Raw genomic sequence first — 57,671 nt, forward strand, 5'->3', positions numbered from 1 at the left:
AAAAGTTGTATGCTTTGTGGCAGAAACCTGTATGCTTTCATTGACGTAAATGTGTATGCTTTAGTTTACCATTCACAATCAGTTGATAGATTCAACATAGCAATTATTCGAAGTAAAAATATTATCGATAATTATATATATAAACGTTACAACATTCAACTGTGCCAATAAAGATTATTTTAGCGCATAGTTGAATGGAAGACTAAAGTGGACTTGATAAATGCCAAAGGAATTGTTAAGTAAACAGAATTTCCTTACTTCAAAATGTGAAACGGCAGGCTGAATAAATATACAACTAAAAACCTAGTGCAAATGATGGTGGCCAAACTCTAGTGGTTTTCTATAATGGAACTACCCTGCCAATATGTATTTTATCTTTCATAATCGTTCCGTATTTGGTGCCATCACTGCGCAGAATATTAAAATACTCTGTCTTATAACCGATCCCGTTCGTGGACTCCTGGCTTGACCAGTACCGTAGTCCCACAATCTTGCCATTAACTCTGACCCAATCAATCAACACGACTGTATGCCCCGTCTGGTTTTCTCTCGAAAAGTCGATAAAGTCACCGGGCCTTGCCTCTTCGAAATTAGTGAGTCTTTTACCCAGTTGATACTTTTCCAAAGCGATAACCAGATTATTCTCTGTTTTTGGCCCAGCGACATACCATTTAAGGATGAAATCATAGAACTGCTCATAGCTTAGATCTTTAATGGTGTCTCCAGCATACCCTTGTTGTTGATTCCATTCTTTCATGGCATTAAAAAAAACTTCAAAAGTTATACCCACGCAATGACTGGCTCGGGTTCCATTGGGATGAGCTTTTAATAGCAACTTTTCCTGATAATAGAGGTTCGATGTCACACCATTATAGTTAGCGTAGTCATTGTTTAACAAATACGGGTAGCTTCCCTTGTTATAAGTCTTGATTTGTGCCAAGACTAATTGGTTAAAAGGTAATGGACTCTCTTGCATAGTTGGTTTAGGCTGAACAATGACTGGTTTCGCTATCGGTTCAATCACCTCAGTCGTTTCCTGTTCTGTTCCTTCGTTGGTATCAATGGATGCCTCAACCGATGTAACCTCGTCACTTAACTCATTTTGATTCTTAACTAGGGCAGTTTCCTTTGATGTTGTTTCTGCCCCAAACATTCCAGTATAAACAACAATACCGCTTATCAATAAAGCGGTAACTATGATGAAAACTAGAGAAATTTTCTTGTTGTAACCTAGATGTTTAGCTGTCATATGTACTCCCTTGATTCATTATTAGATAGTTTGTTTACATAGTAGCACAATAAACCAAGGAGGAATAAGCGTAAAATATTCCATTCTACCCTGTTTTCCGTAATCGTCTTAGGAATTTGAATGGTTAAGAAGTCGCATAACGATATATGCGATCACACCGGAAACTAGAATAATAACAATATCGGCTGCGGAGAACGGAATTCCCTCTATAGGTTCAAAGAAAAAGCCGTTGCCATATTTGAAAAGCACCCCATCCATCAACACCAGCTCACCGATATACATGATGAGCGTTGTTACCGAGGCAGTCATAGCAGGTATAATCTTCGATAACAAGTTGCTTTTTCCATAAAATATCGAGCCACAATAAATACCGGCAGTAATGCCGAACACGATGAAGAATACAGACATTAGTATCGCTGATAAGGTTGAAATATTGATGGTTCCGTTTCTGTAAAAAGCGGTAAAACAAGCGAGTATACAAAGACCGATAAAAAGCACAACAGAAACAGCTTGAGCAATCAGCGGACGCTTTTTACAGAAGTCCTGCTCTCTGAGCATTTTTGAAAAACCATTTATCACATTCAGTACAGCAAGTATGATGACAATAGCAATAAGGTAAAAGTGAATTTTGAAAGCAGGATTGTTCGCTGCATAGATGGGTTCGCCGATGGAGCGGAGAACCTCCGGAGTAGTAATACACAAGCTTAATTGCCACGATTCAAGCGGCATTTCCACATATCCCTCAATCACTTTGATCTGTTCAAACCCGAATTCGGAAGCAAAGAATATTACAGTTCCTAAAAATGAAACGACAGGCAGAGTGTACCCTTCGAATAGCTTAAAGATTAGCGGCATGAGTGCGATAGACATAATTAACGCAATACAGATCGGTGTGTAGGGTATGATATATTTGGGATATTCAGTCACATCAATAGAACCATTTTGCAAATAGCTACTCAGCGTTACAAAACCCATGTATATCGGATAAACAGATGCTAAAATAACCGCAAGCAGCGACATTAAATAGAAGTTTTTATATTTCATAATGCAACCCTTTCATCGTATAGTTTTAACCATTCTTTTACCAAAGTCGATGTTTTAGCGTAGCCATTCCGATAGTTGCTTTGTCCCACGGGGATGTTTTTACTGTCTTCACAGATTGCTTTTAAGTACTCAAAACAGCACTTCCTAAACCGTCGCATTCGTGATGATGATTACGGCAATTACCATTACTAATGCAGCAAAGCAAAGTGACGATAAAACTCATCATCAGAAATATCATTTTCAATGAATGAGGCGAAAAAGGCCTTTTTTGAGCCGTTATAAAGCTTGTCGATAAGGCTTTTGGTTTCAGCCTTCCGTACATCTTCTTTTTTGACAAGTGAAGTGCAGATAAAGTTCGGTTCAGTCCGTTCAATGGCATTTTTTTCGATAAGTTTTTTGATAATCGTATAAGTTCTATTCTTATTCCATCCGATTGTTTCGGCAGCGATAAGGGTAATTTCCTTTGCCAATACAGGCTCCTTATCCCACACAATGTCCCTAATTTTAAGTTCACTGTCAAAAAATTTTATTGTTTCCAAAATTACACCCCCAGACTATTGGAGTAGTATAATTTATATACTACTCTAATAGTCTGGGGGTGTAAAGAGTATTTATCTGTCATAATAATCATAATATCGCAATCATAAGGTCTATATGCTCTCTATCTAGTACCACCAATGTTTCATAATCCATCATGACTATCTCCAGTGAGGTAGTTTTTCTGTGTATATAATACTGTGTGACGGAGCAACTATAAAACAAAGAATTACTATGCTAATTCTTATAGGGCTGGAACTCCGAGCACCTGGGTTGCCAGAGAGGGAGTGATCTCAAATTATAACAAAGCTTTCCATCGGAGATGGAAAGCTTTGTTATAATTTTCCTAATCAATTCCCTTTACTACGAACCTAAGTTTTAGTAAAATGAGAACATATGTTCCCGAGGAAGGTGGAGACAATGGGTAACAGAATTATCTTTCATATAGATGTGAATTCAGCTTATCTTTCCTGGGAGGCTGTTCACAGAATTCAACATGGAGAAACCCTCGACTTGAGGACTGTCCCATCTGTTGTAGGGGGGAATCCTGAAACACGTCATGGAATTGTTTTGACCAAATCGATTCCAGCAAAAAAATATAATATACAGACAGGTGAAACAATCTACACTGCCAAGGCGAAGTGTCCTGAGTTGATTATAGTACCACCTAATTATGGCTTATACATGCAATGCAGTCGTGCTTTTGGTGATATTCTTCGAGAATATTCGCCTCTGGTTGAACAGTATTCTATAGATGAGTATTTTTTAGATTTCACAAATATGGGAAGGATCTATTATGACCCCGTTGAAGCAGCTTATAAAATCAAAAAACGTATCAAAGAGGAACTTGGGTTTACCGTAAATATCGGGATCTCTTCCAATAAAATCTTAGCCAAGATGGCTAGTGAGCTTAAAAAACCAGATAAAGTACATACTATTTTCCCACATGAGATTGCGGATAAAATGTGGTGTCTTCCCATTGATGAACTGTTCATGGTTGGGAGAGCGACTGCGAAAAAGTTGCGGAGTAGATCCATTAATACTATTGGAGATTTAGCACAAGCAGATCTAAAGATGATTAAGCTTTTTTTAAAGAGCCATGGGGTCTTAGTATGGAACTATGCAAACGGAAACGATATATCGCCCGTTAGAGAAAATCGCAGAACAATGATAAAAGGAATCGGCAACTCAACGACAATTCCTTTTGATGTGGAAGAAGCGACAACTGCCCATTTAGTGTTGCTTTCTCTGACTGAAACTGTTGCAGCAAGATTACGTCAAGCAGAATACTGCACACGTTTAGTGTCAGTTTCCATAAAGACGAATGAATTCTATTCTTGCTCTCACCAACGAAAGATTGCCTCCGCCATAGATTGCACAAATGCTATTCACGAGGTAGCTTGCGAACTCTTTGACGAATTGTGGAAAGGAGAGCCGATTCGGCATCTTGGAGTACGTGTTTCTGAACTATCCAGAAATGATTTTATGCAACTTTCTCTTTTCGAGAGAGATTACGAAAAACAAAGGGCAGTTGATCGTACGGTCGATTCAATTCGAGAACGGTTTGGACCGGATGCAGTTTTTCGTTCATCGTTTCTGAATAGTGGAGTACGATTCCGGTCTGGAGGAACTGTTGATGATGAAGAATACCCCATGATGTCTTCAGTGTTATAGTGTATTGTAAGTTTAATTGGAAACACATGTTATTGAACAAGCCGGACAAAAAAAGGTTATACTTCTTGATGACGAAATGAGAATCGTAAAACCGGTTTAAACTTTGCAAATTTAAAAGGAGGTAGGCTGAAAGACCTTCCTCCTTTACTTTAGTGTTATTTAGCAGCCAAAGCTTTACTAGCCATCTTACGACATTCATCTGCGCACTTTCGGCACATGTCAGCACATTTTTGGCAGTGAGTATCCTTGAACATAGCGCATTCAGTGGCACAAGTATCACAGATTGTTGCGCAAAGATTACATAGTTGCTGAGCAAATTCGCTACTTCTAGACATATACTGTGATGCCATGGAACAGATATCTGCACAATCACGAAGTACCTGAATGCAGTGCGTTCTTGCTTGTACATCTGGTTCATTTAAGCAGGCAGTATAGCATTCTTGGCAAGCTTCCATACAGGCGTTGCAAGCGTCAATACAAGCTTGCATCTCTGCTGTCGCATTGGTAACAATAGGCATATGAACTTCCCTCCAATTCTAAATTTCCTTACTAGTATCTTGTTTACGGCAATTTTTATTCTTTAATTCACGAGGGAGGTAATTTAAGTGGTTTTATGCGAATTTTTCATATTATATGCAGCAAGAAAAATCCCAGGGGACAGTCAATGAGTAAAAGGAAATAGGCAAGACCAATTCCGCTAAACATCATTACCAGTGGGTTTGAATTGACAGCAGCCAAACGAAAGTGTAATTTTTTGATCAGCAGGAAAGAGTACCTAAAATGTCGAAACAATATGTTATGAGCTGAACGGGGTTTTCATCCGCACAGGATATCGGCAGATGGATGATATACCTAACATACGATTTGAGTGGAATACAAGCCCAACAGTTTAAAATTAACATTGAGATGTACAAGCGAATATGATAATCTTTCTAAGGATGAGAGCGAGTTGAAGCATTTATACCATTGTCAAAGCTAAAACCAACATTATTTAGAGTCTGTGGTAGCAAAAACGAAGATTATTGAGTCGGAGGCAGTGAAATTTGGGGCAAATGAAAGCGAAGGTCCAGATATAAAAGAAGGAAAGGTTGGAAGAGATGGATTTAACCATTGTACTATTTAGTTTTTTCGGAGGACTGGGACTTTTCCTTTTTGGTATTAAGTCAATGTCAGAAGGCTTACAAGCCGTAGCCGGAGATCGGTTAAGGGTTATCCTGGAAAAAGGGACTAAAACGCCTCTTCGTGGTGTTTTTACGGGCGCAATTGTCACTGCTTTGATCCAAAGCAGTAGCGGTACAACTGTCCTAGCAATCGGACTCGTTAATGCAGGATTGTTGACACTTAGACAATCCATCGGAATTATTATGGGTGCTAATATCGGAACGACGCTTACGGCTTACCTCATTGGTTTTAAACTTGAACACTATGCCTTACCGATCATTGCACTTGGGGTTTTCCTTCTGTTCTTCTTTAAAACAAAGCGAATAAACTATCTTGGACAAATACTTCTAGGATTTGGTCTTCTCTTTTATGGAATGGACATTATGGGCGATGGTTTAAATCCCCTGCGAAGTTCCCCCTTCTTTATTGGTTTGATGACCGATGTCGAAAATAATCCTCTGCTTGGGGTACTTGTCGGAACGATCTTCACTCTTGTTGTTCAGAGTAGTAGTGCAACCATTGGTGTCTTGCAGGAGCTTGCGAATCAAGGAGTTATTACTTACTCTCAAGCAGTACCCATTCTATTTGGAGATAATATTGGGACGACCATCACGGCAATCCTGGCTGGAATTGGAGCTTCGGTCATGGCCAGAAGAGCAGCCGCAACTCATTTAATCTTTAATTTAATCGGTACAGCCATCTTTTTACCGCTCTTCCTAGTGGGTATTTTCCCCAAACTTGTCATTTTATTAACCAACTATATATATATCCTGATTCCTGGGTTTGAAGGAACTTGGGATACACTGGGAATAAAACTTCAAATTGCTCAAACTCATGGTGTCTTCAATCTTTTAAATACGGTTATTCAATTGCCTTTTATCGGACTTCTAGCGATATTTGTTAATAAACTTGTTCCCGGCAAAGAGGAAGAAGAAGTAGTCATCATCAATGCAAATCCTAAATATTTAGAACCTCGTTTATTTGGTAACCCTTCTATGGCTCTAGCCAATGCTAGCCGTGAGGCCTTGCGGATGGGCAGGATGGCGGGTGAAGCATATGAGAATTCAAAAGACTACTTTTTTGAGCATAACCCACACAATAAACACTTAACAGGTCAATTTGAAGCTGGGATCGATAAGCTTGAAAACGAGATCACAGACTACGTTTTAAACATTACATCCGGTAAAATGCTCACATCTGAGCAATCGAACCAGAGTTATCGGATTCTCCAAGTGATTGGTGACATAGAACGAGTAGGGGACCACGCCACTAATCTTGTGGAACTTGCTGATTATGCTATCGAATCAAAAGTTAAATTCTCAGAAGAAGCCAATAGTGATCTTATGAATATGTTTGAGAAAGTCCAAGAGATTTTCAGGATGTCCTTAGAAGTATTAAAAACTGATGATATTGCTTTATCTGAAAAAGTACTCAAATATGATGATATTATTGACGATTTAGAAATCAGTTTGCGTAAGGGGCATATAGAACGTCTCAGTCAAGGGACTTGTAATGGAAGTTACGGTGCCACCTTCCTCAATATCATTAGTAATCTAGAACGTATTGGCGATCACTCTGTAAATATTGCAAAGTACACTCTTTTACACAGGAAAAACTAAAATATTTCACTACTAAAGGGTTGCTACCCCAAATTTAATTGAACCAAAAAGGGGACGTATCGAAACTGAACTGAGATATAAATCCCTGACCCACCACAAAAGGACCCTCCCATGGTAGAACAAGTCTACTTAGGGAGGGTGTTTTTTTGTGAAACAAAACATTGATACATAGGAAACATCATTCAATCGATTGATGTTTGGACCAACTCCTCTACATAATAAACTACAAATAGAGATAATATGTTGAAGTGAATGGCATTGAGATGTAGTCTTGGGTTCATTGAAAAATAAGAGTCATGGGCCAAGTTACCGCAAAAGGAGGTATTGGATAATGTTCAAGGGCGGGAAAATAGTTGCGGGGCTTATTATCGTTGTGGCTTTACTGAGCATACCTTTCTTCTATAATTTGGGAAATCCAACAAGGCGCCTTTAATAAATTTGGATACTCCAGCGATCAGGCAACTAGAGGTTAAGGAGTGTATCGAGTCAACGGAATTCATGAAAGCTAATCACATGAAACTTCTATACCAATGGAGAGATGAAGGTGTGCGTGAGGGCAAAACGGAGTATGTAAATAGTAAAGGGAAAGCATACAGTCTTAGTTTTCAAACTTGCTTGAACTGTCATTATAATTCGGGAGTAAAAACGTCTGATCAATTCTGTGTTTCGTGCCATAACTACGCTGCTGTAAAGCCGAATTGTTGGGATTGTCACTTGCTACCAGACCCTCATCCCGATTGAACTGTAGAAAAGGTGGACAGTGAACTCGTTCGACTAAAGCTTAACATCGAGACTTTGGTGACGTAAGTCTCCAGTGGAGATTATCGCCGAAAGCTCACGATCCGTAACGTATACAATTGCGCTGAGGATAGACTTATGCCGAAGGGGCATATCCACAGACGAATACATTCGCATCGTAGGATGGAGTTTAGTTATGGTGCCGAAAAATGGGGTCTTATTATCTAAGACCCTTATCATACGCTATGCCCTCAGCTTTAGGAGCCCTTGATTTTTTAGATGTAAATGCGAGAACAACCATAGTTGCCACATAAGGCAGCATTTTGTAATAGGTTTGATTGATGTTTAAAGCATCTAAGAAGGGGATCAAGGCAATTGAATAGGCCACAGTGCGAAGAAATGCGAAGAATAACGCTGCGAGTAGAATCTTAAAAGGCTTCCATTGTCCGAATATCATAACAGCAAGTGCCAGAAAGCCGAATCCTGCAACACCTGTATGACCGTTAGTGTTCCCATTCATAACACCCACTGCATAGAAGAATCCGCCAATACCTCCTAGGATCCCAGAAAGGCTCACACCAGCATAGCGCATGAAATAGACATTTATTCCAACCGAGTCGGCGGCATGAGGATGTTCGCCACAGGCGCGAAGGCGCAGACCAAACCTTGTTTTGTAAAATACGATTGCAGATATGACAAGCAACATAATGCCAATGTACACAGTAATATACGTATTTTGAAAAAATAACTTGCCTAGTACTGGTATCTCGCTTAGGGCAGGCACTTCTTTAATATAAAAGTTCTTGTTTGTGGTGATACCGTCACTGTTGAAGAACATTTTTGAAAACAATAGAATTGCTGCGGGAACTAACATATTCAGTGCCGTACCGGTAATGGTCTGGTCTGCCTTCATAGTAACAGCAGCAAGGGATAACAACAACGAATATAAAAATCCCCCAGTTCCTGCAACGAGCATACCCAGGAGCAATATTCCCTGTGCGTCCATGGAGGTACTCTGCACAAAGTAAACAAAAAGGCAGCCAAAAAATGCCCCGAACAGCATGATACCCTCCAGGGCAATATTGATGACTCCACTGCGTTCACTGAACATACCGCCTAAGGCCACTAAAAGCAGAGGGATAGCAACTGGAAGCGTATTCTGAATCAGATAATAAAAGGTATCCATAGTTTACGCCTCCTCCTTTGGGTCAGCAGGCAAAATTTCTTTCGATTGGTTTTTGCTGAAAAGCTTTTTGATAAGGTTGCCAACCATAGCATTCATAAGCATAGCAAAGGCTGAAAAATATATAATAACCGCAATCACAACATCTATGATCTCCTGTTTATAGCCGTAGAGACTTGCTAGTGTGCCACCGCGCTGAATGTGAGAGACAAAAAGTGCAGAAAAAATAATTCCGATAGGGCTGGAGTTGCCCAGGAGGGCTACGGCTATACCATTAAACCCGTTCGCAGCAATTACGCTTACCGGCTCATAGGTCATACTGCTTCCAGCAATGGTCGATGGTGCTAAAATAGCAAATGCTCCTCCAAGTCCTGCCATGGCACCTGCGATTACCATCGTTAGGATGATATTGCGTTTCCCGTGCATACCGGCGTAGGCGCTGGCATATTTGTTAAAGCCCGTTGCTTTTAGTTCATAACCAAAGGTAGTTTTATTTAGAACAACAAATAATATTAGTGCCGCAATAATAGCAATGAAAATAGAAATATTTACACTGGAATTAGTGATTCCAAGAGAGGGCATTTGTGCCGACGCAGGGAGATATGAAGTTCTGGTTTTCGAGGAAATATACATCGTTGCGTTTCCTTGAATAAGCATATCTACCAGATACATACCGATATAGTTGAACATTATTGAGGTAATAACTTCATTAACGTTTAGCAATGCCTTAAATATACCGGGGATTAACCCCCAAAGCATTCCACCGGACATACCGGCCAGAACACAGACTAACCAGTGAACACTGTCGGGTAACTTCCACATAAACCCTGCATACAAGGCAAAGAACATGCCCATTGTATACTGGCCCGAAGCTCCAATGTTAAATAAGCCCATTTTAAAGGCAAACCCTACTGCCAGACCTGTCATTAAGATAGGAGTTGCATAATAAAATACATCCCCAATGCGTTTGAAACCACCCATCAGGAGCATCTGGAAACCTAAAAATGAGTTGGCAGGGCTTGCGATAGTCATAATGATATATCCAAAAACAAGCCCCAGCAATACAGCAAGCAGCGCTGCAGTAAATGCCGAAAAGCCTTTACTTTTTCCTGCTTTTTTGATAATAACCTGCATTTTCATTCTCCTTTGCAGTGCTGCGTTTGGCACCTGACATGTACAGACCAAGTTCTTGAACAGTGGTTGTCTTGGCGTCCAGCTCACCAACTATTTCGCCTTCATACATTACAAGAATTCTATCGCTTAAATTCATAACCTCCTCCAGCTCGAGAGATATCAACAAGACCGCTTTTCCGGCATCACGTCTTGCGACGAGCTGTTTATGTATGTATTCGATAGCCCCAATATCAAGACCCCGGGTAGGTTGTACTGCAATTAGCAGTTCATGTTCTTTGTCAATTTCTCGAGCAAGAATTGCTTTTTGCTGGTTGCCCCCCGACATGCTTCGCATAGGAGTAATCGGCCCTTGCCCGCTGCGAACCTCATATTGCTTAATCAACTTTTCGGCATATGAGCGCACGGCATTGCTTTTAATAAATCCGAAATGCTGAAACTCAGGCCGCCAATAACGCTGCAGAACCAGATTTTCTTCCAATGAATAATCAAGTACGAGACCATATTTGTGGCGATCCTCCGGAATGTGGCTCATACCTGACATTGATCGAGTACGGATCGTCGCCTTTGTAATATCTCTGCCGCAAAGAGTGATAATTCCACTGCTTGTTTTTTCAAGCCCTGTAAGCGCCGAGACAAACTCAGTTTGTCCGTTTCCGTCGATACCGGCAAGACAAAGGATTTCACCTGCTCGTACATCGAAACTAACGTTTTTTACAGCGTTGTTGCTATGAATCTTGGAGGAAACTGTAATATTCTTTACAGATAGAACAACATCGCCGAGTTCCTTAGTTTTTTTATGCACCTTGAAGTTCACATTTCGTCCAACCATCATTTTTGAAAGTTCTTCCTTTGTGGTATCTTTTATTGCAACGTTACCAATTAATTTACCCTTGCGCAGTACAGTGCAACGATCGGCAACAGCCATAATCTCATTCAATTTATGAGTTATAAACAAAATTGATTTACCTTCTCTGGCAAATTCCCGCATTATTTCCATGAGCTCATCAATTTCCTGTGGGGTTAAAACTGCAGTTGGTTCATCAAAAATCAGAATATCATTTTCACGATACAGCATTTTTAAGATCTCAACACGTTGCTGCATTCCAACTGAAATCTGTTCAATTAAAGCATCGGGGTTTACTTCAAATCCGTACTGTTCACTAAGTTTTATAACCTTTTCCCGGGCTTCTTTCTTTTGCAAGAGGCCCATCTTATTTGGCTCAACCCCTAGAATGATATTTTCAAGAACGGTAAAAATATCTATAAGTTTAAAGTGCTGATGTACCATGCCAATGCCCAAATCGTTGGCGTCATTGGGATTGTTAATTTTAACGACCGTACCATTCTTCCTAATTTCCCCTTTTTCGGCCTGGTATAAGCCAAAGAGAACGCTCATAAGTGTCGATTTTCCTGCACCGTTTTCCCCTAACAAGGCATGGATTTCGCCCTTTCTTAAACATAAAGTAATATCATCATTGGCTGTAATGCCCGGAAATTCTTTAGTTATATTGAGCATTTCAATAATATAGTTTTCCATAATTAACCTCTTTTTGTTTTTAAAAGTTATATCATAAAAGGGAAAGGCATTTGCGTTTGCCTTTCCCTTTTAAAGGGCTTCTACTTACATAAGGCTCAGGCCAATATGTGGGCAGCAAAACTATAATTATTATTATCTTACCTCAACGGTAACCTTTGAAAGTTTGAGGCCGGAAACAAGCTCCTTAGCTGTTGCATAACCGTTAGTATCAGCAACCGTGATGGTACGGACGGGATCTATCGAACCCTTAGCTAGGGAGGCATATATAGCGTCATAGTCGTTTTTGGTGAATGATTTGAATCTGTCAAATGCATTGCCATCTTGTTGTCCAATTATCGTTGTTGGAAGACCTACACCGTTGTTGGTTGCATTGAAATAGGTAGATTTTCCTGCGAAGGTGCTCCAGCTGTTGGTTTTATAGATAGTTTCAAGAACTTGTTTAACAGAAGCTCCAAGACCTTTGGTCGCAGATGTAATAATAGTATCGCTGTCATATCTCTGGTCAACGTCAACGCCGATAACCTTTTTCCCTGCTTCAGCAGAGGCCGACATGACACTTTTACCTACTGAACCGCCGCAAGCAAAGATAACCTCTGTACCTTCCTGATACATGGTTTTTGCTGTTGCTTTATTGGTATCAGTTTCTGCAAAATCTCCAGTATAATGATAAGTAACAGAAACTGAACCTGAAGGAAGGTCTAATTTTACCGCGGCAGCCTCGGCGCCCTGCAAATATCCATAGCCAAATGCTTGAACAGCTGGAACTGCCATACCTCCCATAAAACCAAGCTTTTTCATGCCGTCCATAACAGCGGCATAGCCGGCCAGATAACCGGGCTCTTCTTCAGAGTATAGAATGCTGGCAACATTATCATTCGTTTTAAAGGTTGCGTAATCAGCAGTATGAGGTGTTCCATCTAAGAGGATAAACTTTACATCAGGGTACCTTGTCTGTGCTTCGTAAATCGGAACCTCAAACAGAAAACCCGGTGTTACAATAACCTTAGCGCCACCGGTTATAGCCAAATCAATAGCTGCAAGATAGCCTGCGTCAGACGCTTCCTCGGGCTTATAATACTTGTGAGTAATTTTGTTTTCCTCAGCAAAGGCAACTACGCCCTCCCAGGAGCCTTGGTTAAAGGACTTGTCATCGATGTTGCCTTTGTCAGTAATGAGTGCGATTTCGAAGCCTTTGCTTGTTGCACCACCTTCACTAGTTGTACCACCGCAGCCAGTAACCATCGTGATGCAAAACAGAAAAAGAACCATCAGTATTGCCGAAAACCTTTTCATTATACTCCTCCTCCTATAATCTGGATATGATAGTTACTACCAAATGTATTTTACAACCCTTATATAAATTACAACTATTTTCCTATTGTTTATATAAAGTCTGGCTTTGCGAACTATAGGAGAAGGTGGGGTGATTAGCTTGACTAATTTTATTTCCAAACGGATTGTCTTGATACTTATCGTACTGATAGCCGCCGCAATTGCGGGAATGCTGTACTCCCATTCTAGTATGTTTCCGTGGATATAAACTATTTGACTAAGTCATATAATAATGGTTGACTAAGTCAGATAAGTGTGCTATTTTTAGTGAAATAACTATTGAGGGGCAACCATATGAATTCAACATATACACCATTGATTCATACCATTCGAAGATTTAACCGATTTTACACTAATATCCTTGGACTTTTGGATCATCATATGCTTGACAGTGATTTTTCCCTGTCAGAAGCTCGTGTATTGTACGAAATTGGGCATATGGAGAATTGTACTTCTAAAAAATTAATTGAGGAACTAAGAATCGACTCAGGCTATCTAAGCAGGATTATAAAACGCTTTGATAAGCACAATTTGACTTATAGAGTACAGTCCACTGAGGATGGCCGGTTGTATTATCTTTATCTTACTGATAATGGAAAAGAGACGCTTTCAAAGCTGGATAATCAATCCGATCAACATATCTATCAGATGATTGTACAATTACAGGAGCAAAACCAAAAAAGGCTTATTGAAGGTATGCAAGCGATTGAAAGTGCGCTGTCAAGAGATTCTGTTTCTAGAAACGAAAAGATAAACTTGCGTTACGAGTTGATGCCTGGAGATGTAGGTCAGCTAATTCATCTGCATGGTTGGATATATGCCCAAGAATGTGGGTATAACCATGTTTTTGAAGGCTATGTTTGTAAGACCTTATCTAACTTCTTTGAAAACTATAGTCCGCAGAAGGATAGGTTTTGGTTTGCCGAAGTTGATGGAGAGATGATAGGAGCTATTGCAATCGTCGGACATTCGGGAGAAAAAGCTCAGCTTAGGTGGTTTATACTTCATCCGAAATATCGAGGAATAGGTCTTGGCAAAAAGCTGTTGAATGAAGCCATGCAATACTGTAGAGAGAAGGGGTATAAAAATTTATTTTTGGTAACCACGGAAGACCAAAAAACAGCTATAAAAATGTACTTGAAAGCTGGATTCAGAAAAGTGGCCGCGGATGAAAATCATGCATGGGGCAAGGATTTGATTGAGCAGACCTTTGAGTTAAATTTACCATAATTATGCCTAAATAAGTCAGCACTTTAGCCTTAGCCCTCAACCCATTGAACATCTGATGTGGGGTCCCTTGTCAAGTCTAACCCAGAGGCTTAATTCACCTCGGATTATTCATTATTTCCCCTGTCTGCTTGACAGGGGTCAGTTCACTCATCATCGGCTGTTCTTAATATTAGTTTATAAAATTCTCTAAAGTTAATCCTAACCTAACTTATTAAGCCCTTATCTCGATACTGAGCCAAATACCGACGCAGTGTAAGCTCTGACAAACCTGATTGCTCACAAAGGGCAACTTTAAGCTGATTTGAAACCTTAAACCAAGAAGAAAATCCAGCGTTTTTTGCAGAAGGCCTATTCAGCAATGGAGAACGCTTCTATGTGATACTCCAAGACAGAAGAAAAATGTGAACCTACTAAACCCCGTAACTGAATGTTTATGGGGTTTTTGTTATTTAATTTTCGTTGCTTCCAATATCATGATGATTTTCTGTGTAATTGTAAATAAGCTATGAAATCTATGAATACTTAGTAAAGCTTTTCAATATAAATGATTATATGCTAATTACTTTTAAAATCGAATAATTAGAGATTCGAAGCTTAGAGAGGGTTTGAGGACGTGATAGAAGGTAAGGAAAACTGGGTAAAGTTAGAGAGGAATCTCCGCCAGATAGAATTATTTTTGGATCAGAAAACGCGGAAGTATCTGATTTTAAAAGGCATTTCGAATGCCCGCTTTATTTTGCTTGTCGAGGTATACTTTAACCCTGGCCTTTCATTAACTGAACTTTATGAAAAAATGTGTGTAACTCTCAGTACCGTAAGTAATCTTACTGATCAACTGGTTATTAGCGGGCTGTTGAGCAGGGAAAGACGTTCAGATGACCGCAGGGTTATCGAACTAAATCTTACCCAGGAAGGACATAATTTGCTCGAAGATATTCTTAAGTACAGATACAGCCTTATTAAAAATATCCTGGAAGTAATGCCAAACGGGAGCGTAAGCAGCTTTGTCAAGATTATCGAAGAATTCGTTTCTCACGTCTAAAACGGAAAAAGCGGGAAAACATTTCTGTTCATAGGAAGGGGGCGGAGAATAATGAATTATAGGGAGAAAAGTAATATCTCTCAAAAATCCGGAACAAAGGAGAAAGGGTATTATATTTACTGTATTCTGCAGGGCAGCACAGCTGTGATAGAAGACCATAAGGGAATCGATGGTATTGGCAATCTTTTTTTAAAAAATTATCGCAACCTTACTGCTGTTGTCAGCGAAGTGGAACTTGATACTTTTAAAGCACAAATAGCAGCTGTAGGCGAAGAAATTGATAGGGAGTGGATTGAGGAAAAAGCGCAAACTCATGAAAAAATAGTTGAGAGATTGATGAAAGAGAATGCTCTTCTACCAGCAAGGTTCTGTTCAATTGTGAGAAAAAAAGAAGACATCATAGCTTATATGGCTGACAATTACCATGAGTATGAGAGAGCGCTCGAAAGATTGAAAGGACGAGAGGAGTGGGGAGTTAAGGCATACTTGAGTTTTGAAAAGTTTAAACAGTTCATTATCGATAATACTCCAGAAATCAGGGAAAGAAGAGAAATGCTTGCCTTTATGTCAATCAAGGCTTCCTTTCTCATTCAACGCAAAATAGACAACCTGATTAAGGAACGAATGGACAAACGTCTTGAGGGGATTATTCCACACATTGTAGAGATCCTGCGAGATGCGAGCGAGCAGGAGTCAATTGCGGCTGTGGAAATTATCAATCAAGAGCAGGTAGATAATTCGCTGTTTTTTAAGGCTTCTTACCTTGTTGAAAAAAACTTATTTCCTGCTTTCAACCATAAGCTGCACCAATTATCCGCTGAACTTGAACCAGAGGGGATTACTTTGGTTGTTAGCGGGCCATGGCCTCCGTATTCTTTTGTTGAAGATAAGAAGAATTCAGATCTTGAGCGATCTTTGGTACGAATGCTCTTTCCTATAAGATGGACCGGAAAGAATTAAAACCAGTTAAAGAAAAGAGGACGTTAAGATGATGGAAGCAGTTCGGGACAAAAATGACAGGTCGTCTCTTGTAGATGTGATAGACAGGCTTTTGGATAAAGGATTGGTAATTAATGCAGATATTACTGTATCTGTAGCCGGAGTGGAGCTGTTGGGTGTAAAGGTTAGGGCCGCCCTGGCCTCTTTTGCAACTGCAGCAAAGTATGGCCTTGAATTTCCCTCTGGTACCGATTACCAGACTGAAGCGTGGAGGGTGGCACAAGCCGGTGTGGAGACATGCCCTCAGTGCGGCAAGGAAGTAAGTAAAGAAGAGTTACTCACTGAGTGTTGTCCTTGGTGCGGCTGGATCAGCGCCAAAGCTGAGCTGAAATTAAAAGAAAGAGAGATAGAAGAGATGCAGAGAATATCTGCGTCCATACCGCCTATGCTTCAAAGATAATGCTTTAAAAGTATTAACGGTAGAACTTGGCGTGGAGGAGAGGCAGGATGGAGCAGAGGAGAAAGAGACCTATTAAAAAAGAAGAGTTCAGATTATTCATGGAGGCCCTGGACGAGAAGAGCAGGAGAATATTCTGGCATTTCCGATGTCATGGACACGTTAGGCTTGCCGAACTGACTGAACTTATTAATGCTTCTAACAACATGGAGGTCTTATACAGACTGAGAGAGGTAATAAATCCCCTAGCCGTAAGCATTTTGGGTAGGCCTTTGGTGGATTTTTGTGAATCCAGGCTTGACCGCGTTACCGGAAAAAAGGTGCTTTTTCATTGGTGGTTGCTGGATTTTACAGAAGCTAACCAACTTCAGACAGAACTCGGAGGGAAACCTGCCCTGGATCTCTTTGATGAACATGACCATATTGTCATAATCTCTGAGGTATCTCCCTCATTGACAGTAAGCGATCGAGTGAAAGTGGAGCAGAGGCCGGGTATCTTAAGTATCAGGCTAGATAAACTCCGATAAAATCCAGGGAGGAGGGGGAGTGGCCATGGCAATTGATATTAATGAGGACAATTTGAAACACGGCTTACTGGGCTTGATTATGGCTCTGGTAGAGATTATTAGAGATTCTCTGAAACACCAAGCTCGCGAAAGAATGAAAAGTGGGATTTTAGCGGATAAGGAGATGGAGAGATTAGGGAGGGCCTTAATGGAACTCGATATAGCCATTGAAGAAATAAAAGAGGAACAGGGAATTACCGAATCGGTAAAGGGTGTAAGAGATGGATTGGATGAAATTGTAGATAGTGTTGTAGACCGGCTTCTAAATCCTGAGAGATGGGCGGAAGAAGCGGATCAGTGAACGCGTTTACGCTAAAGCTGAACATCGAGACTTTGGTGGGGGAGTCTAACCCCCACCAAAGTAGATAAGGAACACCCACTTAAAGTGGGTGTCTTGGAATTGATAAAGGACAACTGGAATTAGTCTTTAGGCAAAGGCAGGGTTGATTATGGAGTATCTATATCTAGCGATGTTTCTCCAGGAGCTTGGCAAGGAGATTAACGAAACAAATATACAAAGGATTTTTGCTGTTTTGGACATGGAGGCGGATGAGGCTAAAGTTCAGTTTTTGATCCCCGCATTGTCCGTTTTAACAACGGTTAATCGGAAAACGATCAAGAAAACAGCGGAATCTTCTCTTGGTCAGCAGATCAGTTATTTGCAGAAACGATTTGAGGTTTTGGAAAACTCTCTGACAAAAGCTAATGAGAAGAAGACATTCCCCAACTACGAGGAGTCGGGACCATTAGCAGTTAACGCGGACAAAGAAAAGGTGAAAGAGGCAGACGAACCTGAGCATGTAGTTAATACCTATCCTGTTGGGCATCTTGAAGACAAAGGACCAGAAACAGTGAATGAATCCTTTGGATACAAAAAGAAAGAGACTGTGCAGAAACAACCTGCCCGGTATGTGTATGGTATAGCCGATCAAGGAATAAAGGAGCATCTGGGACCAATAGGTCTGGATGGTAAGGAAGTTTATACAATTCCCTATAAAGACACCTGTGTTATTGTTCACGACTGCTCAGCTGAGCCTTACAAATCAGAGGATGAGAACGTAGTAAAGGAATGGCTGTTCACCCAGCAGGAAGTACTGGATTCGGTAGCGGAGAAGTTTGGAGTGGTGCTTCCGATGAGCTTCGATATGATCGTAGAGGGAAAGAACGGAAGTGATCCTGATCAAGGGGTAAGGGAATGGCTGGAAAAAAATTATGAGAATTTTCGCGTAAAGATGTCTGTTCTTAAGGACAAGCAGGAATATGGAGTTCAGGTCATTCTGGACACAGGCATTTTAAGTGAAAAACTCATTGCAACAGATGAAAAACTGAGAATCAAAAAGGCAGAGATCGATACTAAACCGGAAGGAATTGCCTATATGGAGAAAGAAATTTTGAAGGACCTGTTGAAGGAAAAGGTTGAGGAGAGTGCTGATCAGTACTTCCGGGAGTTTTACCACAGGATAAAAAAATACACAGAGGACATTGTCATAGGAAAGGCAAAAAAAGTTGGGGGAAATCAGCAAATGCTGATGAACCTGTCTTGTTTAGTGAAAAAAGACAGGGTCGGCGAATTAGGAAATGAGCTGGAGAAGATTGAAAACGTCGATGGTATTTCGGTAAGATTTAGTGGCCCCTGGGCGCCTTACAGCTTTGTCACTCCTGAAAAGGGGGTGACAAGCAATGGAGAAGACCAGTCTGAATAGTGGCGAAGAGATGATCTTAAAGGCTCAAGGCCACTTACAGTTTGGAGCCTCCTGGAAGCAGGGCCATTTTTTCCTTACTAACCGACGGCTATTTTTCACCCCTATTGCTAAAAAGCTATTTGAAGTCAGCCTGGATCAGATTACAGAAATGAGCATTGCCAAAAGAAGCTGGCTGCTGGGGGTGAGAGTGAAACAGTTATGTATTAGCTACAGCGCTGGCCTTGAGACGGAGCAAGTCTACATAACCTTGGCAGAACCCAAGAAATGGGTTGAGGAGATTAAAGAAAGTATGACACTTATGCTGGCCGAAAGGTGGAGTTACAATGGAGCCAACCCGGAGCTCCCAGGCAACACTGAATGACCTGCTGGATAGAATCCTTGACAAGGGTATTCTGTTAAATACAGACCTGATTATATCTGTAGCCGGGATTCCCCTCTTGGGTGTTAATCTCAAACTAGCCCTGGCAGGGATGGAAACCATGTTGGAATACGGTATCATGCAGGATTGGGATGAAGCCCAGCGTGCTGTGGCTATGAAAGAAACAGAAATTGATAGGCCTGCCCTGGGGAAAGATGAATATATCATTTTTTCTGTATTTGGAACCCACTGGTACAGCAAGGGGATCTATAACAGTTGGCGGGCAGGCACACTATACATTACCAATAAAAGGCTGATCCAGTTCAGGAAAATGCCCTCTGAAGTTTTATTTGAAGTGTACTATGAAGAGATCAAGGCGATGGCTCTTCGGGAAAGGGATCACTTCACAGGCAGCAGGCGTAAGGAGCTCCATCTCCTGTTAAGGGAAGACGACGTAGCTCAGCTGCACACAAAAGATTCCGAGGCCTTGAGAAAAGTCTTGGAAGACGCCATTAAAGCAAAGGGACTAAGCCTGGCAGAGAATCTTGCCTTCCCGGATAAAAAAGAAGTGCCGGGCGACTTTCTAGAGCAGGAGGAGGAGGTGCATCATTCGGGCCAGATGTGGCATCAGGTCTCCTTTTTGGCGGATGGAAACACGCGCTACCAATGGAAACCGGGACACTTATATCTCACGAATAAGAGGCTCTGTTGGTGGTATGATTTTGAAAGAAAGCTGCTTTTGGAGATTCCTTCTGAAAAGCTTCAACACGTTACCGTGCAAAATGTCCAGTTTGGAAGTGCACCAGTGGAGGAAAAGTCTCTGATTGTATTATATAAAGAGGGAAAAGAAAATAAAGTGGTCTGCTTTTCATTCAATGAAGCTTCCCTGCGGGAATGGGAGAAAGTGATTGGAGAACTGACCAAGGAGCATGAAGCCGGAAGAGGGATGGAAACATGTCCCAGGTGCGGGAGAAAAGCAACCAGAGCAGATTTGCTCGTAAACGGCTGTTCACGGTGCGGTTGGGTGAGTCACAGGATACAATAAGGGGAAAGTTTATAAGCATGAAGGGGGAGCAAACCGGGATGACAGGCGTGTATTTCAGTCAGGAAACTAAAATCTCCCTGAGAGTACAAGAAGCTGGGGCCAGAGAAGTGGGACGTGGTATTGCAAGAATGGATCCGGAGGATATCAGCTTGTTAGGTGTAGAGGTTGGTGATATTATTTCTATCTTCGGCAAAGAGGATGCCGCTGCCAAGGTCCTGCCAGCCCATAAGGAATACCGAGGTAAATCGATTCTCCAGATCGATGGAATCCTGCGCGCTAATGCTGGGGTCGGCATTGATGACGAAGTGGTTGTGGGAAAAAGCACATGCACTATAGCCCGTTCTGTTACTTTATCTCCAATCAGTGAAGACTGTAACCCCAATCAGAGATGGGATACCGAATATATAGGCAAATTGCTGGAAGGTTTGCCTGTGAGGCAAGGCAACCGGGTCCGGGTCGCACTTTTTGGCTCAAAATCTGCGGATTTTATAGTGACTAAGACGTCTCCAGGTGAGGTTGTACTGATCCATGCTTGTACAGCATTGGAAATTGAAAGTACTGCCGATGAGCGGAAAGGTAGAGTCCGAATTGCTTATGAGGATATCGGAGGACTTCATCCTAAACTACAGCGAGTACGGGAAATGATCGAGCTTCCCTTCAGATTTCCGGAGATATTTGAACAGATTGGGATAGCTCCTCCCAAAGGTGTATTGCTTTACGGCCCTCCGGGAACGGGTAAAACCTTGATTGCCCGGGCTATAGCCTCGGAAACCGAGGCCCATTTCATTGCAGTAAACGGACCTGAAATCATTCATAAGTTTTATGGAGAGAGTGAGGCCAAATTACGGGGTGTGTTCGAGGAAGCTGCCAGTAAGGCGCCTGCCATCATCTTCATTGATGAAATTGATGCGCTTGCGCCAAAACGGACTGAGGTATCCGGAGAGCTCGAGAAGAGGGTTGTCGGCCAGCTTTTAGCGATGATGGACGGACTGGAAAAACGCAAGCAGGTGGTGGTTATTGGGGCGACGAATATTCCTGATGCCTTAGACCCGGCCCTGAGGAGACCGGGCAGGTTCGACAGGGAAATCTCCATCAGTGTACCTGATAAAGGCGGAAGGAGAGAAATTCTTGAAATTCATACAAGGGGAATGCTTCTGGCGAAGGACGTTGATTTAGGAAAGCTTGCTGAGATCACACATGGATTTGTCGGAGCAGATCTGGAGGCTTTATGTCGGGAAGCAGGGATGTTTGCTGTCCGAGAGATTCTTCCGGAAATAGATTTTCACCGGAACTTTATACCCAAGGAGAGCTTACTTAGGCTGGGGGTCAACATGGACCATTTTACCTGTGCCATGAGGGAGATCGAGCCTTCTGCCATCCGTGAGGTATTTGTTGAGGTTCCAAATGTAATGTGGGAGGATATAGGTGGGTTAAGTGAGATAAAGGAAGCACTGAAGAAAGCAATTGAGTGGCCGCTTAAATATAGAGAACTTTTCGACCATGTAAAGAGTCGAAATCCGAAAGGTATTTTATTAGCAGGACCTCCCGGGACTGGTAAGACCCTCATCGCTAAGGCCGTGGCCTCTGTGAGCAACGCAAACTTCATTTCAGTTAAAGGTCCGGCCCTTTTTACTAAATGGGTGGGTGAGTCAGAAAAGAGATTGAGAGAAATCTTTAAAAAGGCGAAGCAGGCTGCTCCTTGTATAATATTTTTCGATGAGATTGATGCCATGACGAGTGCCAGGGATTCGGGGGCCTCTGATTCAGGTGTGGGTCAAAGGGTTATCAGTCAGTTGCTGACCGAACTTGATGGGGTAGAAGAACTGAAAGGCGTTGTTGTCCTGGCTGCCACCAACCGGATAGACCTAGTAGACCCTGCCCTCTTGAGACAGGGCAGGTTTGATCACATCTTTCAAATTTCTGCACCTGATGAGTTGGAGAGATATGAGATCTTTAAAATTCATCTGAGAGGCAGGCCCGTGGCTGAGGGAGTGAATATCGAAGAACTGGCAGGTCATACTGCCGGGGTTGCCGGTTCTGATATTTACGGCATATGTGAAAAAGCAGCGCTGATGGCTATGGATAGGTTTATCACAAGTGGTGAGGATTGCCTGGATAATTTGGTGATTAGTGCAGAGGATATGCATACGGCAATAAATAATGCAGTCCGTATTCTTCGGGAGCAATAAGAAAAGTTACTCGGAAGGCTTGAAGAATACCAAAGCTAAAAAGACATTTTTTTTCGTAGTGGTACTTGTAATGCCAATAGTTCAGATTGAGGACTGGATAAACCTAGTCTCCAATCTGAACTATTATTGTATTGTCTACAGAGAGTAACAGCAGCTAACAATCTTCCAGCGGATTCCTGACTTTATAGGGACGCATCATATCATTGTCTTCGTGGTCGAGAATATGGCAGTGCCAAACATAACCTGGCTCCGCGGCAGGATTGAAGGGAAATTGATTAAGGCCGGGGATTGAGACCACCTCGGCTTGAGGCGCGAATCGGATCCTGATCGTAGTTACTTGTCCGGGATAGGCTTGAATGGTATCTTTCCAGCCATCTTCATGAGCGGGTGGGTTAATTGGTCCATCCAGGAGGTAAGGTTCCACGGGTAACACTTTAGTTAGATGCTCAAACGGAGGCTCACCGTTTAGGGCTAACCAATCGCTCCTATATTTGTTAACCAAAAAGCCCTGACGACTGATCAACCGGAACTGAATTAAGTGGATGTGAATCGGATGAGCCCCTCCCGTTAGGTTGACGATTTGCCAGTCCTCGGTAGATCCTACTAAGGGTAGTTCGGAGGTAGGCATATGCCATTTCTGACCGTCCAGCAGAAATTCTAAGGGTCCCGTGGGGCCTAGAACCAGATTAAGAGTCAGGGTTCGTTTTTTTCTGTCACGTTTGAGTGGGTATAGAATATTCAAGATTTTTGGCAATGGTGGGGGTACGACAGCGGGCTTGTTCAGCACAGTAAACTGCATAATTTGGCCTGTTGTCTGGGGATCAGGTGGATTCCCATTAGGGAACGGAGCATTGGCAGTATTAGTCATAATTAATTTAGTGCCCGGTGTTAGCTGGGAGAAGTCTATAAGGATGTCAACTCTTTCGCTAGGCGCAATGAGCAAGGCGTCGAGCTGAACAGGTTTCGGCAGGTAGCCACCATCTGTGCCAATTTGCACAAATGGCATCTGATTTGAGAAGGCCATATTATAGAAACGATCATTGGATCCGTTCAAAATTCGAAAACGGTATTGCCTGGGTTCGACATCCAAATTGGGCCATACCTTGCCATTTACCATAATCGTATTACCTAAAAACCCTGGTATCCAGTAGGGATGAACATTCGGAACGAGTCCATTACTGGGATACGCCAAGGAGCCATCGTCAAAGAAGGATCTGTCTTGGATGACCATGGGTATCTCATATTTGCCCTGCGGCAGCACGGAATGCTTTTCATCGAGGTGATTTTGAGGGTCGCGTAATAAATAGAAACCGGCGAGTCCCATCATGACATTAAGTCGGGTCATGCCTATCGAATGGTCATGATACCATAAAGTCGTCGGTTCCTGCTCATTAGCGTAATGATACCGTGATTTAACAAAGGTTGGTCCGGTTATGGCTTCCCCGGCGGTAAACCATGCTTCGGGGAACCCATCAGATGATGGCTCAGTTTCTCCGCCGTGCAAGTGGGGCACCATAGGCACGGGACTTTGGGCTAAAGGAAATCCTGGCGGAAACGGTGGGAAGGGGGGCATAGGCATTTCCATTTTATTGGGGTTAGCCCAATGAAGAGTAGGATCTACAGCCAACGGATGGGGTTCGGTCAGGTTGTTAATCCATTGCACATTGATGGGAATGTGTCTTTTGGCTTCAAAGGTTGGACTAGGTGTAGACTTGAAATCAGGTATGATCTCATCTGTTTCAGGAATTCTGACTTTGCCCCCATAGCCCCATACGGTTGTTTCAGGAAAACCTTCCGGTAGAATTTGCTGGGTGAACTGGCTGACTGTCACCTTATAGTCGTGGCTTTTTATTTTACCGCTAATCGGGTGCTTAACAACTCTTGGCATAAAGACAGGCGGGACAAAAAATTGGTTTACAAACTTCGGAATAGTTGTCGGATCAAGGGGATTTGGCGCTAAACTTCCGGCTCCATTTAAATGAGTTTCCTCTGGGTCGCTTTCAACCTCATCTGCTGACTTATCTTCTTCACTGTTAACAGAGAAGGGGGGCTTTAGGTCAGCAGTGAATAATTCCGTAGCTGGGTTTTGTGAAGGATGGATACTTTGAGGGAAATTGAATACATTACTTGGATCATACTTAGTCTTGATGTCTTGCAAAACGTTCACGTATTGACCATAATAAGCCATTGGGTAATCCTTTAGTTTACTATACGGAAAGTTCACATATGAACCTAAAGTAAGCTTCTTAATATATAAAAAACCCTCTGCTACCCATTCCTTGTTGATTGGCGCTTCATCATTCTCTTCCCAGCTTGACGAAATGGCCATAATATAGTTTGCCTTCCTATAATAAAAAGCAGTATTATTCTTCATAACATCACCTACTGCTCCGCCTAATGAATAAACTTTAACAAAGGAATTGTAATCCGTAGGGGCCTTATCGATTATTTCTATGATTTCACATAATTCATGGTCGGGAAGATGCTCATACATAAATCTTCCTGTGTCCGTGAATTTCTCACTTTTCGGATATGTGTTTCCTATGGTGCTTACAGCATCAATAAAATCAACATACTCGATATTTTCAAACGTAATCCCCGGTATACTTAGGATAGGCTCTAATAGTCTTCTGGCTTCATCGGGCTTTCCATAGAAGAAAGCATACATTAATGCCCCTTGTTTATATACTCTGCCGAATGCACTCATTCTTCTATCCAAATCTTCTAACCATTCTTGCCATACACTCAAAAAGCTGAGCCTAGCAGGTTGATTGTTGTTCCACTTCAGTTGAATAAGGGTTATTTTATCTATTTTCTTTTTTAAGGTGAATGTGAAGGACGTGACAACCCCGAAATTTCCTCCGCCTGCTCCTTGTAATGCCCAAAACAAATCTGGATTGCAGTTGTGATTAGCTATTAATATATTACCTTTGGCATCCACCATTTCTGCTTCAATCAAGCTGTCAATGGTAAGTCCCAAGTAGCGGGTAGATAAACCTATTCCTCCACCTAAAACCAATCCGGAAATTGCTACTGTAGGACAAGTACCGCCCGGAAATGCATATCCGTATTCATATAGTATTGCATATAATTTTCTAAGCCTAGCTCCTGCTTGTACCTTTACTACGTCATTAAGAGTATCTATTTCTATATGATTCATTAGTGTCGTGTCGATTACCAGTTTCTCTGTTCCGGTTGAATAGCCTTCGTAGTTGTGTCCCCCTGAACGAATGCGAAGTTTTACTTGATTTTTTTCTGACCAAAGAATGGCATTGGCAACATCCTGATTATGAGAGCAATAGACAATTGCTAGAGGATATTCATCTATAGCTCTGTTGTACTCTTGTCTGGCATGTTCATACTCTGGATCAAAAGGCCATATAACCTTACCTGTTAATCCTTCTTGTTCCAAGATAAGCACATCCTCTCAGTTAAATACTTCTGTATAAATTATTCAGTAGCTAATACGGTCAATCTCTTGACCAAAACGAGGGTCTGGAACCCTGGACAAGGGTTTTCAGTGTCGAGGACAGTTGAATGGCATTTAGATCCAAATAAGAAATTAGGATAGTAGAGCTGGAAGGCGATGCCATTTCAAAAGCGGGGAAGAACAAACAATTACTATTTGCATTATTTAACCTTAACCGCTGCTGGTTGCCCAAAACGCTTTGGTATTCAAACCCAGAATAGAATATGCTTGTTTACTTAAGATTGCTACTGTTGCAAGAATCATAAAAGACAGGATACAAAGTGGCGAAAGCGTGACCATTATCGGCAACCCTTTGGGCTTTGAGAAGATCTCTCAGAGAGGTAAAGTAGGTCAATTTTATAATATAGAAAATATCCTGACCCAGGTTTTCGATATCAATATACCTATTAATCCTGGCAATAGCGGTAGTCCGGTCATAGATAATCAGGCCAAGGTGGTAGGTATTATCTTTGCCAGCACTAATATTGAAATAAATGGCGAATCAGAACTTCGGGCCTTAGCAATTCCTGTTCAGGTTTTGCCGTCGGAATAATTATCTCGGATATCACCCATCATTGGTTTATTTCACTTCAAAGCGGGTTCAATCAATACGAATTTGTGCAGATTTTTGGTGTAGGTGTCCGGGACATTATGTGCAAAATATGTCGAACAAAATTTGTGGGATTATCAATTGTAGTGGTGTAACATAAAGCAGTAAGTCGATATTAAGTGAATGCTTGCAGTAAGAAACATAGAGAGGTCTCGGTTTCCTTCTTCGCAACAGATTTAATTTCGACAATATAAGGATTAAAGAGTTACAAGTAGTGTATATGGAAGGAAGGGAAAGCGACATGAATTGGTTCTTAGAACGGTTAGAACCAAATTCGATAATCGGGATGACAGCGGGTGTGGATTTTTTTGATGGCTTAGGAGTTCTGTTACTGCGCAAAGGACAGCTGATTACGAAAGGGATAAAGGATCTACTGCAGAAGCGAGAAGTTTACGTTTGGAGAAAACAGGAAAACATAAGTCGTCCGTCTGAGATGACGAAAGCTTTTCCAAAAGATGTATACATAGAATTAGTGGGATCTTTATGGGGTATTTACCATGAAGCGAAGCTTATTCGACCTGAGCAAATTGAAAAAACTGTTGTGCTCGTAGAAACTATTCTAAAAGAGCTTAAACCTATAAATGTCTATCTGGGTTTAGATGTATTGCAATTAGACTTAGAGAACTTCAAACAACATGATTATGGAACGTTTGTGCATAGCCTAAATGTTGCTTTATTAGCAACAATTACCGGAATGCGTTTAGGATATAAAGAGAAGAGACTCAAATATTTGACCTTGGGGGCGTTGCTTCATGACTTAGGAAAGTTGAGGGTGCCAAAGGAAATCTTGAACAAACAAGGTAGTTTGACAGAAGAAGAGTTTGTTATTATGAAGCAACACCCTCTGTTGGGAGTAGAAATGCTGAAGAATACCCATTTATTACCTAGTGTGCTGGCGACTGTCAAAAACCATCATGAGCGTTGGAATGGAAAGGGTTATCCATACGGATTAATGGAGAACAATATTCATTTTGATGCTCAAATATTAGCCGTCACGGATGTTTATGAAGCATTAACTGCCGACAGGCCATATCGCAAAGGCTTACCACCGTACCATGCTCTCGAAATGATTCTGTCCTGGTCAGGGAAGGACTTTAACCCGATAGTCGTACAAGCTTTTAGAGAGTCCCTGGTTTTATATCCTGAAAATGCTATTGTTACCCTCAATACGAGAGAAGTGGGAGTGATTGCGGCAGTGCCCTTGCAACTTCCAACGCGACCTCTTATTCGTCTTTTATTTGATAGTAATGGTAGATTTCTTAATAAAGAGACATATATAGATTTGATGCATGATTTAACTCGTTTTATTGGGCATGTAGAGTTTAAAGAAGTGGGATGAACTATCAAAAGACTGTTTTGGACAAACTAGTTATATTAATCAAAAAAATCGGAGGTTAACGCGAACGTCATGAAAGAAGCCAAAAAAGCGGAAATCCAAATGAATCTGACTGAATTTGAAATGCCTCCTATGCAAGACGTTGTCATTGTGGGTCGTAATGCACCTATAGGACCTGAGGCATTAAAGAGGATGGTTGATGTCCTCAGCCCAGATCAGTATAAGATCATTAAAGTTGATCACCCAGTCATAGAAGCCATAGTAGTACGCAATGCTCTGATGAACATGATCCCCGAAGAAAAATTATGTGAGTTCATTTTAGAGGAAGGAGGGAAGATTGTTGATGAAACTACGATTATCAAAGCTCATGTCAATATAACTGTACACATCAGCAAATCGATTGATTTATGATAAATATTAGGCGAGTTGAACATATTTACTCTAAAGAATTCTACACAGTGGATGTATTGGATGGAGTTTCAAAGATAAGGACATTATTATCTGAAATTGAAAATGGTTGTTGTCCGGTAATGGATGATGGTAATCTGGTGGGAGTAATAACTTACAAGGAGCTCCTGAGAACACATCCCAACCGAATCATTGCAGATGCTATGAGAGGAAAACCGGTCACAGTTTCTGCTGAAATACCGCTTTGGCAAGCCAAAGAACTCTTTGACGAGACTGGTCTAGATGTCTTCTTAGTAGAGGAAAAAGGTATATTATCCGGTATTCTACCTCGAAACCTGCTCGAGATTCAACTAGGATCTCATATTGATTCATTGACTGGTCTTTATAAGAGTGATTACATATATTATCATGGTGTTCGACTACTTGAAAATAAGCAAGAAATCAGTATTCTTTTTTTTGACATAAACAATTTCGGTTTAATCGATAAAACTTTCGGTCATACAGTAGGGGACAATATTTTAATCGAAGTGAGCAAACTCTTAAGAGAAAATGCTCCTTCGGAGGCCTTTTTGTGCCGTTTTGGAGGAGATGAATTTGCTGTTTTATTACCAGCACACTTGGACACAGGTGCCGCATTAGCTTACCATCTGGCGGATATTATAGGCCGGCACAGCTTTACTTGCGGAATAGAGATAAGTATTTCAGCAGGAGTAATTGGGGGACGGCGGCATGAAGAACGTGCTGATGATCCATGGCACACAATGGAGCAACTGATAAATATTGCGAGTCTAAGGTCAACAGAAGCTAAAAAGACTAACGCAACACTTTCCATGGCAGAAATTCAGGTTGGAGATGAAATCGCCTAGGAAGAAAATTCAAGGACATATTATGACTACTCTCAATAGGTTCAGTTGATTTTAGAATGGTAGAGTAGAGCCTGAATAGGAGGTGAATTTATGTTCAATATTTTGGTAGTCGAAGATGACACCAACACACAAAAACTGATCTGCGCTGTCCTAAAGCGGGGAGGGTACAATGCTTTGGCGGCAAAAGATGGCCTCGACGCTTTAAGTATGATGGAAAGGCAATATTTTGATTTGATTATCTTGGATTTGATGATGCCAAGGATGAGCGGCTATCAACTTTGCCAAGAATTACGCGATGTAGGAGAAAATATTCCTATCTTGATGATTACAGCACAACAAGAAATTAAGGATAAACATAGAGGCTTCCTTGTAGGCACAGACGATTACATGACAAAGCCCTTTGACGAGCAGGAAATGCTATTTCGCATAAAGGCATTACTACGTCGGGCGCAAATTGTCAATGAGCACAGATTAACCATCGGCGGCACCACTTTGGATTATAATACGCTTACCGTCACTCATGGTGAAGATACAATTACCCTTCCCCAGAAAGAATTCTATTTACTCTTCAAATTGATGAGTTATCCAAATATGATTTTTACCCGCCTGCAATTAATGGATGAAATATGGGGACTTAATACAGAAACAGATGAGCATACCCTGAATGTCCATATGGGCAGGCTGCGCGACAAATTTAAAGATAACCCTGATTTTGAGATCGTTACTGTACGCGGACTAGGATATAAGGCGGTGAAGCAACCATAAAAAGAAGAATGAGTCTCGCTGTTTCACTGGTTGTATTTGTCTTTTTTGTTATGGCTTTGTCTGTTGTGATTGGTAGATTAGGTACATATTTACTGGACTATATTTTTGGCAGTAGATTTTTGGCAAATGGTTTTTTTGGATTTTTTGCCTTGTTGCTAGTAAGCGTATCGATTGGAACTTCTATCACCGCTCTTCTAAGCAGGTGGATGGTTAAGCCTGTCCGTAATCTGATTGAAGCCATTGAAGATGTAGCTAAAGGGGATTTTTCGGTTACGGTTAAAGGCAGCAACATTCCAGAGCTGGAGAGCCTTGCCGCGAGTTTTAATATAATGGTGCGGGACCTTGCAGGAATTGAAATGTTACGTCTTGATTTTATCAATAATTTTTCCCATGAGTTTAAAACGCCGATTGTTTCGATTAAGGGCTTTGCCAAACTTTTGAAAGAGGGCGGTTTAACCAATGAAGAAGCGCAGGAATATTTAGATATAATCATTCAAGAGTCCCAAAGATTGGCTGACCTTTCCACAAATGTCCTGAATTTATCAAAGGTGGAAACTACGGAGATCATTAGTGAGAAAGAGGTTTATGCGCTGGATGAGCAAATTCGCCGCGCTATACTTATATTGGAACCCAAATGGAGCGCTAAAAATCTGTCAGTAGATGTGGATTTGGAGAGTATAACCATTTATAACAATGCATCCCTGCTCCAACAAATATGGGTAAACCTCTTGGATAACGCTATCAAATTCACAGATAACGGTGGAAAATTGCAAGTCAGTTTAAGACGCATCAATTCATCAATACGGTTTTGTTTGCGGGATAATGGCCAGGGAATGGACGAGGAAACGAAACAACATCTCTTTGACAAGTTTTATCAAGGGGATACATCCCACACAACTATTGGGAATGGACTTGGACTGACGTTGGTTAAAAAAATTGTCGGCCTCTGCAGCGGACATATAGAAGTCGAAAGTAGTTTGGGAAAAGGTAGCGCCTTCACTGTTTTCTTGCCTTTGGGGATGCCGATGGATAATATGCGCAGCTAAAGCTGTTTTAATCATAATGCTTGGAGTATAAAAGTGCCTGCCAAGGGATAAATCATCCCTTGGCAGGCACTTTTGTCTTTTGCTATCCTGAAAGATATCCCCAAAAAGCAATCAGAAGAATGCCCCAACCCCAAAAGCAAAGCTTGGGCGACGAAGCTTCCCGACCCGGGAGCACTCTCTTTTTATTATCTGATGGTGTCGTTATGGCATGGGGGCCTATCAGAAAGTATAACTTTTCGTTGCATACTGCAAGAAGGGCTAATACGTGCGAAGACAGTGTTTTCGTCGTCTGGAAGCATAAGTGCGACTTTGGCGGTCGCTTGCGCCGGAGGCTTCTCCGTATGTCAACACGTGGGAAGACAGTGTCTTCGTGGGTGCCAGCCAAGTTTTCTAATACTAGTTGAGGTTGAGTTGATATTAGATTGTTAGCATAAAACTACAAAATGAAAGGAGTTACAGACTATGAATATAATTTCAAAGCAAAAAAACCGTGGCACAAAAGCAATCCAAATTGAGAGTTTGCACAAGAATTTTGGCGAATATAAAGCCTTGAACAATCTGTCTCTGGAAGTGAACCGAGGAGAGATTTTTGGATTTCTGGGGCTGAATGGTGCAGGAAAGACAACGACCATAAAAACCCTCTTAGGGATGCTCAGGCCAACCTCCGGCAAGCTCTACATGTTGGGCGAAAAGGTCCATGCCGGAAACTATAAATTATGGGATAAGGTTGGGTATTTGGAGGAAGCTACTTTTTATCCTGATTTAACCCTAATTGAAAATCTTGACATCGCACGCCGGATGCAAGGGGTATCTGACAAAGAGTCCGTCAATCGGGTTATCTGTAAGTTGGGGCTTGAGCCGCACGAAAAGAAAAAGGCGAAGCAGCTTTCTTTAGGAAACAAACAGCGCTTGGGACTTGCCAAAGCCATGATCCACAACCCGGAAATCATGATCCTGGATGAACCGATAAATGGTCTTGATCCGGCAGGAGTGGCTGAGATACGGAATATGTTATATGATTTAGCGAAAAATTTTGGCGTTACTATTTTTATATCCAGCCATCTGCTGGAAGAACTCGCAAAAGTTGCTACACGCCTTGGGATTATTCACAACGGTCACCTTATTCAGGAAATCGAAATGGCTAAGCTGGAACAATCGTTGCAGAAAAATTTAGTGTTGGATGGACGGGACAAAAATGCCCTAAAGAGTGTGCTTAAAGAACAGGGCTATGAATTTGAGGAAACAATGGATGGTCATCTCAAATTAACCGATGGCCATGCACTTGAGAGTCCTGAACGGTTGGCCGAACTCCTCGTTAAATCTAATCAACCGCCAACCCTGCTTCGAGTAATTACGGAGGATCTGGAAGGCTACTTTCTTCGGACAATTGGTATGGTAAGGGGGAATATCTAATGAATATTTTGTCTGTTCTACATTGTGAAATTCGTAAGATTATCCGCTCTAATGTGTTTGGGCTGGTGTTTCTTGTTTTTGCATTTGGGCCAATCATGATGGGAGTTGGAACTATTTTATCCAGTAACACGGGTGATATCAATTGGCAAATGTATTTAACAGAATTGCTTAGTGGTCTCGCCGCCCTGGGACTTATCGGATACACATTTATCTCTGCCTGGGTATTTGGTCGAGAGTTTTCAGATAAAACGATTAAGGATTTGCTTTCCAAGCCCGTATCCAGATCACAGATTGTCATGTCCAAATTGCTGGTTATTTTAGCCTGGGACCTATTGCTTGCTCTCTTTATGTTTGTCGTTGCCCTCGCCGCAGGTGGTGTTCTGGGGGTTACGGGCTGGTCAGATGCCCTTATTGGGGATGTTTTCTTTAGATTTATTATAACATCCCTATTGTTTATTGTGGTTACCACACCAGGCACCTTTCTGGCAAATATTAGCAAAGGATACTTGGCGCCCTTGGGACTCATCTTGGTCATCGTAATTTTCTCAAACGTGTTGGCCTCTATGGGATTTGCCCCTTATTTCCCCTGGACAATCCCCTCGGTATTTCAAAGCACCGGGTTCCTTAATTTGAGTAGCATAATTATTCTTGCTTCTACGGGAATAGCCGGAATAGTTGGAACATTTGCTTGGTGGAGATTTGCTGAGCAACAATAAACGCACTGATTTCTCGTAAGCATACCGCTCCTGATAAGGAGCAATAACTTTTTAACCATTGCTCACAAGTTCGGGCTTGACGATAAGCTATCATAATACCGACCCATTCTCCAAGCTTTTCAACGTATAACCCCAGGCGAATACACACATGCCTCGATTGGAATCGAAGCATGGCAATGAATTTCTTCGCTTTGTTGCAAAAGGTGGATTCCATATTGATCCGGTCAAGGGCACTCACTTACGGTGATGAGGGTGAATGAACCGTCCCCGGAGGATGTTCGCTCAGAGAAAAATAGGTGACCGGATATATGAGTACAAACCGAATTATATGAGGGGGATTTATCTTGTTTAAAAAAATAGGCCCAGCTGTTAGGGGATTTACAATGACAAAACACAAACTTCTGACAATTGTCATTGTACTAATTTTAGCTGGTACAGGAGTTACAACCTTCATGGGAAAGACGGAAAAGACAATCGCAACTGCTCCAAATAAAGTTTATGTCAAAGTTAGTGTGGCAGAGAATGTGATTAAGCAAGCAACCGTTTCATATAAGGCATCATTAGAAGCCTCTGAAGAGGGTATTGTAAGTGGCAAGGTCGGTGGTAAGGTAGTTCAAGTGATGTTTGAAAATGGTCAAAATGTAACCCAAGGGGACCCACTGATTAAATTGGATGATCAGGACATTAAAAACAATATAGCTTCTTCTCAGGCCAAGCTGAAAGCCTCAGAAAGTCAAGTAAAATCCTCTGAGAGTCAATTAGTTTCTTCACAAACCGGATTGCAGAAAATGCAACTGAGTGTAGACAATGCAGTGCGTACCTATGACAGAACGAAAGAGCTTTTTGACGGCGGGGCTATTTCCAAGGTTGAACTGGAAAGTGCTGAAACAACGGTAAGTAATGCAAAAAGCGACCTGGAATCGGCAAAAGCCAATATCGAAACAGCACAAGCCAGTATTAAAACAGCACAAGCGAATATGACTGCAGCACAGGTTGATTTAAAAATTCTTGCAAATTCGCTGGCGGATACGACCATCACTGCGCCCCTTACTGGGATCATAGATGAGAAAAGTGTTAGTCTAGGACAATATGCCAACCTAGGAGTTGCCTTAGGAAAAGTTAAGACTATATCACCAATCTATGCGGTAATTGAAGTAGACCAAAACGATATAAGTTCTCTTAAAGTAGGCCAGAGTGCCAAAGTCAAAGTTGGAAGTACTGATATCAAATACTATGACGGAATTATAAAAACTCTTGAAGCCTCTGCCGATGCTACATCAAGAGTTTTTAAATGCAAAGTTGAGGTTGCTAATCTCGATCAGACACTGAAACCGGGCATTTATGCCAGCGTGAATATTGTAGGTGACCAGACATCAGAAATGATTGCTGTGACAACAGAAGCCTTGAGTGGAAATCCAGGAAATTATACAGTGTTTGTGAATGATAAAGGGGTTGCCCGTAAACGCATTGTCAGTATTGGGCAAATCACAAACGGCTTAGTGGAGATCAAAGACGGCGTAAAGAATGGTGACAGCGTCATCATTACCAATGTGAATACACTGCAGGATGGCGATGCGGTTTCAGTGGTAACGGAATAGGAGGACAAGATTTATGTTTTTAACAGATATCAGCCTGAAAAGGCCTGTATTTGCCACTGTAATCATTATTGCTATGCTTGCAGTGGGTGCTATGAGCTATATAGGACTACCCATCAACGAAAACCCTGAGATCGAGATTCCTTATATAGCGGTTGCCATTTCCTTGCCGGGAACTTCAGCAGAACAGATTGAATCGAAAGTGACGAAAAGAGTCGAGGAATCTGTCGGACAAATTTCGGGAGTGAAACACATTACCTCCAGCATTTCGGAAGGGGTTTCCCAGACCGTCATTGAGTTTAATTCTGGAACAGAAGTCAATGTGGCAGCCCAAGATATCAAAGACAAACTAAGCGGTATTCGGGGCACTTTGCCGCAGGATATCGAGGAACCCATTATTCAAAAATTTGACTTTGCAGCAAGGCCCATTATATCCTTCGTGGTCACCAGCCCTCTTTCCAACAAGGACTTATCACAAGTAGTCGAAGATGACATCACCAAAAAACTAAATACGGTTAAAGGGGTTGGATCGGTTACCACCTATGGTGCGCAAGTCAGGGAAATACATATCAAACTCGATAAAGAAAAAATGGCGTCTCTTAATGTGACCACTGCGGAAATCACCCAGAGCCTGCAAAGTGACAACATAGATAGGTCCAGTGGAAAAGTTTCCAACAATGATAAAGAAGTTTCCATCAGAACGAATGGTACGGTCAAAGAAGTTAATGATTTCTTGAATATTTTAGTCGCCAATCGTAACGGTACTGAACTTAGAATCAAAGATATTGCCCAAGTGGAAGATACTATTAAGGATCGGGACAGTTTATCTTATTATAAGGGTGCGGAATCGATTGGTATTGATATCGTTAAACAATCCGGAGAAAACACCACCCAAGTAGCGGATGATCTTAAAGCAAAAATTGCAACGATTCAAACCTCACTGCCTAAAGATGTGAAAATTGATATTGTCAATGACAATTCCCAGGTCATACGGGCCTCCGTGGCTGAAGTTCAGAAAACCTTGTTGGAAGGTTGTATTCTGGCGGTTCTCGTGGTTTTCCTCTTCCTGCGGAATGGGGGAAGCACGGCAATCAGTGCAATTTCACTGCCTACCTCGATTATCACTACCTTTGCCGCTATGAAACTGATGAATTTTTCACTCAACACTATGTCCTTAATGGGCCTCTCCTTATCAGTTGGATTGCTGATTGATGATGCCATTGTCGTCGTTGAGAACATTGTGCGTCACTTAAAAATGGGTAAATCCGCCATCCAAGCAGCGAAAGACGGGACGAGTGAGATTGGGCTGGCCGTGACGGCTACCACGTTTACCATAGTTGCTGTCTTTCTCCCCATTACCATGGTTGATGGATTGATCGGGGCCTACTTCAAGGAATTTGGTCTAACGGTTGCTGTCAGCGTCTTGATTTCTTTATTTGTATCCTTTACATTAGTCCCGTTGATGGCATCTAAATATATAAAAAGGGAAAACGAGGAATTAGATAAAAAACACGGTCCCCTAGGGAAATTCTTAATATGGTTCAATCACTTGTTTGTTAAACTTGCCAGAGTCTATACAAGACTTCTCAGGGTAACCCTGAAACACAGAATTAAAACCATAGCTATTGCCTCGGCAATGTTCTTCGGCAGTTTACTCCTTCTTAACTTCATTAATATTAGTTTTTTAGATTCCTCAGACAATGGAAAGATCACAATAGCAGCGACGACAGATGGAGGGACAACACTGGATAGCGCTGCAGAAACAACCAAAAGAATGGAAAGTATTCTTAGTAAGTATCCTGGAGTAGTGTACCTGTACTCCACTGTTACACCCAGCAGCATCAACATTAGCGTGCAGCTTCCAGACAAGAATGCCAGAAAAGAGACCTTAAGTGAAGCAGCCAGTAAAATGAGAGAGAGTTTAATTCAGATTCCGGGAATTAGCGTTTCTATGACGATTGGTTCAACTTTGGGGGAAGTATGGGCTACCGAAATTCATTTTACTGGGGATGACTTTAATCAGCTTTTAGACTATTCAATGCAAGCCGAGAAAGTTTTAAAGAAAATTCCCGGGGCTGTTGATGTAAGTATAAGCTATAAAACTGGAAAAGCAGAAGCAATAATTGAAGTGGATCGTGATAAGGCCGCTGATTTAGGGGTGAGTCCTCTTGTCGTGGCCAATACCTTGGGAACACTCTTTAATGGTTCTCTCGTAACCCAGTATGAAACAGAGAAAGATCGTTTTGACGTTAAAGTGTTGCTCCAGGATGATCAGAGGAAGGACTTTGACAGTTTAAAAGGGATTTATGTGCCTGGTTCAAATAACAGTATGGTTCCTCTCGATCAGGTTACAAAGCAAGTTTTCGCCACGGGCTCTACGACCATTAGTAGGTATGATAAAGCTCGAGAGATTGTGGTAACGGCCAATGCCTCCGGAGTTTCGGCAACTCAGTTGAATACACAGTTTAACACAGCCTTAAAAAATGACACGAAGATGCCCGCTGGAGTGAGCCAAGTTAGCGGAGGAGATCAGGAAATGATGGCAGAAGCTATCCCCGGCTTAATGCAGGCACTTTTGATGGGAATTCTGTTCATTTACTTGATCCTTGCCGCTCTGTTTGAAAGTTTTATTGATCCCTTGGCGATTGTCTTGGCTTTGCCCTTCGGTATCATCGGAGCCCTGTTGGCCCTGTTCCTTAGCGGCAGCAATTTAAGTATGATGGCCATGATTGGTATTATTATGTTGATGGGTCTGGTCACCAAAAATGCGATTTTATTAGTTGACTATGCCAAGCAAAAGCTGTCCGAGGGAGAGGAGCGCAATGAAGCGCTGCTACAGGCGTCTTCTACACGACTTAGGCCTATCATTATGACGACGTTAGCGATGGTATTCGGTATGATTCCCACAGCGCTTTCCACAGGGTTAGGCTCTGAAGGACGCGCACCTATGGCTTATGCCATTATTGGCGGCTTAATTACATCAACTTTTTTAACACTCATCGTTGTACCTGTAATTTATACGCTGTTGGACGATGCCAAAGGGTTTTTTCACAAGAAACCGCCTTCCGTTGTAGGGCAACCGTTAAATGCACAATTGTAAATGGTAAGCTAAACTGAGCAGGTTTGATTTAAATCAAACCTGCTATAACGCTCTAGTGATTGATTTTGCTTGGTATTTTTAAATAGATACAATTTATTTAAATCATGCTTTTTGTGTTATAGTATTTCTAACGATTTTATGCACGAGGTGCTATGGATGAATAAGACTAGTTTAAGTATTTTATTAGTAACGGACTAACTAAAAAAGTGATTAAGAGTAGGAGATGATAGTTGTGAATAAGAAAATTAAATCAATAGTGTTTATAGGTCTAACTTCTATTGCCATATTAAGTCTAGCCGGCTGCGGCAGTCAAACAAAAGACATAATGAGTACTAGCAACATGACTCAATATATGACCAGCAATACCACAGCAATGGTTGATGTTTTAAGTTCACCTGATACTCGCCAGTCCGTGGTTAAAGTAATGGGGTCTTCCCAAATGATGCCTGTTATGGTAGATATGATGAAAAATAGCGATATCCAAAAAAATATGATCAGTATCCTGGGGAGTAGCGAAAATAAAGATACCATGGTCAGTATTATGGCTAATCCATCAATGTTTAAGCCTATGGTAGAGGCCATGTCCGATCCGAAAATGAAGGCAACTTTCAAAGCAATGCTAAAAGATCCAGCCCTGCAACCCCTGGTTAATGAAGCCCTAGGTGTAAAATAAACTTTATATAAGAAGGGACCCTGATTCTCAAGGTATCTATATTATTTATAGTTATACACTGTCAGTTAACCTTGAGACCTTAAATCCGTATATCTAGCGGGTTTGAGGTCTATTTTGGTTATTAAAACATGAGGTTAAATGTGACTTATCTTCTATAAATAATAGAGAGCAGTTTAATTTATAGATGTGACTTTAGAAGAAAATGCTTGACTTGGAGTTAACTCCGGATGTTAGACTATGATACGAGGTTGATCTCTGTTAATATCTTAATGCTAGTCCTTGTTAGTCTTTAATTATTGCTAAAGTAATATCGAATAACAAAACTATAAATATAAGACAATTAGAAAGAAGGAAAAAATTTAATGGAAAAAAAATTAGGTTTTGGATGTATGAGATTACCACTTCTAGATAAAGATGACCAGACATCTTTTGATATGGAAACGTTAGATAAATTGGTAGATACCTTTTTAGAGAAAGGATTTACTTATTTTGATACTGCTTATGTCTATCATGGCTATATGAGTGAGGACGTAATGAGAGAAGCTCTTGTAAAAAGACATAAAAGAGATAATTTTGCACTTGCGACAAAGCTTCCTATGAGAGATGTAAAAACTGTGGAAGATCAGGAAAAAGTCTTTAATGAACAGCTTGAAAAATGCGGTGTGGAGTATTTCGATTATTATCTGCTCCACAATATTGGCGTTATTTCATATAAGAAGGCTTGTGAACTTGACAGTTTTAGTTTTGGAATTAGTAAAAAGAAAGAAGGCAAAATCAAGAACTTTGGTATGTCATTCCATGATACACCGGAATTACTAGATGAGATTTTAACGGCTCATCCGGAATTGGATTTCGTTCAGTTACAGATAAATTATATTGACTGGGAAAATCCAAGCATTCAGTCAAGAAGGTGCTATGAGATAGCCAGAAAGCATAACAAACCAATTATCGTCATGGAACCATGTAAAGGAGGCTCTCTGGCTTTAGTTCCGGAAAAAGCAGAAAAATTAATGAAAGGATATAATCCGGAAGCATCCATTTCATCCTGGGCAATCCGATTTGCGGCCAGTCAGGAAGGGGTCATAATGGTACTAAGTGGAATGAATACAATGGAACAGGTGCTTGATAATACGTCATATATGGCAGACTTTAAACCTCTTAACAAAGAAGAGTACATGATTATTAATCAGGTAAGCAAAATCATCAATGAAAACACTGCAATTCCCTGCACAATCTGCAGATATTGCGAAAAGGGCTGTCCGAAAAAGATTGCTATTCCAGACTACTTTGCCTTGTATAACAGTACAAAACGTGCTACAACTGATAACTTTTCAAGTCAGTTTGTCTATTATTTAAACCTTGCAGCAAATCATGGTAAGGCAAGTGACTGTATAGACTGTAAACAATGTGAACACGCTTGTCCTCAGCATTTGAAGATAACGGAGCACTTAAAAGATGTATCTGCGACATTTGATGTGACACCACAGTTTCCAACCAGAAAGGAAAAATAGAAACAGGGTGAAAAGACTATGAGAAATCAGCATATTTCAGGGGCCTGAAGGTAGCATTGACTAATATGTTTTTATAGAGATGGGAATACCGGATAGTTTATGCTGGAAATTTCCCTGACTTGCTAATACTCATTCTGAACAGGCGATGTCTCGCTCTAGTCATGGCGACATAGAGCAATTTAAGATCAAGGTCTTCATCACTATAGTGTTCATGGATATTAAAAATAAACACAACGTCAAATTCTAGTCCTTTGGAAACGTACGAGGGCACGATCAAAACTTGTCCTTCATAAAGGGTTTCATCCCCATGCAAAATTTCACAGGGAATATTCAGGTTCTTTTTGAGTAATTGACATTCTTTAAGGGTTTTCCCGATAAGGGCGATTGATTTATAACCGCCTGCAAGTTGGATTTCAAGTAAATTTTCTATGGCATGAACCATATCCTTAACACTTTTGAAAGCTAGAACATCGGGAGGAACTCCATGGCGGATGACTGGTTTCGCCAAGAGGATATCGGTTGCTTTCACTTTTTTAATAACTTGGTTGGCATATTCCATAATTTCAATAGTGGTTCGATAGCTTTGTTCGAGAGTTAAATAGTTGCAGTCAAGAGCTGGAAAGACCTCTTGCCTAACCTGATCCCAACTTTTTATCCCTCGATAAGCGTGAATTCCCTGAGCCAAATCGCCAAAAATCGTAAACATATCTGTCTTTAAAACTTTGCGCAATGTATAGAGCTGAAAGATACTAAGATCCTGGGCTTCGTCAATAAAGACATGACTGATATCAAACTTTTCTTCATAACCGAACAGAAGTTGCTTTAAATAGACTAGAGGAGCCAAATCCTCCAGTTCAAGTTTATTTTGGGCGATCAGTTCGGCAGAAGAACTGCACAGGTATTCAAGGGTAGCTCTGTCCAGCCCTTTCGCACCCGTATCTAAGAAAACGTCTGGATCAGCAATAATCCTTTTATAGTGATCTAACAGATCAATTTTAGGGAAGAGCGCAAGATACTTCTTTACCACAGTCTTGGCGGAATTGGTGAGCTTAGTTAGAGTTTCATTGCGCGAGTCAACTAAAGCAATCCCTTTTTCACGCCGCACCTCTTCATCGAAGGTTGATGAAGAACGCACTTCCTGGATTTGACGGTTAAACTCCTCTTCGACTAGTTTTAAGGCAGGCTCTTTGGCTGCTTTGAGTTTATTAGTCAACACTTTTTTAACCATTTCAATTCGCTTCTGTAAGGGAAGAAAACTGTATTCCTCAAGAAAAACTCGTTGAATGTCTTCTGCTTCTAAAATGACATAGTCTCCGAGTTTAAAATCAACCTTTGGTACAAACGTCTCTTGTAAGCGTTCTACATAATGATCGAGGACATCTTTAAATTGAAGGGAACCTTTGAATTCTGAGGCTCCAATAATATAGGAAGAATTTAATGAGGACTGGTTATTTTCTTCCAGTAACTGAAATAGTTTTTGTTCTGGGGGAACTAATTTGATTTTCGCAGTTTTACCAATCAGCTCCAACATGAAGTCGATCAAAGTCGTCTGAGTCACTCTTTCTGCGCCCAACTCCGGTAAGGCTTCGGAGATATAATTAAGAAATAAGCGATTCGGGCCGAGAATAATGAAATTCTCGGGGATGAAACGATCTTCATAGGTATAGATAAGATAGGCCATGCGATGAATTGCTATGGTCGTTTTACCGCTGCCGGCAACTCCTTGAACGATTAAGGGAGCGATATCTGCGCGGATCACCCGGTTTTGTTCCGCTTGAATCGAGGTGGCGATATCCTTGAGCCGATTATCGGCACTTGCTTCCAGAGAGGCCTGAAGGAAAGCGTCATTGGTTGTAATGTCGATATCTCGAATCTCCAATAACTGTCCGTTTTCAATGGTATATTGCCGTTTGAGACCCAGCTCTCCTTGAATGGTTCCTGTGGGAGACTGATAATCAACAGCCCCCAATCGCCCTTCATAATAGATGGAGGCAATAGGGGAGCGCCAATCAAGGATAAGGGGCTCTTGATCTTCCTGGGTAAGCAACGATAACTTGCCGATATAATAACGCTTAAAGTCTGGACTGCCTTCTTGTTTAAAGTCAATCCGGGAAAAGTAGGGCTTGGCAAGTCCTTGATTGAGTTGGTAAAAGTGTTGTTCTCCGTATTCTAAAAGCTGAGAAGTCACCAAAATAGAAATGTAACTCTGGCTGCTGTCTAAATAATCTAAGTCAATAAAAGCTTGGCGAATCTCTTCGCGCTGACCTTGGCGGTTCTCCACAATCAAATTAATCATTTTCTTCATGTATGTGATCGTAGAAGCAAGACGTTTTGCTTCTTGGTCAAATTCGTGATGATGACTGCTCATAGGTTGCTACTTGCTCCCTTCAGGTAAATTTGGACTTGAAGACATTAGGGCTGCAATTATCCTAATAAAGGAAATGCTATCATTACATAAAGGATTTCGGTGTAGCCACCCCACTGATCGAAGGCTATACCTAGGGGCAATGGGCCAAGTGCCGCGCCAATAATCATGACACTAGAAGCAATTGCGCGAATACTGCCTAAGTCGCGACGCCCATAATAATTGGGCCAAATTAAATTTAAAGTGATTTGCTCAAAGCCTACAAAGAATCCCCACATTAGACCAAAAACAATGACACTGAGTTGAGAATCTACAAATTGAAGGGTTAACAAAACCATGATTTCGCCTAGAAAAACGAAGGCCAGAGCATAGTTTGTCTTTACTCGTTCCAAAATGAATCCAGCAAGGAATGAAACGGGGAACCCCACTAGAGCCATTAAGGTTAAAATAAAGGCTGAATTCAAGGGTGAAATTCCTCGTTCCCCCAGAATGGAGATTAAGTGAAAGGTTAATCCTGTATTGACTAAAGCTGGAACCGCAGCAGCCAGAAGGATAAACCAGAAGGTTCTCGTTTTCTTTGCTTCCGCTAGAGTCAAGTTAATTTCTGTATCAACAATGTCTTTCGCTTTGTTCGTTGAAATCGAATCAGGACTCTTGATTATCTTTGGCGAGTCTCCATCGGGGTATAACCCGACTTCCTCAGGTTTGTTGACGGTAAAGTAATAGGTCAGAGGGGTAAATAGCAGGATCAGTAATCCTCCCCATACCCACCAGGTAACCCTTAAATCCCAGGTTTGGATCATCCAGACATTGAAAAGAGGAATGAAGGATGAACTGGCAAATCCCCCCAGGGCCATTATACTGAAGGCTCTTCCTCTTTTTTGAACAAACCATTGAGGGACCAAGGTGCTGGGAATAAGGCTCATGGAGCCTTGTCCAAATAATCGGAGCATAAAGAAGCCAATAAATATCCAAAGGGGTCCGTGGAGGAAACTGTTCCAAAAGCAAGGCAAATCCTAAGCAAAGGGCGATGACAGCGCTCATTCGTCGTTGTCCATAGCGATCAATTAGTCGTCCCATCATAAATAGAGAAAGACCAGCCGTTAAGCTAGCCAGGGAATAAATACCAGAAATCAAGGAGCGGCTCCAACCTAATTCGGTAGTATAAGCATTTATAAAAACGGAGATAGAGTAGGTTTGAAACCTGAGAAAAACAAACTTAGGGCGGAGATGACGACGATAATCCAACCATAGAAAAAGGGAGGATTGACTGGGAGTTTTCCTTGAGAACGGTGCACGGCAACTAAGCTCCTTTGTTTTTGACTGCTAAAGAAAATCCTGCGAAGGCTTTTTAAAGGGTTATTAGACTTCTTGAAAAATCGGTATAACCATGGGACGCCTCTTGGTCTTGGCATAAAGATGTCTGCTTACAGCATCTCTAACGCGATTTTGCAAAAGGTTGGTTTCATGGATACCATTCTGGATACTGCGGGCTATGGTCTCTCTGGTGATCGCTTTTACCTCATCGAGCATTGCGTTTGATTCTCGAACATAAACAAATCCTCGGGTGACAACATCTGGACCCGTTAGTATTGTGTTGGTTGCGCTGTTGAGGGCTAAAATGATTATCAGAATTCCATCTTGGGAGAGGAGTGACCGTTCTTTCATAACACTATTCCCGATATCCCCGACTCCCAAGCCATCAATAAAAACTCGCCCGGCGGTAACATTATTAGCCAGTTTTGCTCCGTGACGAGTAAACTCTATCACATTTCCGATTTCTGCCACAAAAATATTTTCCCGTGGAATTCCCACTTGCACAGCAAGTTCAGCATGTTTCATGAGCATGCGGTATTCCCCGTGGACAGGAATAAAGTACTTAGGTTTCACCATACTGAGCATAAGTTTAAGCTCTTCTTGGCTGGCGTGGCCGGAAACGTGCATCCCGGAGAGGGATTCATAGATCACCTTCGCCCCTAACTTGAAGAGCTGATCAATATTTCGAGAGACGGCTTTTTCATTCCCCGGGATGGGAGAAGCCGAGAGAATAACCGTATCTCCCGGATAGATGGAAATCTGCCGATGATTATGGTTCGCCATGCGGGTAAGGGCAGCCAACGGCTCGCCTTGACTGCCTGTTGTCAGGATGCATACTTGATTGCTCGGCAAGCACATGGCCTCATCGACGTCAATGAGAGTGTCTTCAGGGACATGGAGATACCCAAGCTCCGCGGCGATGCTAACGACATTGACCATGCTTCGGCCGACGGCAGCGACTTTGCGATGGTACTTGAAGGCGGCGGTGATCGCTTGCTGAAGGCGATTGACATTGGAAGCAAAACTGGCGAAGATCACTCGCCCCTCGGCACCCGCAAAGGCCTTGTCAATGTTTTCCCCAACCAGCCGCTCAGACTTCGTAAAGCCTGCGCGTTCCACATTGGTACTGTCTGAGAGAAGGCAGAGAACTCCTTTGTCGCCAAGTTCTGAAAACTTGTGGATGTCGAGAACCTCTCCGCTCACCGGAGTATGATCCAGCTTGAAATCTCCGGAATGAATGATGGTTCCCAGGGGGGAATGAAGGGCTAAACCGACAGAACCCGGTATGCTGTGGCTCCCATTAATAAAGTCAATGGCGAAGGAGCCCAGTTTTATGGTTTCTCCAGGCTGGATTACCTGGGTAGTTATTTGTCCCAATTTGGCTTCCGTTAGTTTATATTGAACTAAGCCAATGGCAAGGCGTGTTCCGAAAATAGGGACGTTAAAGTGTCTCAACAAATAGGGTAGTCCCCCAATATGGTCTTCATGACCGTGGGTAATCAGGATTCCCAGGATGCGGTCTTTGTTTTCAATGAGGTAAGTATAGTCTGGGATTACCAGGTCGACTCCATACATATCCTCGTCAGGAAAAGCTAGACCTGCGTCAATTAAAACGATTTGATCATTATAGCGGATAGCGGTGGTATTCTTTCCGATTTCCCCTAGTCCACCGAGGGGAATAATTTGTAGTTTGCTTTCTTTAGGCAAGTAGTGATACCTCCTGTATTATATAACACTCAATCCTTTTAAAGGAGTATTTCAAGACCACTTTAGCTAAACCAGGTTTCCCTCCCGATTAATTATGATAATTAGCATAGATCCAACTTCCTCACTGCTGGGCGCAGTAATCATAATTTGCTCTTGTTGCGAAGTGATGATAATACCCAAAGCAGGAAAACCTATATTATGGTTTGTAGTCTTAATACTTATCTTGCCGCCGACATAACTGGTGGACTTTACGCGCATTACTAATTCACAACTGCGATCGTATTGGGAATCTGAGTTGACATGCAAATGCACAGTCATACCAACAAGTGCATTCATGATCTGCTTTAATAATTCAAGGTTTTTAGGATCAAATAGCCTTTGGTTTAAATGATCCCTAACCAGGCTATACAGGTTATCAAACAACAATATCACCCCGTGTTTGTAGTTAGTAACTGCCCTGTCAGATAGAGACAATACTTATCACGGTGGACTAGCCTGGGTAAGATTAGATTTTTGTAAGCTCATCCTCAACACCTCTTGTTCATAGTATTAAGGGGTATGTTCCAATTATTAGAACCTTTCCCCGCGTTTTTGCTTTTCAATAAACTCGTTAAGATCTTCTTTTTTCACCCGCCAGCTATGGCCAATTTTGAAGGCGGGGATTTTATTCTCCTGAACCAAACGATAGGTGGTCACCTCGCTGATTTGTAGGTATTCAGCCACTTGGCGCAGGGTCATTATTTCTTTGTATTCAGCCATCGGACTCACTCCTTAATATTTTGCTACATTAATAGTGATTATTGTTGATTAGAACTGATAACGAAATTATATAGTAGGTATCTAAAGAAGGCAATCCTTAGCTAAATATAGATTGTTTTGACAAATTGCTGTTTATGATTATTTGTGATAATGTACTACAGGCACTCTCGAAATTTAATGTCCTCAATGAGTTAATCAGTTAGGGGTATTTTCTTTTTGCTCCGAGGGGAACACTATCGAAAGTAGCTTGTTGTAAAAGTGAGGTTTGTATGGAAACTTTATCCTTCAGAGAGTCATGGTTTAGCAATATTAAAAATGACGTATTGGCTGGGCTTGTCGTTTCCCTGGCTTTGATTCCAGAGGCGATCGCATTCTCAATTATTGCCGGGGTAGACCCAATGGTGGGTTTGTATTCCTCCTTTATCATTCCAATTGTGATTGCCTTTGTCGGAGGAAGGCCGGGAATGATTTCTGCGGCAACAGGGGCAATGGCTCTTTTATTTATTACCTTAGTAAAAGAACATGGTATTGAGTATCTCTTTGCCGCTACGATATTAACAGGAATATTTCAGATCTTGTTTGGGACATTTAAACTGGCGAGATACATGAAATTTATACCTCGCTCAGTGATGGTTGGGTTTGTTAATGCTTTAGCAATTATGATTTTCACGTCTCAATTTCCTTATCTTTTTGGCCAATCATGGCCGGCGTACGTTATGACCGTGGGTGCTTTAGTGATCATCTACGGTTTACCACTGATATTAAGGTCAATTCCTTCCACACTTGTGGCGATTGTTGGAATTACAGCTATTGCCATAATACTTGACATCAAGGTTCCGGTGATCGGAGACATGGGAATCATTACACGTTCCTTACCCAGTTTTTCTATACCTAACCTGCCGATAACCCTGGAGACATTATTAATTATTGTACCGTATTCCTTTGCTCTAGCGATGGTAGGCCTGACTGAATCCTTGCTCACCGCCACGATTGTGGATGACATGACGGATACAGGAAGTAATAAAAACAAAGAGAGCCAGGGTCAGGGTATTTCTAATATTGTCGTCGGTTTATTCGGAGGGATGGCCGGGTGCGCCATGATTGGTCAGTCGGTCATTAATGTGAAATCAGGTGGAAGAGGTCGATTATCTACGTTTATTGCAGGGGCGTTTTTGATCGTTCTGATTATTGGTCTCAGGGATTATGTCGTGCAAATTCCTATGGCAGCCTTAGTTGCCGTGATGATAATGGTTTCAATTGGAACCTTTGATTGGCAATCGCTTAAAACCTTGCGAATTACTCCTAAAAGCGATGCCTTTGTCATGATTTTTACCGTTTTAACAGTTTTAGTAACTCATAATTTAGCCTTAGGCGTTATGGCGGGAGTTATTCTAAGTGCAGTCTTTTTTGCATCAAAAATTTCTAAGGTTTATGCAAAGAAACAAATTGAGCAAGATGGTTTAGTGAAAACATACAAAATTAGTGGGCAGCTGTTTTTCGTATCTGTAACAGATTTGCTGAATGTATTTGATTTTACGAACGATAACAAGGATAATATACGAGAAGTGGATATAAATTTTAGCAATGCGAATCTGTGGGATGATTCGGCCGTAGCTGCGATTGACAAGATTGTCTTCAAATACAGGCAATATGATATTAAGGTTACCTTAAGCGGACTAAACGAACAGAGTGCTCGATTGATTGAAAAATTGGCCACCCATACAGATTTGAACTCTGGACTGCCTAAACACTAAGAAGAGACAAATGCCAAATATAAATTGGGGGTTGAACGTATGTTTAATAAAATCCTATTGGCAGCCGATGGCTCGGAACACTCAATAAGAGCTGCTGAAAAAGCAATCATTTTGACGCAAAATAACCCTGAGGCAAAGATTGAGATTGTCTATGTGATTAACAGTGAGGCATCTAAAGCGGACGTATTACGTGAGTTAGATACAGACGCTATAACCTTAAAAAGGAATCAAAAGTTGCTTCCGCTACAAGAGAAGATGAAACAGGCGAAGGTTGATTTTAAGGTGAAGTTTATCCACGGTGAACCAGGGCCTGCGCTCGTTAAATATGCGAATGATGGTAAATTTGATATTGTTGTTATAGGTAGTCGGGGTTTGAATACTTTACAGGAGTTTGTCTTAGGAGGGGTTAGTCATAAGGTAGCCAAAAGGGCTAGCTGTCCTGTATTAATAGTAAAATAGACCCTTTATGGATTTCTTGACGATTACTAACCAATTGGATATTGGGTAAACTTCGCTAAGTGTCTATTATTTGAACCTTGTGGAAAATCACAGTTCTAACTTTAAATGATGGAATAGGGAAGTTTTTTTCATATAGTCAACCAACTATTTTTGACACAAACGAAAAGCCTATCATTCTGCAATTTGGAATAATAGGCTTTTCGTTTGTGTTTGTGTCATTTAGTTTTAAAATGCCTATTCCGCCAAGGCCACCAGCAGCACTATGTGATTTTCTCACTCCTATCTGGGCAAGCACAGGCTTCAGCGTTACGTCGGAGCCTGTGTTATCTTTTTTATGCGTTCAAGGCACTTTAGCGTTACTTCATTGTAAGTTTGTCTTGGGCGTAGAGCTTAATGTAAACAAATATTTAATGCGTTCGTTAAGCACATTAGTATATGTACTGCTTTAAGTCCAAAGACTTTATTCACTTCATTTGAATTGCAATCAACACTGATGAAGGAAAAGGCGAATACCTTTAATTAGCAACATTGATAGGTAACGGTAGTATAAATGAGTGCATAGATAGTATATAATTATGATGCAAACTAGAATTATTCTAATGTTATACGAGGAGTTAGAACAATGGAAAACAAATGTTTTAAAATTGTTATATCAGGAGATATATGTGTAAATTTATTACAGTGGAGAACTGATCAACAGTGTACTAAGGGTTTGAATTGGCAGTCTTATCCACATGTTCACAATAGTTTAAAAAATGGCGAGGCACTACTTTTGTCAAAGTTTGTAACGTTAGCATCTCAGGCTTCAATAAGTTCACCGCAAATTCAAGACATAGAAGCTGCGTTGCCCAAAGAACTTCTTCGTTCTACTGTAGAGTTAGAGCTTTTTCCTGAAACCCTCAATAAAAATGATAATCACAAAGTCTACCGCATCAGCCGCTATCTTGGATTTACAGGACTGACCTCTTGTAGGCCTATGTTACTACCGATCATAGATGATGACCAAAATGCAGATATGGTCATATTAGATGATGAGAATAACGGTTTTAATGCTAACGAAGAATTCTGGCCTTTAGCAATAAAAACACCTGGAAAATCACCTATTGTAATATATAAGGTGAATCATCCTACCAGTTCTAGTAAGCTTTGGCATAATATAAGAGATTTTCATATTCAAAATACCATTGTTGTTATCAATAGTGATGATTTACGAGCAAAAGGAGTTAATATTAGTAAGAGCCTTTCTTGGGAAAAGACGGCCCAGGATTTTGTGTGGCAAATGAATCATAACCCCGACCTGGCCTTCCTTGCTCACTGTCATCACCTTATAGTACCTTTCGGCCTTGAAGGTGCGATATATTATCAAAATAAAGGAGTAGCGGAATCTCAACTGTATTTCTTAACTTATGAATTTGAAGGAGGTTTCATCAAAGACAATCAAGGCAAAATGTTTGGATTAACCTCTTGCTTTGTTGCTGCGCTGTCCCGTAATATAGCTACAGGAATTTGTAATAATGAAGAACTTAGTAAATCAATAGGGGAAGGTATACGCGAAGGCATTGTTGCTGCTCAAAAATATTTTGTTTATGGTTTTGGTGAAACTATTGAGGAAAGTGCTTTTCCTAATCCATTAATCTTTAAGGAAGCCGAAAATGATTTTGTCTGTAAAGAGCATATTCAAGATGTACTGATACGTGATACAAATAATTCTTCAATCTGTGAGACTGACTGGTATATTATTAAAGACAAAAGTTCTAGTAGTTTAGCAGACATAGCTTATAATATCGTCAAAAGTGGAGAAAAAAGTGCCCTCAAGTATATCCCCATAGCACAATTTGGCAAATTAAAAACAGTGGACAGGGCAGAAATTGAGGGTTATAGAAGCATCAAAAACCTAATGACGGAGTATATTTCTACGAAAAATACGGTTCGTCCGCTGTGCATTGCTGTATTTGGAACACCAGGGTCCGGGAAATCCTTTGGGGTAGCAGAAGTAGCTTCCAGTATTGCCCCAGATTTAATGGATCAATTAAATTTTAATTTATCTCAATTTCAATCATTGGTAGACTTATTTGCTGCCTTCCATAAAGTCCGAGACCTTTGCCTGAAGGGAAAAGTTCCGCTAGTTTTTTTTGACGAATTTGATTCGGCTTTTGAAGGAAATCTAGGTTGGTTAAAATATTTTCTAGCACCTATGCAGGATGGGGAATTTAGAGAAGGAGATTCTATTCATCCTATTGGGAAAGCTATTTTTGTCTTTGCCGGTGGCACCAGTAGTACATTCCAAGAATTTGGCGGAGAAGATATTACGGATGAATTGGAATATAAACAATTTCTGAAAAAATTTCAAAGTGCTAAAGGTCCAGACTTTGTAAGTCGTCTAAGAGGGTACGTAAATATTCTCGGACCTAATCAAACAGATGAACAGAAGGATCAATTATTCATTGTTCGTAGAGCAATGCTATTGCGATCCCTACTGGAACGCAAAGTACCTCATCTATTAAATGAGCGAGGGGAAGCTCAAATAGATAATGGTATTTTACGAGCAATGCTCAAAGTTACACGATATAAACATGAATCCAGATCAATGGAAGCCATCTTAGAGATGAGTATGCTAACCGACAGTAAAAAATGGGAGCAATCACATTTGCCTTCTAAAGAACAGTTGAAATTACATGTTGATGAAGAACAATTTTTACGTCGTTTAATGCATGATGCTTTCTATAGTGAGAAATTTGAAAGTTTGGCAATGGATCTTTATAGGCATACTTTGCTCAACAAAGATAAGAATGAATCAGAATCAAATTGCCTAAAATCCTGGGAAACTCTTTGTAATGAACAGAAAGAGTCTATCTACGAACAAATAAAGCATATTCCTGATGCTTTGCATAGGATTGATTACGATATTATCTCTGTTAAGGAAAAACTCGAAGCTGTAACATTTACAGAACGTGAATTAATTGCTTTAGCTGAATACGAGCATGAACGTTGGTTACTTCAAAAAAAGGAAGCTGGCTGGAAACTAGATGCTATTATAGATGAAGAGAGAAAATTACACCCTTTACTAGTACCTTGGAAAAAATTATCCGACAATAACAGAAATGAATTAATTGCAACGATTAAATTTTGGCCAGAAATCCTGGCAAATTCAAACTTTAAGATAGAACGACTCAAGTTTCTTTCTTATTGTGAGACTGCACTTTAATTTTCCCCAAAAAGAGCCTTTGGGGAGGCGATGTCGCGTTCTGTAAAGCTTTGGCTATGGTCGGAATAGGTTTTGGCGCGATTTCAACCGAGGTCGCCGACCGGTTCAGCGATTCCATCCCTGCCTTTGTCACGCAGGGAATACGCCAGGGCATTACTCGATGTTGCTTCTTGTATGGGGGAACGCAGGCCTGTTGTAGCCGTATCGTCGTTTGCGGAGGGAAATTTAAAGGATAGAGTGAAAAACGTCTTAACCGGACGGAAATATTCTTATATAGCTTCCTTCGCTGCGGGTGCTGTAGTAATCATTGCCGGAACTGTATTGCTTACAGGGGCACCTACCAAGAGCGAAGATATCAGTCCCGGCGTAAGTATAACCGAAACTCAGGATGAAGGTGCTGAAGCAGAAGTTATCAGTCTGGTCGAGAATTTCGGCAAAAAACTTCAGACGGTTTCCCTTACAGCGCCTAGAGATTACGTAAACAAAAGTATCCAAGAGAACTACGGAGATCTAGTATCCCCCGAGCTTTTGTCGGCATGGCAAAAAGATCTTCAGGATGTTCCGGGCAGGGTGGTTTCGAGTCCATGGCCGGATCGAATAGAGATTCTAAGCATTCAGAAATCATCATCAGAGTATGACGTGAAGGGCGAAATCTTAGAGATAACGAGTGTGGAGATACAAAATGGTGGTGTTGCCGCCAAGCGGCCAATTGATCTTAGGGTAAGGAAAGTCGAGAATCGCTGGCTGATTACTTAGGTCAAACTTGGTGCCTACGAAGTAGGATTATAGTGGGGCAGAGCTCTTAATCATGGGTGAGACTACAGCTGGCCTTGATCCAATGGCGCGCAACGACTTTTAGACATCCTTGCTACCCTGATCCAAGATGAGCGTAAGTCCGTCTTTTTTTTCACCCATATTACCCCGGCTTTAGATAAGATTGCCGACTATGTGTCGTTCATTAATCAGGGTTATGCATCCGTTGTATTTTGCTGGTATAGATCAAGGTACAAAAACTCAAATCAAAATTGGTGATGTGCCAGCAACACTACATGAGAGTGAAATTGCCAAAGTAAATGCCATTCAATTCATAAAGAATGGTATTGAGTACACGGCTGGCACCCGATATGATGGGGGTATTTCGCTTGATGACTTGAAAAAAATCTGCGCAAGTATAGTTGTTCCTGTGAACAACCCCCCTGCAAAACTTTTATATTGATAAAACGGTCCTACAGCTTCTGAGGGGTTAAGTTTTAAAACCCTTCAACCGGGAGATATCGTCGTTCCGCAGGGGCATAAGTTCCAAGTCGCATCTTCCAGAATAAGCACCGAAGGAGACAAAAAGTCAGAAGCCTTTACATTGTCCTATACTACCGCAGGAGCATCATATTTAGATGTAGAGATAGCGTTCGGAGAACCGACTCCAGTATTAACGCCTGACTCTGATTTTGATACAAAACAAATCGGCGGAACTGAAGTTAAACTACGGTTGAAAAACAACATTCAAGGGTTGCCAGCCGCTAAATTTATAATCCCCGAGAAGGGTTTGGAATGTATAGTTTATTCGACGGTGCAGGAATTTGAAGTAGAGAAAGCGGCGGAATCAATTTTACAAGCTTATGCAAAGCTGTAACAATGAGACATCACTTTAGCTTTAACAAGAGATTAGGTATTCAAAGTAACCTGAGCTCTTTTAGGTTTTCAATGGGGCTCTTAAACGTGTATTTCAACCTTGACATATGTAGATGGCCGATATATTATCATATATAGATTATCTACATATGGAGGTGTAAATATGGCAATCGATAAAAGTCTTTTAACAGGAAGTACCAGTATGCTTATCTTAAAGCTGCTTGACGGAACGGATATGTACGGCTACCAGATGATTGAAGAACTTAGAAAGAAGTCAAACAATGCTTTTGATTTAAAAGCAGGAACATTATATCCACTGCTCCACACCTTAGAGCAGAAAAATATGCTCACTTCTTATGAAGAGGTCGCTGATAACGCTAGAGTACGGAAATACTATAGTATTACTAAACACGGCCGCCAGCAGTTGAAGGAGAAAAAAGAAGAATGGAAAGTATACACCGCTGCGGTAAATGATGTTTTAGGAGGTGCAAGTTTTGCAACAGCCTAGCAAAATTACCGAGTATTTAGAAACTGTGCGCCAACAGATACGTTGGAAAAAGGCTCAGCTTCCTGTTTTAGAAGAAATAAATAACCACATCATCGATCAAAAGAATGCCTTCATTAGTGAGGGACTCAGTGAAGAGGAGGCAGCCGACAGGGCAATCGCCGAGATGGGCGATCCTGTTGTTGTCGGGGAACAGCTTGACCGAGCCCATAGACCCAGGCCGGATTGGCCGCTACTTGTAATGACAGCTGCAATTCTTCTTTTGGGGCTTGCCATTCAAGTTTTGATTGGACCTAATCATCGTAATAACGGAGCAGAGATGTTTCAAAAACAGTTTATATGAGCAGGCATGGCAATGTTGGTGATGATTGCTGCCTATTTAGTAGATTTTACAATTATCGGAAGGTTCCCATGGGTTATATTTTTTGGACTTTGCGCCATAATAGTCGCTAATTATTTGTTTACGAGAGTACATATCAGTTCGATCTATGCGATAAATCTCTTGTTGTTTTTTCCTACCGCTTATGCTGGATTTGTTTACAAAATGCGAAATCATGGGTATGCCGGATTTGTCCTATGTGGGGTAATTATTATGATTCCAGCCTACTTAGCCATACTCGGGCGTCGGGGGCTTAATGAAACGGTTTTCTTTTTGCTCTGCACATCCTGCCTTATTATTTTGACGGCCGCTGTTACAAAAGGCTGGTTTAATGTAAGAAAACTATTGGCATTGTTGATTATGTATACCTCAACTGCTGCTGTTTTGCCTACCCTGTTTTTCATGACAATGGGCGAGGGGTATGTCACGAGGAGAATCCATGTAATATTGAATCCAGCCTTTGATCCGACAGGGTATGGATATATTGGAACCGTAATACAACGGTTCTTGTCTCATGCTCAGTTTATTGGCCAAGGCTTGCCGTTAAGTGGTTTTGAGCAATATACGACATTACAGCTTTTGCCTGATGTCAATACAGATTTTCTTTTAACTTATTTGATTTATAGATTCGGATGGATTGTGCTTATTGGAATAATCATGATATTGTCACCTTTTATTATACGTGCCCTTATTCTGTGTAAGAAGCAAAAAAGTGTACTTGGTTTTTTGGTTTCACTCGCGATTATCTCCGGCTTTGCCTTACAGTGTATAATCTATATTGCAGCAAATTCAGGTTTATTCTTCTTTTCTCCATTGTCGTTGCCCCTAATTTCTTATGGAGGGCAAGCTCTGGTTATCAATATGTGCTTGATTGGCTTGCTGCTTTCAGTATTTCGGACAGGGGATTTGGTGGGGGATCAAGCCGGGTTAGCGGCGACCAAGTCAAGTCGCTTTATTCAATTTAATCATGGACAGATTATTATTAATCTAAAGCTAAATAAATAACATTATGATATAGTCACAGTGATGATACTTGATAATAAATCGGCTGTTGAAGTCGTTGTAAGCTGGAACAAGAGCACCTTTGAGACAATATCAGCGCAACCGCTCTACTGATCGGTTTAGTTTATATCATTCAACCAAGAGTCGGTTGTTTATAAGATTGAAAAAAGGTATTATCAAAACATAGGCAAGGAGGGCTATCAAAATGGTCACCTGGAGTAACGATAGCCGAGTACCTACTCGGTGGAACATGCTAAGGGGCGGTCATTGTTTGTCGAGTAAGGTATATAAATACAAGGGCGACAGGGAAACAACGTAGCGTGGTTTCATCAGACCAATATCTTCCGCTTAAATGTCTATAACTTAAATTTTTCGAAAGGTCGATTTGATGAAAATACATAATATGGGCTATTTGTGATATAATTGATTGTACAACTCTATATGGCAGGGATGGGTGGCCAATTCCCCTAATGAAAGGGGGTGAGGCCAGTGGACCAATGGTATCAAACGCTAACAGCAATGATTGCATTTGCAACATTAATAGTTTTGATACTTCAGTTTGCTTACAATATGACGAAAAAGTAGCCCACCCTGAAAAGTAGCTACTTTTTCGTTACCCCATTATGGCCGCCTCTTGCGGTTTGTGTTGTACAGCTAGGATGTTTGCAGCATCCTAGCATTATTTTATGCAGGTTCTTATGAAATAATTATATATCCTTTTGAAAAATTGAGCAAGTACGGATGAAAGTCGCTTTTTTAGTATCTTCTTCCTTGATTATTGTTACAAAATTGTACGACAATGCCAATCCGTCCACCATAGAGGTCGCCCAAACCCCTGATGACTTAACCGCCGAGCAAGCCGGGTATAGTTCCCATTATCCTAAACTGGAAATTCTCAATGGAACGACCAAGCTCATTTGGACTAGGGGAGACGCCAACTACACTTCGCAGCCTGGCGTGTTGATTGGTAATACGAATTTCGGTTTAGGAATTGACGAAGCGATGAAATGACCAGTCAGTGTGGTTAAGCCAGAATCATGGCTTGAGTTCATGGCTGAGGAGGTTGCGGGCTTAGATAAGCCAACCTAAGATGGTGTTAGAGTTGGCGACCTATTAAAGCGAAGCAACGAATTATCGAAACTGAATAATTTAGACTTTTCTAAGTATATGGGTCAACGAGTCAAGATGTATACGGCTCAAATTGAAACTGGTGTCCGTGAATCAAATTATGACGTAGTCCTCTTCCTAGCCGAAAATAAAGTGGTCGGTTATTGGATTGATGCTGGAATGAAGGACCCTAAGCAAAACAGACCTAATTTTAATGTATTAGTCAATCTCCTAATAGCGAGATAAAATGATTCTTCAAAGATAGGCTTGTGTCATTACCTCCAGATGCTTTCGGGGATCAAGGGGAGCTGTCTCTCCATAGAAATGTAATTTCATCCGAGGAATTTGGCGCAATCATAAAAATTATTAACGCAAGGCTAAGCGCCAGGAAAGCAAGGGCCTTAATGAGATAATCGCGCCTGCGGATATGAGTGCGTTCATGTTCCAATATATAGGAAAGATCGGCCTCGCCGATATGAACCGGCACATAAATTTTGGGGCAGATAAATGCATTGCAATGAGAACGCCTGCTGAGATTATGTTAGATCCTGATTCCTAAGGCAGAAACGCTATGCAGGATCTCGCCCCATTCAGCCAGCATCTGGTCCAGGTATTCCAAACCTGTCGGCGTAAGGCGATAGTATTTGCGCGCCGGCCCGTTTAAAGATTTTTTTTCCTCGATTTGGGTATAGCCAGTGGCGTTCAAGCGGCGCAGAATGGTATAGATTGATCCTTCATAAACATCAGGGAAAACAAGGCGTATTGATTTCATCAGCTCATACCCGTAAAGCTCTTCGTCTTTCAGCTGATAGAGGATGCACATTTCCAGCACCCCTTTTTTCATTTGGGTATCCATATCACCAGCCTCCTAGACATTGGCGACAATTGTGTCGGCCAGCAGGTCATGGAGCGCTTTATGCTCTTTGGTTAACAGAATGGTAACGATCGATATCAACGGTACGATCGGAATAGAATTGATCAGAACTTTCCCCAAAAGTTCCCGGCTGAAAATACCGCCTTTTGTCAACGGGCCTGAATCAGAGCGGCGCACTTTGAGACGCATGAGCTTTTTACCGACGGTCTGCCCCTTAAAAATGAGGGTTGCGGCCACCGAATACAGCAAATAGAAAGCAAGAGCCAGTAAAGCGGCGGCAATGGAAAGAGTAGTTGGTCTCAGGACGCTCTCACGAACGTTTTCCCGGACGTTTTCCTGGCTGCCCTCCGGTATCGTTATTGAA

Annotated in this window: 51 protein-coding genes and 4 pseudogenes (1 of these 55 running past the window's edge); 36 read left to right on the plus strand and 19 right to left on the minus strand. The window is 41.3% G+C overall.

What is annotated here, in order from left to right; translation table 11 throughout:
* Nucleotides 1-340 precede the first annotated feature (340 nt).
* From M8E35_RS17140 to M8E35_RS17150, 3 genes are all read right to left on the minus strand, one after another.
* Nucleotides 341-1,249 (minus strand): hypothetical protein, encoded by a 909-nt coding sequence (locus M8E35_RS17140; protein WP_252470538.1) that lies wholly within the window; start codon nucleotides 1,247-1,249, stop codon nucleotides 341-343.
* 108 nt (nucleotides 1,250-1,357) lie between these two features.
* The gene (locus M8E35_RS17145) at nucleotides 1,358-2,293 is read right to left on the minus strand and encodes a hypothetical protein (protein ID WP_252470540.1); all 936 of its coding nucleotides are present in this window, start codon (nucleotides 2,291-2,293) and stop codon (nucleotides 1,358-1,360) included.
* A 188-nt stretch (nucleotides 2,294-2,481) separates the two neighbouring features.
* Nucleotides 2,482-2,832, minus strand: a complete 351-nt coding sequence (locus M8E35_RS17150; protein ID WP_252470542.1) for a BlaI/MecI/CopY family transcriptional regulator — start codon at nucleotides 2,830-2,832, stop codon at nucleotides 2,482-2,484.
* Between the two features lie 418 nt (nucleotides 2,833-3,250).
* On the opposite strand from M8E35_RS17150, the gene M8E35_RS17155 reads away from it, so the two are divergent.
* The gene (locus M8E35_RS17155) at nucleotides 3,251-4,504 is read left to right on the plus strand and encodes a DNA polymerase Y family protein (protein ID WP_252470544.1); all 1,254 of its coding nucleotides are present in this window, start codon (nucleotides 3,251-3,253) and stop codon (nucleotides 4,502-4,504) included.
* A 155-nt stretch (nucleotides 4,505-4,659) separates the two neighbouring features.
* Here M8E35_RS17155 and M8E35_RS17160 read toward each other — a convergent pair whose 3' ends face one another.
* Nucleotides 4,660-5,022 carry a four-helix bundle copper-binding protein gene (locus tag M8E35_RS17160; protein ID WP_252470546.1) on the minus strand — a complete coding sequence of 121 codons (363 nt, stop codon included), beginning with the start codon at nucleotides 5,020-5,022 and terminating at the stop codon, nucleotides 4,660-4,662.
* 579 nt (nucleotides 5,023-5,601) lie between these two features.
* Here M8E35_RS17160 and M8E35_RS17165 point away from each other — a divergent pair.
* Together M8E35_RS17165 and dsrJ are read left to right on the plus strand one after the other, a co-directional pair.
* Entirely contained in the window at nucleotides 5,602-7,284 is a 1,683-nt protein-coding gene (locus tag M8E35_RS17165; protein WP_252470548.1) for a Na/Pi cotransporter family protein, read from the plus strand.
* 331 nt (nucleotides 7,285-7,615) lie between these two features.
* A pseudogene (gene dsrJ, locus M8E35_RS17170) lies at nucleotides 7,616-8,025 on the plus strand (sulfate reduction electron transfer complex DsrMKJOP subunit DsrJ).
* Between the two features lie 217 nt (nucleotides 8,026-8,242).
* On the opposite strand, the gene M8E35_RS17175 reads toward dsrJ, so the two are convergent.
* From M8E35_RS17175 to M8E35_RS17190, 4 genes are all read right to left on the minus strand, one after another.
* Nucleotides 8,243-9,208, minus strand: a complete 966-nt coding sequence (locus M8E35_RS17175) for an ABC transporter permease (RefSeq protein ID WP_252470550.1) — start codon at nucleotides 9,206-9,208, stop codon at nucleotides 8,243-8,245.
* Nucleotides 9,209-9,211: 3 nt separating this feature from the next.
* Complete coding sequence (locus tag M8E35_RS17180) at nucleotides 9,212-10,339, minus strand: ABC transporter permease (RefSeq protein ID WP_252470552.1); 1,128 nt, start codon at nucleotides 10,337-10,339, stop codon at nucleotides 9,212-9,214.
* Nucleotides 10,305-11,876: an ABC transporter ATP-binding protein gene (locus M8E35_RS17185; protein WP_252470554.1), complete on the minus strand. Its 1,572-nt coding sequence runs from the start codon at nucleotides 11,874-11,876 to the stop codon at nucleotides 10,305-10,307. The genes M8E35_RS17180 and M8E35_RS17185 overlap by 35 nt, the downstream gene beginning before the upstream one ends.
* 132 nt (nucleotides 11,877-12,008) lie before the next feature.
* Nucleotides 12,009-13,169 carry a BMP family lipoprotein gene (locus M8E35_RS17190; protein WP_252470556.1) on the minus strand — a complete coding sequence of 387 codons (1,161 nt, stop codon included), beginning with the start codon at nucleotides 13,167-13,169 and terminating at the stop codon, nucleotides 12,009-12,011.
* 333 nt (nucleotides 13,170-13,502) lie between these two features.
* On the opposite strand from M8E35_RS17190, the gene M8E35_RS17195 reads away from it, so the two are divergent.
* The 10 genes from M8E35_RS17195 (at nucleotide 13,503) to M8E35_RS17240 (ending at nucleotide 22,737) form a co-directional block, all read left to right on the plus strand.
* Nucleotides 13,503-14,438: a bifunctional helix-turn-helix transcriptional regulator/GNAT family N-acetyltransferase gene (locus M8E35_RS17195; RefSeq protein WP_252470558.1), complete on the plus strand. Its 936-nt coding sequence runs from the start codon at nucleotides 13,503-13,505 to the stop codon at nucleotides 14,436-14,438.
* A 613-nt stretch (nucleotides 14,439-15,051) separates the two neighbouring features.
* Complete coding sequence (locus M8E35_RS17200; RefSeq protein ID WP_252470560.1) at nucleotides 15,052-15,480, plus strand: MarR family winged helix-turn-helix transcriptional regulator; 429 nt, start codon at nucleotides 15,052-15,054, stop codon at nucleotides 15,478-15,480.
* A gap of 51 nt (nucleotides 15,481-15,531) precedes the next feature.
* Complete coding sequence (locus M8E35_RS17205; RefSeq protein ID WP_252470562.1) at nucleotides 15,532-16,440, plus strand: GvpL/GvpF family gas vesicle protein; 909 nt, start codon at nucleotides 15,532-15,534, stop codon at nucleotides 16,438-16,440.
* A 28-nt stretch (nucleotides 16,441-16,468) separates the two neighbouring features.
* Nucleotides 16,469-16,879 (plus strand): gas vesicle protein, encoded by a 411-nt coding sequence (locus M8E35_RS17210; RefSeq protein WP_289710892.1) that lies wholly within the window; start codon nucleotides 16,469-16,471, stop codon nucleotides 16,877-16,879.
* A 47-nt stretch (nucleotides 16,880-16,926) separates the two neighbouring features.
* Nucleotides 16,927-17,403, plus strand: a complete 477-nt coding sequence (locus M8E35_RS17215) for a hypothetical protein (protein ID WP_252470564.1) — start codon at nucleotides 16,927-16,929, stop codon at nucleotides 17,401-17,403.
* Between the two features lie 25 nt (nucleotides 17,404-17,428).
* A complete protein-coding gene (gene gvpK, locus M8E35_RS17220; protein ID WP_252470565.1) occupies nucleotides 17,429-17,743 on the plus strand; it encodes a gas vesicle protein GvpK in 315 nt (104 codons plus the stop codon).
* Nucleotides 17,744-17,891: 148 nt separating this feature from the next.
* On the plus strand, nucleotides 17,892-19,145 hold the full coding sequence (locus M8E35_RS17225) for a GvpL/GvpF family gas vesicle protein (RefSeq protein WP_252470567.1): 1,254 nt from the start codon (nucleotides 17,892-17,894) through the stop codon (nucleotides 19,143-19,145).
* Entirely contained in the window at nucleotides 19,123-19,506 is a 384-nt protein-coding gene (locus tag M8E35_RS17230; protein ID WP_252470569.1) for a hypothetical protein, read from the plus strand. The genes M8E35_RS17225 and M8E35_RS17230 overlap by 23 nt, the downstream gene beginning before the upstream one ends.
* Complete coding sequence (locus tag M8E35_RS17235) at nucleotides 19,469-20,548, plus strand: gas vesicle protein (RefSeq protein WP_252470571.1); 1,080 nt, start codon at nucleotides 19,469-19,471, stop codon at nucleotides 20,546-20,548. Before M8E35_RS17230 ends, M8E35_RS17235 begins: the two co-directional genes overlap by 38 nt.
* Nucleotides 20,458-22,737, plus strand: coding sequence for a CDC48 family AAA ATPase (locus tag M8E35_RS17240; protein WP_252470573.1), 2,280 nt, complete (start codon nucleotides 20,458-20,460; stop codon nucleotides 22,735-22,737). Before M8E35_RS17235 ends, M8E35_RS17240 begins: the two co-directional genes overlap by 91 nt.
* A 154-nt stretch (nucleotides 22,738-22,891) precedes the next feature.
* On the opposite strand, the gene M8E35_RS17245 is transcribed toward M8E35_RS17240, so the two are convergent.
* Complete coding sequence (locus tag M8E35_RS17245) at nucleotides 22,892-24,667, minus strand: multicopper oxidase family protein (protein ID WP_252470771.1); 1,776 nt, start codon at nucleotides 24,665-24,667, stop codon at nucleotides 22,892-22,894.
* A gap of 180 nt (nucleotides 24,668-24,847) precedes the next feature.
* Nucleotides 24,848-26,158 (minus strand): annotated as a pseudogene (locus M8E35_RS17250) (FAD-binding oxidoreductase); the annotation flags it as partial.
* A gap of 247 nt (nucleotides 26,159-26,405) precedes the next feature.
* Here M8E35_RS17250 and M8E35_RS17255 point away from each other — a divergent pair.
* The 12 genes from M8E35_RS17255 (at nucleotide 26,406) to M8E35_RS17310 (ending at nucleotide 40,245) form a co-directional block, all read left to right on the plus strand.
* Nucleotides 26,406-26,759 carry a S1 family peptidase gene (locus tag M8E35_RS17255; protein ID WP_289710893.1) on the plus strand — a complete coding sequence of 118 codons (354 nt, stop codon included), beginning with the start codon at nucleotides 26,406-26,408 and terminating at the stop codon, nucleotides 26,757-26,759.
* 298 nt (nucleotides 26,760-27,057) lie between these two features.
* On the plus strand, nucleotides 27,058-28,155 hold the full coding sequence (locus M8E35_RS17260) for an HD-GYP domain-containing protein (protein ID WP_252470577.1): 1,098 nt from the start codon (nucleotides 27,058-27,060) through the stop codon (nucleotides 28,153-28,155).
* A gap of 69 nt (nucleotides 28,156-28,224) precedes the next feature.
* Complete coding sequence (locus tag M8E35_RS17265) at nucleotides 28,225-28,563, plus strand: hypothetical protein (protein ID WP_229246236.1); 339 nt, start codon at nucleotides 28,225-28,227, stop codon at nucleotides 28,561-28,563.
* Nucleotides 28,560-29,426, plus strand: coding sequence for a diguanylate cyclase (locus M8E35_RS17270; RefSeq protein WP_252470579.1), 867 nt, complete (start codon nucleotides 28,560-28,562; stop codon nucleotides 29,424-29,426). The genes M8E35_RS17265 and M8E35_RS17270 overlap by 4 nt, the downstream gene beginning before the upstream one ends.
* 90 nt (nucleotides 29,427-29,516) lie before the next feature.
* Nucleotides 29,517-30,191 carry a response regulator transcription factor gene (locus M8E35_RS17275; RefSeq protein ID WP_252470581.1) on the plus strand — a complete coding sequence of 225 codons (675 nt, stop codon included), beginning with the start codon at nucleotides 29,517-29,519 and terminating at the stop codon, nucleotides 30,189-30,191.
* An 8-nt stretch (nucleotides 30,192-30,199) separates the two neighbouring features.
* The gene (locus tag M8E35_RS17280) at nucleotides 30,200-31,237 is read left to right on the plus strand and encodes a sensor histidine kinase (RefSeq protein WP_252470583.1); all 1,038 of its coding nucleotides are present in this window, start codon (nucleotides 30,200-30,202) and stop codon (nucleotides 31,235-31,237) included.
* A 462-nt stretch (nucleotides 31,238-31,699) separates the two neighbouring features.
* Complete coding sequence (locus tag M8E35_RS17285; RefSeq protein WP_252470585.1) at nucleotides 31,700-32,650, plus strand: ABC transporter ATP-binding protein; 951 nt, start codon at nucleotides 31,700-31,702, stop codon at nucleotides 32,648-32,650.
* Nucleotides 32,650-33,366 carry a DUF2705 family protein gene (locus M8E35_RS17290; RefSeq protein ID WP_252470587.1) on the plus strand — a complete coding sequence of 239 codons (717 nt, stop codon included), beginning with the start codon at nucleotides 32,650-32,652 and terminating at the stop codon, nucleotides 33,364-33,366. The genes M8E35_RS17285 and M8E35_RS17290 overlap by 1 nt, the downstream gene beginning before the upstream one ends.
* A gap of 344 nt (nucleotides 33,367-33,710) precedes the next feature.
* Entirely contained in the window at nucleotides 33,711-34,964 is a 1,254-nt protein-coding gene (locus tag M8E35_RS17295; RefSeq protein WP_252470589.1) for an efflux RND transporter periplasmic adaptor subunit, read from the plus strand.
* A gap of 13 nt (nucleotides 34,965-34,977) precedes the next feature.
* A complete protein-coding gene (locus M8E35_RS17300; protein ID WP_252470591.1) occupies nucleotides 34,978-38,061 on the plus strand; it encodes an efflux RND transporter permease subunit in 3,084 nt (1,027 codons plus the stop codon).
* A gap of 223 nt (nucleotides 38,062-38,284) precedes the next feature.
* Nucleotides 38,285-38,734, plus strand: coding sequence for a hypothetical protein (locus M8E35_RS17305; protein ID WP_252470593.1), 450 nt, complete (start codon nucleotides 38,285-38,287; stop codon nucleotides 38,732-38,734).
* A gap of 362 nt (nucleotides 38,735-39,096) precedes the next feature.
* Nucleotides 39,097-40,245 (plus strand): aldo/keto reductase, encoded by a 1,149-nt coding sequence (locus tag M8E35_RS17310; protein ID WP_252470595.1) that lies wholly within the window; start codon nucleotides 39,097-39,099, stop codon nucleotides 40,243-40,245.
* Nucleotides 40,246-40,342: 97 nt separating this feature from the next.
* On the opposite strand, the gene helD is transcribed toward M8E35_RS17310, so the two are convergent.
* From helD to M8E35_RS17335, 6 genes and pseudogenes are all read right to left on the minus strand, one after another.
* Nucleotides 40,343-42,613 carry an RNA polymerase recycling motor HelD gene (gene helD, locus M8E35_RS17315; RefSeq protein WP_252470597.1) on the minus strand — a complete coding sequence of 757 codons (2,271 nt, stop codon included), beginning with the start codon at nucleotides 42,611-42,613 and terminating at the stop codon, nucleotides 40,343-40,345.
* Nucleotides 42,614-42,669: 56 nt separating this feature from the next.
* Nucleotides 42,670-43,623: an MFS transporter gene (locus M8E35_RS17320; protein ID WP_289710894.1), complete on the minus strand. Its 954-nt coding sequence runs from the start codon at nucleotides 43,621-43,623 to the stop codon at nucleotides 42,670-42,672.
* Nucleotides 43,622-43,858 (minus strand): annotated as a pseudogene (locus M8E35_RS26980) (MFS transporter); the annotation flags it as partial. The pseudogene M8E35_RS26980 and the gene M8E35_RS17320, both read right to left, overlap by 2 nt.
* A 114-nt stretch (nucleotides 43,859-43,972) precedes the next feature.
* Nucleotides 43,973-45,634 carry a ribonuclease J gene (locus tag M8E35_RS17325; RefSeq protein WP_252470601.1) on the minus strand — a complete coding sequence of 554 codons (1,662 nt, stop codon included), beginning with the start codon at nucleotides 45,632-45,634 and terminating at the stop codon, nucleotides 43,973-43,975.
* A gap of 66 nt (nucleotides 45,635-45,700) precedes the next feature.
* Nucleotides 45,701-46,057 carry a hypothetical protein gene (locus tag M8E35_RS17330; RefSeq protein WP_252470603.1) on the minus strand — a complete coding sequence of 119 codons (357 nt, stop codon included), beginning with the start codon at nucleotides 46,055-46,057 and terminating at the stop codon, nucleotides 45,701-45,703.
* Between the two features lie 147 nt (nucleotides 46,058-46,204).
* On the minus strand, nucleotides 46,205-46,393 hold the full coding sequence (locus M8E35_RS17335) for a helix-turn-helix domain-containing protein (protein WP_252470605.1): 189 nt from the start codon (nucleotides 46,391-46,393) through the stop codon (nucleotides 46,205-46,207).
* A 269-nt stretch (nucleotides 46,394-46,662) separates the two neighbouring features.
* Between M8E35_RS17335 and M8E35_RS17340 the strand changes: the two genes are divergently transcribed.
* The 11 genes and pseudogenes from M8E35_RS17340 to M8E35_RS17390 all read left to right on the plus strand — a co-directional run bounded on the left by M8E35_RS17340 (nucleotide 46,663) and on the right by M8E35_RS17390 (nucleotide 56,337).
* A complete protein-coding gene (locus M8E35_RS17340; RefSeq protein WP_252470607.1) occupies nucleotides 46,663-48,147 on the plus strand; it encodes a SulP family inorganic anion transporter in 1,485 nt (494 codons plus the stop codon).
* 39 nt (nucleotides 48,148-48,186) lie between these two features.
* Entirely contained in the window at nucleotides 48,187-48,606 is a 420-nt protein-coding gene (locus tag M8E35_RS17345) for a universal stress protein (protein ID WP_252470609.1), read from the plus strand.
* 622 nt (nucleotides 48,607-49,228) lie between these two features.
* Complete coding sequence (locus M8E35_RS17350; RefSeq protein WP_252470611.1) at nucleotides 49,229-51,811, plus strand: RyR domain-containing protein; 2,583 nt, start codon at nucleotides 49,229-49,231, stop codon at nucleotides 51,809-51,811.
* Between the two features lie 72 nt (nucleotides 51,812-51,883).
* Nucleotides 51,884-52,567: a hypothetical protein gene (locus tag M8E35_RS17355; RefSeq protein WP_252470613.1), complete on the plus strand. Its 684-nt coding sequence runs from the start codon at nucleotides 51,884-51,886 to the stop codon at nucleotides 52,565-52,567.
* A gap of 37 nt (nucleotides 52,568-52,604) precedes the next feature.
* A pseudogene (locus tag M8E35_RS17360) lies at nucleotides 52,605-52,780 on the plus strand (sodium ABC transporter ATP-binding protein); the annotation flags it as partial.
* A 10-nt stretch (nucleotides 52,781-52,790) separates the two neighbouring features.
* On the plus strand, nucleotides 52,791-53,027 hold the full coding sequence (locus M8E35_RS17365) for a hypothetical protein (RefSeq protein ID WP_252470615.1): 237 nt from the start codon (nucleotides 52,791-52,793) through the stop codon (nucleotides 53,025-53,027).
* A 141-nt stretch (nucleotides 53,028-53,168) separates the two neighbouring features.
* Nucleotides 53,169-53,441 carry a hypothetical protein gene (locus M8E35_RS17370; RefSeq protein WP_252470617.1) on the plus strand — a complete coding sequence of 91 codons (273 nt, stop codon included), beginning with the start codon at nucleotides 53,169-53,171 and terminating at the stop codon, nucleotides 53,439-53,441.
* Between the two features lie 162 nt (nucleotides 53,442-53,603).
* Nucleotides 53,604-53,948, plus strand: a complete 345-nt coding sequence (locus tag M8E35_RS17375) for a PadR family transcriptional regulator (RefSeq protein ID WP_252470619.1) — start codon at nucleotides 53,604-53,606, stop codon at nucleotides 53,946-53,948.
* A complete protein-coding gene (locus M8E35_RS17380; RefSeq protein WP_252470621.1) occupies nucleotides 53,935-54,288 on the plus strand; it encodes a permease prefix domain 1-containing protein in 354 nt (117 codons plus the stop codon). The genes M8E35_RS17375 and M8E35_RS17380 overlap by 14 nt, the downstream gene beginning before the upstream one ends.
* 12 nt (nucleotides 54,289-54,300) lie before the next feature.
* Nucleotides 54,301-55,329, plus strand: coding sequence for an FtsW/RodA/SpoVE family cell cycle protein (locus tag M8E35_RS17385; protein WP_252470623.1), 1,029 nt, complete (start codon nucleotides 54,301-54,303; stop codon nucleotides 55,327-55,329).
* Nucleotides 55,330-56,067: 738 nt separating this feature from the next.
* The gene (locus M8E35_RS17390; RefSeq protein ID WP_252470625.1) at nucleotides 56,068-56,337 is read left to right on the plus strand and encodes a hypothetical protein; all 270 of its coding nucleotides are present in this window, start codon (nucleotides 56,068-56,070) and stop codon (nucleotides 56,335-56,337) included.
* Nucleotides 56,338-56,731: 394 nt separating this feature from the next.
* On the opposite strand, the gene M8E35_RS17395 is transcribed toward M8E35_RS17390, so the two are convergent.
* The 3 genes in view from M8E35_RS17395 to M8E35_RS17405 are tightly spaced (at most 36 nt apart) and all read right to left on the minus strand, a layout consistent with a single transcriptional unit that may run on beyond the window.
* Nucleotides 56,732-56,938, minus strand: a complete 207-nt coding sequence (locus M8E35_RS17395) for a M56 family metallopeptidase (RefSeq protein WP_309446481.1) — start codon at nucleotides 56,936-56,938, stop codon at nucleotides 56,732-56,734.
* A 36-nt stretch (nucleotides 56,939-56,974) separates the two neighbouring features.
* Nucleotides 56,975-57,289, minus strand: a complete 315-nt coding sequence (locus M8E35_RS17400) for a PadR family transcriptional regulator (RefSeq protein WP_252470629.1) — start codon at nucleotides 57,287-57,289, stop codon at nucleotides 56,975-56,977.
* Between the two features lie 12 nt (nucleotides 57,290-57,301).
* Nucleotides 57,302-57,671: the end of an RDD family protein gene (locus tag M8E35_RS17405; RefSeq protein WP_252470631.1), read on the minus strand. The gene runs 446 nt beyond the window's last position; only the last 370 of its 816 coding nucleotides appear in the window; its start codon lies off the right edge, out of view — the gene reads right to left on this strand; its stop codon occupies nucleotides 57,302-57,304.

It is taken from the genome of Desulfosporosinus nitroreducens (assembly GCF_023897015.1).
GTDB lineage: Bacteria > Bacillota > Desulfitobacteriia > Desulfitobacteriales > Desulfitobacteriaceae > Desulfosporosinus > Desulfosporosinus nitroreducens.

Bases quoted from the DNA above. Each gene is read 5' to 3' on its own strand.
- M8E35_RS17160 (WP_252470546.1), bottom strand. From the start codon at position 5,022: ATGCCTATTGTTACCAATGCGACAGCAGAGATGCAAGCTTGTATTGAC.
- M8E35_RS17260 (WP_252470577.1), top strand. From the start codon at position 27,058: ATGAATTGGTTCTTAGAACGGTTAGAACCAAATTCGATAATCGGGATG.
- M8E35_RS17180 (WP_252470552.1), bottom strand. From the start codon at position 10,339: ATGCAGGTTATTATCAAAAAAGCAGGAAAAAGTAAAGGCTTTTCGGCA.
- M8E35_RS17195 (WP_252470558.1), top strand. From the start codon at position 13,503: ATGAATTCAACATATACACCATTGATTCATACCATTCGAAGATTTAAC.
- M8E35_RS17215 (WP_252470564.1), top strand. From the start codon at position 16,927: ATGGAGCAGAGGAGAAAGAGACCTATTAAAAAAGAAGAGTTCAGATTA.
- M8E35_RS17155 (WP_252470544.1), top strand. From the start codon at position 3,251: ATGGGTAACAGAATTATCTTTCATATAGATGTGAATTCAGCTTATCTT.
- M8E35_RS17225 (WP_252470567.1), top strand. From the start codon at position 17,892: ATGGAGTATCTATATCTAGCGATGTTTCTCCAGGAGCTTGGCAAGGAG.
- M8E35_RS17350 (WP_252470611.1), top strand. From the start codon at position 49,229: ATGGAAAACAAATGTTTTAAAATTGTTATATCAGGAGATATATGTGTA.
- M8E35_RS17240 (WP_252470573.1), top strand. From the start codon at position 20,458: ATGTCCCAGGTGCGGGAGAAAAGCAACCAGAGCAGATTTGCTCGTAAA.
- gvpK (WP_252470565.1), top strand. From the start codon at position 17,429: ATGGCAATTGATATTAATGAGGACAATTTGAAACACGGCTTACTGGGC.
- M8E35_RS17165 (WP_252470548.1), top strand. From the start codon at position 5,602: ATGGATTTAACCATTGTACTATTTAGTTTTTTCGGAGGACTGGGACTT.
- M8E35_RS17375 (WP_252470619.1), top strand. From the start codon at position 53,604: ATGGCAATCGATAAAAGTCTTTTAACAGGAAGTACCAGTATGCTTATC.
- M8E35_RS17280 (WP_252470583.1), top strand. From the start codon at position 30,200: ATGAGTCTCGCTGTTTCACTGGTTGTATTTGTCTTTTTTGTTATGGCT.
- M8E35_RS17185 (WP_252470554.1), bottom strand. From the start codon at position 11,876: ATGGAAAACTATATTATTGAAATGCTCAATATAACTAAAGAATTTCCG.
- M8E35_RS17345 (WP_252470609.1), top strand. From the start codon at position 48,187: ATGTTTAATAAAATCCTATTGGCAGCCGATGGCTCGGAACACTCAATA.
- M8E35_RS17230 (WP_252470569.1), top strand. From the start codon at position 19,123: ATGGAGAAGACCAGTCTGAATAGTGGCGAAGAGATGATCTTAAAGGCT.
- M8E35_RS17210 (WP_289710892.1), top strand. From the start codon at position 16,469: ATGATGGAAGCAGTTCGGGACAAAAATGACAGGTCGTCTCTTGTAGAT.
- M8E35_RS17400 (WP_252470629.1), bottom strand. From the start codon at position 57,289: ATGGATACCCAAATGAAAAAAGGGGTGCTGGAAATGTGCATCCTCTAT.
- M8E35_RS17145 (WP_252470540.1), bottom strand. From the start codon at position 2,293: ATGAAATATAAAAACTTCTATTTAATGTCGCTGCTTGCGGTTATTTTA.
- M8E35_RS17290 (WP_252470587.1), top strand. From the start codon at position 32,650: ATGAATATTTTGTCTGTTCTACATTGTGAAATTCGTAAGATTATCCGC.
- M8E35_RS17140 (WP_252470538.1), bottom strand. From the start codon at position 1,249: ATGACAGCTAAACATCTAGGTTACAACAAGAAAATTTCTCTAGTTTTC.
- M8E35_RS17190 (WP_252470556.1), bottom strand. From the start codon at position 13,169: ATGAAAAGGTTTTCGGCAATACTGATGGTTCTTTTTCTGTTTTGCATC.
- M8E35_RS17335 (WP_252470605.1), bottom strand. From the start codon at position 46,393: ATGGCTGAATACAAAGAAATAATGACCCTGCGCCAAGTGGCTGAATAC.
- M8E35_RS17270 (WP_252470579.1), top strand. From the start codon at position 28,560: ATGATAAATATTAGGCGAGTTGAACATATTTACTCTAAAGAATTCTAC.
- M8E35_RS17205 (WP_252470562.1), top strand. From the start codon at position 15,532: ATGAATTATAGGGAGAAAAGTAATATCTCTCAAAAATCCGGAACAAAG.
- M8E35_RS17265 (WP_229246236.1), top strand. From the start codon at position 28,225: ATGAAAGAAGCCAAAAAAGCGGAAATCCAAATGAATCTGACTGAATTT.
- M8E35_RS17385 (WP_252470623.1), top strand. From the start codon at position 54,301: ATGTTGGTGATGATTGCTGCCTATTTAGTAGATTTTACAATTATCGGA.
- M8E35_RS17340 (WP_252470607.1), top strand. From the start codon at position 46,663: ATGGAAACTTTATCCTTCAGAGAGTCATGGTTTAGCAATATTAAAAAT.
- M8E35_RS17275 (WP_252470581.1), top strand. From the start codon at position 29,517: ATGTTCAATATTTTGGTAGTCGAAGATGACACCAACACACAAAAACTG.
- M8E35_RS17235 (WP_252470571.1), top strand. From the start codon at position 19,469: ATGGAGCCAACCCGGAGCTCCCAGGCAACACTGAATGACCTGCTGGAT.
- M8E35_RS17300 (WP_252470591.1), top strand. From the start codon at position 34,978: ATGTTTTTAACAGATATCAGCCTGAAAAGGCCTGTATTTGCCACTGTA.
- M8E35_RS17390 (WP_252470625.1), top strand. From the start codon at position 56,068: ATGAAAGTCGCTTTTTTAGTATCTTCTTCCTTGATTATTGTTACAAAA.
- M8E35_RS17305 (WP_252470593.1), top strand. From the start codon at position 38,285: ATGATAGTTGTGAATAAGAAAATTAAATCAATAGTGTTTATAGGTCTA.
- M8E35_RS17310 (WP_252470595.1), top strand. From the start codon at position 39,097: ATGGAAAAAAAATTAGGTTTTGGATGTATGAGATTACCACTTCTAGAT.
- M8E35_RS17175 (WP_252470550.1), bottom strand. From the start codon at position 9,208: ATGGATACCTTTTATTATCTGATTCAGAATACGCTTCCAGTTGCTATC.
- helD (WP_252470597.1), bottom strand. From the start codon at position 42,613: ATGAGCAGTCATCATCACGAATTTGACCAAGAAGCAAAACGTCTTGCT.
- M8E35_RS17285 (WP_252470585.1), top strand. From the start codon at position 31,700: ATGAATATAATTTCAAAGCAAAAAAACCGTGGCACAAAAGCAATCCAA.